The following is a 57,671-nucleotide window of genomic DNA, read 5'->3' on the forward strand; positions in this document are numbered from 1 at the left end:
ACCTGTGACCCTCTGCTTGTAAGGCAGATGCTCTCCCAGCTGAGCTATGCTCCCGTTAGCTGTCGTTTTGAGTTGTATCTCTCAGCGACGATATTTATTATACACTATTCAAGCCCGTTTGTCAAGAGTTTTTTTCAAATTTCTCAAAAAACTTTAAGTCCGCAAACCCTTTATTATCGGGCATTTGAATAGCGTACATAAATTATTCACCAAATGTTATTCTTTTATTAACCCTAATATTTCCTCAGGCGTGAAGTGATATTTCTTCTCGCAGAAGTGACATTCCACATCTGTTCCGCCGTCCTTTGAAAGGTCAACAAGCTGATCTTTGCCCAATGAGATAAGCGCACGCTCTACCCTTTCTCTTGAACAATCGCACTTATAGTTCACCTCAAAATCGTCCAGCACGTTCGGTTCAAGACCTTCAAGAGCCTTCATCGCTATCTCCTCAGTCGTCATACCGCTGCTGATAAGCTTTGTCACAGACTCCATTCCGTTTATATTCTTCTCGATCTGATCTATTGCAGACTCAGGTGCAAATGGCAGCAGTTGGATAAGAAATCCTCCTGCGCAATTGACGCTAAGATCGGGATTGACAAGCACGCCCAGCGCACAAACGCTCGGCACCTGCTCGCTGACCGCAAGATAATTTGTTATATCCTCTGCTATCTCGCCCGAAACTATTGGCACTTGTCCGCAATAAGGCTCTTTAAGGCCAAGGTCTTTAACAACGCTCAGCGTTCCGTTTGAACCCACAGCTCCCCTAACGTCAAGCTTACCCTTATCGTTAAGTGGTATTTCAACGATAGGGTTCTGCACATACGCCTTCACATTGCCCATACTGTCCGATACGCAAATAAGCGCACCGGCAGGGCCGTCTCCTGCAAATCTTACAGTAATACTGTCGTCATTGCCTTTAAGACCAAAGCCCATAAGCGATGTTGCCATAGCAAGTCTGCCAAGACCTGCCGTCACAACAGCCGATGGCTTGTGTATCTCTTCGATCCTCGATACGATATCCTTGCCGTCGATAGCGCTGCACACAACTGAAGCGTCTGCGCTTATAACTCTAACTATTCTTCCCATTATATCAACCTCTGTTTAATCTCTTGCATACATATAAGATCCTCTGAGTGTCCTCAGATACGGCCTTGTCCTCAAAGCCATCAAATTTCCAGATAAGCTCAAAGCCTTGCTTTTTCAGCGTATCGCAAAGCATATCGTCGCCATATATCCTCTCCGTGAAATCCTCGCTGAAGCGTTCGTAAGAGCCGTCCTCCTGCTGTTCAAAGAAATCAAGATAGATATTCACGCTGTCATCGTCGTTAAGCTCGTTCTGCCAAGCGCAGAAAAGTCCGTCAAGATCATAGCAAAACGCATTGTCCGCCAGTATCTTACGGTGCTTATAAGCCGTATTCACGTCAAAAATAAACAGTCCCCCGTCGCAGGTGAACTTTGACACGCTCTCGATAGTCTTTTGAACAGCTTCCACGCTTTCAAGGTGATTGATGCTGTCCAGCACGCATATAACAGCGTCAGCAGCGCCGTAAAGGTCAAGCTCCATCATATCCTGACAAAGATACTGTATGTTCAGACCGCTGTCATAGCGCTTGTCCATAGCCTCTTCAAGCATTTGCTGAGAAAGGTCAACGCCCACAACGTCATAATCAAGCTTAGCCAAAGCCTCGCTGAGCGAACCCGTTCCGCAGGCAAGATCAACAACGACTTCCTTTTCAGAGCTGTACTTTTTTATAAGCTCGTCACATCTTGCGGCGATCTTACCATAGTCCACATTCTCCGTGAGCCTGTCGTAATAATAAGCAAATCTGCCGTAGCCGCTCATTACTTCTCTTCCTTTTCCTTTTTGTCGAGCCTGTCGAACACGATATTATATCCGCCCGAGCCGTCATAGGAAAGGGAGCGGTTCACTCTGCTGATAGTGGCTGTTGAAGCGCCTGTCTCGCTTACGATATCGCTGTAAACGTGATCCTTAGTGAGCATTTTTGCGACCTGAAAACGCTGCGAAAGCGCTTTCAGCTCAGGTATAGTACAAAGATCTTTAAAGAACAGTCTGCATTCCTCAACAGTTTCAAGGCACAGCACAGCCTCATAAAGATCGTCAAGTTTTTTGATCTCAAGTTTTTCTTTCATTATAACAAATCTCCTTTACGTTTTCATATTGTAAAGTGTTAAACCATAAATATATTTTAACACATACCGTCAGAAATGTAAAGGAGAATTATGAATATTCTATATACTATATCTTAATTTTTATTTCTGTTTGGCGTCAAAAAGCCTCTGAACTTAGGCGGTTCATCATTATCCTCGCCGTCCTCAAAGACCTCTTCATCATCACAATCGTCATAGCCGTCCATATCGTCCTCAAAGCTCTCAGCGCCCTCAGACTGCGCCTCAAGCTCCTCTGGTGGGATTATCTCCGCACCCTCGGAAATGTCGTCTATGATGTCTCTCAGCTCCTCTACGCCCTCACCTGTCACAGCAGAGAACTCAACGCAGGTGATATCCTCAAAGCAGGGTATCTCCGTCTTGAAAGCTTCCATACGGGCTTTGCGTGCGGTCGGCTTGAGCTTGTCAGCCTTTGTGAACACGATTATAAATGGTATCTCAGCGTCGATGAGATAATTTATCATCATAAGGTCGTCCTTGCTGGGCGGATGTCTCATATCCACCAACTGAAAGACCAGCGCAAGGTTTCTGTCGCCGTCATCAAGATAGCCGCCGATAAGGCTGCCCCATTGCTTTTTCTCCGATTTTGAAACGCTTGCATAGCCATATCCCGGCAGGTCAACAATGTAGATATTCTCCACCGAGAAAAAGTTTATCGTCACGGTTTTTCCGGGCATAGAGCTGACTCTCGCAAGATTTTTGCGGTTGAGAAGCTTGTTTATCAGCGATGATTTGCCCACGTTCGATCTGCCGGAAAAAGCAAATTCCAGCCTGTCAGACTTCGGTATCTGCGAAAACTTGCCGAAAGAAGTATAAAATTCAGCCTTGTTATAATTCATCTAAATTCCTTTCACGGCAGCAGCCTTTACGCTGTCACCTTTTTTCTTCCGCCGCTTTTCTTATCGTCCTGCGGACTAAGAAGCTCAACAGGCACGCCGCCCTTGTCGTCCATAATCAGCGCAACGTCAAGCACGTCCTGTATCTTCTTTGCAAAAACGAACTCAACGTTCATCTTAACTGCGTCGTCAACTTCGTCAAGATCGCCCTTGTTTGCATACGGCACGATAACAGTCTTTACGCCTGCCTTGTAAGCCGCCATAGTCTTTTCTCTCAGACCGCCGATAGGCAGAACCTTGCCCGTGAGGGTTATCTCGCCAGTCATAGCCACATCAGAGCGCACCTTGATATTGCCCAGCGCCGAGATTATGCCTGTTATCATCGTCACGCCTGCGGACGGACCGTCCTTTGGCACAGCGCCTTCGGGAGCGTGAACGTGGATATCCTTCTTTTCATAGAAGTCCTTCTGTATGCCGTATTTGTCCGCAACGCTTCTGCAATAGCTAACTGCGATCTTTGCGGACTCTTTCATAACGTCGCCCAGCGAGCCCGTCAGCTCTATCCTGCCCTTGCCGTCAAGGACAAGCACTTCCAGCGGAAGCATTACGCCGCCAACGGAAGTCCAAGCAAGGCCGTTTACACAGCCCACAGCGTTCTCGTCCGACACAACATCGGGGAGATATTTCTGATGACCGAGATAATTCTCAAGATCATCCGCCTTGAAAGTTACCTTCTTTACGCCGTCCTCAACGATCTCCTTTGCGGCCTTTCTGCACAGCGAGCCTATCTGTCTTTCAAGATTTCTCACGCCTGCCTCTCTTGTATAGCCGTCGATGAGCTTGTAAACAGCGTCGTTGCAAATGCGTATCTGCGAAGCTTTAAGGCCGTTTTTCTGTTCCTGTTTCTTTATAAGGTGTTCCTTTGCGATATGGAACTTTTCTTCTCTTGTATAACTTGAAAGCTCGATGACTTCCATACGATCGAGTAAAGGCGCCTGTACAGTCGAGAGGGTATTCGCCGTTGTGATAAACAGCACCTCGCTGAGGTCGAAAGGCACTTCGATATAATGATCTCTGAAAGCGTTGTTCTGTTCGCTGTCGAGGACTTCCAGCATAGCTGATGAAGGGTCACCTCTGAAATCGTTGCTCATCTTGTCGATCTCATCAAGGAGCACGACAGGGTTGCGGCTTCCTGCAAGCTTCATCGCATTCATAATCCTGCCTGGCATTGCGCCGACGTAAGTCTTTCTATGACCTCTGATATCGCTTTCGTCCTTTACGCCGCCGAGGGAAACTCTCACGAACTTTCTGTTCAGCGCTCTCGCCACAGACTTAGCGACAGAAGTCTTACCAACGCCCGGAGGGCCGACAAGGCAGATTATCTGACCCTTGATATCAGGGGTCAGCGCTCTTACAGCGAGGTTCTCGAGTATCCTTTCCTTGACCTTTTTCATTCCGTAATGATCTTTGTCAAGTATCTGCTGCGCCTTTTTGATGTCAGTTCTGTCCTTTGTATAGTCGTTCCAAGGCAGAGCAAGCACCGTGTCGAGATAATTTCTCAGCACAACGCCCTCCTGCGACACCATACCCATTTTTGAAAGCCTCTTGACCTCGCCGAGGAGCTTTTCCTTAACCTCATCAGAAGCCGCAAGGGCGTTTATCTTATCTGTATATTGCTGGATATCGCTGCTTTCAGCATTATCCTCATTTTCGCCAAGCTCGTTCTGCAAAGCCTTTATCTGCTCTCTTATGTAATACTCACGCTGGCTGGCTTCGATCTGCGAATGTACTTGGTGGTGTATCTGCTGTTCAAGGTCGAGAACTTCCGTCTCTCTTGTTAGGATAGTCAGCAAAAGCACAAGCTTCTCACCTGCTGACGGTGCTTCGAGCAGTCCTTGCTTGTCAACAAACGGCAGTACGATATTGAAAGCAATGCCCTCAAAAAGCTGTTCAAGTGTCTTTGCGCTGAGTATCTGAGTTATAAGCTCTCTTGGCATTTTCGGCAGAACTTGCGCATACTCTTCAAATGCCGCAAGGACTTCTCTGAAAACTGCGATCTGCTCATTCTCGTCAAGACGCTCCTTAGAATAATTCGGCACAAGCCTTACGTCCGCCTCATAGCAATCGCTATGCTCGTAAAAGTCCGCAAGTCTAGCCTTGTGAACGCCCTCAACGAGACATCTGTAAATGCCGTCAGGTGCTTTGACTATCTGCTTGACTCTCGCAACAGTACCCACCTTGAACAAGTCCTTCTTGACAGGTCTTTCAAGGTTCGGGTCTTTCTGGGCGCAGAGGAAAACATATCCGCCGCCCTCCATTGCGTTTCTTATACTCTTTATAGACATTGGCCTGCCAACGTCAAAATGCATTGTCATACCTGGGAAAACCAGCAGGTCTCTTGTGGGCACGCAAGGCATTATACTGTTTGATTTGATATCTATTTTATCTTTCATAGCCGCTCCGATCCTTACTTTATCATCATCGGACAAAAATAAAGCTTTTGCCTTTTCCGTCCTCTGAAATATAATAACACATTTTAACCCCGTTTGCAACCCCAATGTATACAAAAAGAGGTACCCTATAAAGGATACCTCCTGCAATAGAAATCAGCTATTAGTCAGCTACATATGGAAGAAGCGCTACGTGACGAGCTCTCTTGATAGCAGTTGTGAGCTCTCTCTGGTGGTAAGCGCAGGTTCCTGTTACACGTCTAGGGAGAATCTTTGCTCTCTCTGTCATACATTTTCTGAGCTTTGCGATATCTTTATAGTCGATCTTTTCAGCTCTGTCTGCACAGAACATACAAACCTTCTTACGACCTCTCTTCATAGGTCTAGTATTTCTTTCCTTCTCCACGGTAAAATTCCCTCCTTACGGAAAATAATAAGTTCAAAACGTTATAAGCTTAGAATGGTACTCCGTCGTCGCTCAATACCTCTTCAAAATCAGCAAGGTCGCCAATGGACAAAGCGTCATTTGCAGGAGCATTGTTATAGTTATTCTGATTGGCATTATTATTGTAAGACTGCTGTGGCTGTGAATATCCGCCGCCCTGTGGCTGCTGATAGCCGTTATTCTGATAACCGCCGTTTGAGTAGTTATTTGAATAATTGCCGCCCTGAGCCTTTGGCTCGCCTGTGAAAGAAACGCTGTCAACATTTACATCAGTAGTATAATGCTTTACGCCGTTCTTATCATCATAAGAACCTGTTCTCAACTGACCCTCAAGAGCGATCATTCTGCCCTTTGCGAAGTATCTGTTTATGAACTCTGCTCTCTGTCCCCACGCAACGCAGGAAATAAAATCAGTCTGTCTTTCAGCACCTTGACGTACAGGACGATCTACCGCAACATTGAAACGCAGAACTGCATTTCCGCTAGGCGTCTGTCTGACTTCAAGATCCTGAGTGATCCTACCCATTAAAATAACTCTGTTAAGCATAACTTTACCCTCTCTATTCAGCTTACTTTACTGTTACTAAGAAACGGATAACGCCGTCTGTGATGCCGAGGATTCTCTCGAGCTCAGCAGGGAACTCAGGCTTAGATGTGAATGACCACAGTACATAAGTACCCTCTGTTTCATAGTTGATAGCATAAGCCAGCTTGCGCTTGCCCCAGTTGCTGAGTGTAACGTCGCTAGCGTTTGCCTCGATCAGGTCGTTGAACTTAGCTGTGAGTGTGTTTACAGCCTCCTCGTCGAGCTTGGAACTGAAAATTACCATAGCCTCATAAGACTCATTGATTTTTGCCATTGCTTTTGCACCTCCCTTTGGATTTCGCCTGTGCCTGCAATAAACACAAGCAAGGATAACTTAATTATTATATCATAACACTTAAAATGTGTCAAGACCTTTAGAAGAAATACTTTAAACTTTTTGTAAACTTATCAGCCGAAAATCTTGCTGAAAGCGAAAATGCTGCCCACAACAAGGGTCATATACACAGCGAAGCCGAGGAACACAGCGCCCCAAGAAGTGCCGCCCTTTGCGGATATCCTCTCGCTGATCTCCTCCTCTGTTCCGTCGCTGTTTCTTATCTCACGGATATCTTTCTGCGCTTTCTTATAATAAATATAGTTTGCAAAGAAGCCCGAGAAGAATTGCAGCGCCATTGAAACATACCAGCAGGCCGCCGAAACGCCTTGAAAAACACGTCCGCTGACGTTTATTCCGATATCCAGCACAACGCCCATAGTGCCGCTTGCAAGATACTCGATAGCCGTTGGCACATTAAGAAGCGCCGTTGCCACAAGCATTACAATGCCGATAAGGTTCATCTTCCTGTACAGATAATAAAGATGAGGGAAGAAGAACGCCGCAAAATTCAGCGACACCTTTCCGCCGAATTTGCCGAAACGAATAAAGTTCGACAGATACACCAGCGGATTAGACTTGACATATTTTGCATAGTCGTCAAGTTTTATGCCCTCAAGGTCGGTCTCCTTATCGAAAATGACCTGCTTTGCAAATGGATTGAACTGAGGCTGACCCTCCTGCCCCGGTTTTGCGATGTTAGGGGCGTTCTGCTGACCTGCGCCCATACCGTTCATATCGTTGAAAGGCTGTTCGGGAGCGTCCTCGGTTTTCATAAGGGGCGTGCCGCACTTTTCGCAGAAAAGCTTGTCCGAAGGGTTTTCAAAGCCGCAGCGTATACACCTTATGCCCTCAGAGCCGCCCTGTTCTTCCTCGTGCTCCTGCCCCCAGCTTCCGCCGCTTGCGTGGAGCTCCTCATTTATACATTTTCCCTCTTTCAGATAACATTCACGATGATAAGGCGTGCCGCAATCAGGGCACACAACGATATCGTCGCCCTCTTTGAATACCTGTCCGCAGGAAATACATTTTGCACCTATAAAGTTTGACATAATGTTTATCCTTTCTTTTCGGGCTATACCCGCCCGTCATTTTATCATTATAGCACACTTGAAAATAAAATGCCATAGTTTTTTATATTTTTTCTTTACTTTTCACAAAAAAAGTTATATAATATATATTGGTTTATTATGAGCCTGCCAAGAAACGCAAAATGTAGAGGAAAATTGTTGTTCGACAAGGCTCACGACAATTTGCGTCCCCGACAGCCCATCGAAGCGCTGACATTGCGATTGTGACTTGAGTGGGACATCAATTTATCTGCGAGTAACGGTGAGCAGATAAATTTCGCCATCCCCTACACTCTATGATACTGATAATATATTGTATATTAAGATATAAGGAGAATTTTTATATGGTATTTTTAGAAAACCTCAGATCAGAGCTTGAAGCGCTCCGACCTGTCATAACAGAGCTTCACGATGTTTACGATATCGAGCGTTCACAAGAGCGTATCGCAGAGCTTCACGAAAAGGCTGCCGAGCCTAATTTCTGGGACGATATGGAAAACTCTCAGAAAGTTTTGCAGGAGACGAGAAATCTCGAGGGCAAGCTTGAAAAGTACAACAAGTTCAAGACTTCTTTCGAGGATATCGAGGTGCTGCTCGAAATGGCTGCCGACGAGGGCGACGATGATATGATCGACGAGATACAGGGGGAGCTTCAAAAGCTCAAGGACGGACTTGACGCCGCACAGCTGGACACCCTCCTCACAGGTGAATACGATCACAACAACGCTATCATAAACTTCCACGCAGGCGCAGGCGGAACAGAGGCGCAGGACTGGAGCGAAATGCTTTTCAGAATGTACCATAAATGGTGCGAGAGCCACGGCTTCAAAATGACTACCCTTGACTATCTCGAGGGCGGCGAGGCTGGTTTGAAGAGCGCTTCCGTTATCGTTGAGGGAGAAAACGCTTACGGCTATCTCAAGAGCGAGGCAGGCATACACAGACTTGTGCGCATATCGCCGTTTGACAGTTCGGGAAGCAGACACACATCGTTCTCAGCCGTTGACGTTATGCCTGAGATCGACGACAACATCGAGGTAGATATCCGCCCCGAGGACATCAAAATGGACGTTTACCGTGCCAGCGGTGCAGGCGGACAGCACATCAACAAGACATCTTCCGCTGTCAGACTTACCCACATTCCGACAGGTATCGTGACGGCTTGTCAGACCCAGCGTTCGCAGTTCCAGAACAGAGAATACGCAATGAAAATGCTCAAGGCCGAGCTTATCAAGATAAAAGAGCGTGAGCACCTTGAAAAGATCGAGGACATCAAGGGCGTTCAGAAAGAGATCGCTTGGGGTGCGCAGATACGCTCCTATGTATTTATGCCATACACCCTTGTAAAAGACCACCGCACAGGCTTTGAGAACACCAACGTCAACGCTGTTATGGACGGCGATCTTGACGGCTTTATAAACGCTTACCTCAAGGCGCTTTCACTTGGCGAGATCGAGAAATAATAAAATCGCAGAATATAAAAAACAAAGGACGGCTGATATCGGTCGTCCTTTTTGTGTACAAAAAAAGGGACGGTCAAGCCGCCCCTTTGATAATAATATTACATCTTAGCTCTTTCCTTAGCTCTCTGAGAGTTGCTGAGGATACGCTTTCTTATTCTAATGCTCTTTGGTGTAACTTCGAGAAGCTCATCATCAGCAAGGAATTCAAGTGAATCCTCAAGGCTGAGATTTCTCGGCGGAACAAGTCTCAGAGCGTCGTCCGAACCGCTGGCACGGGTGTTTGTAAGGTGCTTCTTCTTGCAGACATTTACAACAAGATCTTCCTGCTTTGGTGAAGCGCCGACGATCATACCTTCGTATACAGGTGTGCCTGCTGTGATGAACAGCTCGCCTCTCTCCTGTGCGTTGTAAAGGCCGTATGTCACAGCCTCGCCTGTTTCAAATGCGACCAGCGAACCAGTTGCTCTCTTAGGGATCTCGCCCTTGTATGGCTCATAATCGTGGAATACTGAGCTCATAATGCCCTCGCCCTTTGTGTCTGTGAGGAATTCGCTCTTATAGCCGAAAAGTCCTCTTGCAGGGATAAGAAACTCAAGTCTCATTCTGCTTCCGACAGGTGCCATTTCCTGAAGCTCGCCCTTTCTTGCGCCGATCTTCTCCATAACAGAGCCTACGCAGCCCTCAGGAACGTCGATAACAAGTCTCTCGATAGGTTCGCAAAGCTTGCCCTCGATCTCCTTGAACAGAACGTGAGGTGTTGAAACGCCCAGCTCATAGCCTTCACGTCTCATATTTTCGATAAGGATAGAAAGGTGCATTTCGCCACGGCCTGCGACCTTGAATGAATCTGTGCTGTCTGTTTCGGAAACTCTGAGGGAAACGTCCTTGAGAAGCTCCTTGAACAGTCTGTCTCTCAGGTGACGGCTTGTTACAAACTTGCCCTCTCTGCCTGCGAAAGGCGAATTATTTACAGAGAATGTCATTTCAACAGTTGGTTCTGATATCTTCACGAACGGAACGGCCTCGAAGTTGCCGAAATCGCAGATAGTATCGCCGATGGTGATATTCTCGATACCGCTGATACAAACGATATCGCCTGCCTTTGCGCTCTGACAAGGCACTCTGTTAAGGCCTTCGATCTGATACATAGTAACGATCTTGCCACGATATTCCTTCTTAGTCTGATGATAGTCGCCGATAGTAACATCCTGATTTACCTTCATTTCGCCACGCTCGATACGGCCGATAGCGATTCTGCCCACATACTCGTTATAGTCGATAGCTGAAACGAGGTACTGCATAGAGCCTTCTGTATCGACTTCCGGAGCAGGGATATAGCTGAGTATCTCATCAAAGAGAGGTATCATATCCTTGCCCTCTTCATCAGGCGAGAACGTAGCTGTACCTGCTCTGCCTGAGCAATAAAGGATAGGGCTGTCAAGCTGCTCATCAGTAGCGTCGAGGTCCATAAGAAGCTCGAGGACTTCATCGCCGACCTCGTTAAGACGAGCGTCAGGTCTGTCTATCTTATTGATAACGATGATAATCTTATGGCCGAGTTCAAGGGCTTTCTGAAGCACGAATCTTGTCTGAGGCATAGGACCTTCGGCAGCGTCAACAAGCAGGATAACGCCATTAACCATTTTGAGTACACGCTCGACCTCTCCGCCGAAGTCAGCGTGGCCCGGAGTGTCGATAACATTGATCTTGACGTCCTTATACTTGATAGAAGTATTCTTAGCGAGGATAGTGATGCCTCTCTCACGCTCGATATCGTTAGAGTCCATAACTCTTTCTTCAACGGCCTGATTCTCTCTGAAAGTACCGCTCTGCTTGAGCATTTGGTCAACGAGGGTGGTCTTTCCGTGGTCAACGTGGGCGATAATGGCAACGTTTCTCAAATCTTCTCTTATCATACATATTCCTCCGTTTTATATAGGTCTATACTGCCTCTGACACAGCCGACATTCCCCTGCCGACTGGAAACTATTGCTTATTTTAAGGTATTAGCGCTTTGTGTAACAATTTGCTTAATATATTTTGCAAAAACTATAAACAAGCAAAAATCTGAATATATTTTCTCCCATTAACTGAAAGAAATCCGTATAAAATCACAAAAAGCCTCTAAAACACAAAAGAACCCTGCGGAAATTTCCGCAAGGTAACTTTACTAATTCGCTATTATACCACAAAATCCGCACTTTGTCAAGCAGGGGCTTGCCCCTGCACCATTTTTTAATTTTGGGACGGCGTCCTCGACAGCCCATCGAAGCAATGACGTATCGTTCTATCAATTGACAAGACGAATGACATTGTATACATTCTTAAACGAACTGCATAAATATTGCGTTCCCACTCTGACACGGGACGTCGAGGACGCCGTCCCCTACATTTTTGACAGGTTAATCAACAAAGCGATATCAGAACACCAAGCTGTCTATCTCTGCAAGTTCATCCTCTGAAAAGTCCAGCTTGTCAAGGCAAGCGATATTCTCCACGATCTGTTCGGGACGGCTCGCACCCATTATCACAGTCGTCACAGCCTTGTTGTGCAGCACCCAAGAAAGCGCCATTTGCGATAGCTTCTGACCCCTTGCTGCGGCGATATCATTGAGCCTGTTCAGCCTTGCGACCATTGCTTCATCAAGCTCGCTCCTTATCCAAGTATCGCCCCTGCCGACCCTTGAATCCGCCGGTATGCCTTTGAGATACTTGTTCGTCAGAAAGCCCTGATACAGCGGCGAGAACACAGCTATGCCGAAGCCCTCTTCAAGCGCAAGCTTGTCAAGCCCGTCACGCTCTATCCAGCGGTTGAGCATTGCATATGAAGGCTGATTGAGGACGAAAGGCGTTTTCAGCTCACGGAAAATTTTCAGTATCTCCGCCGTGTCCGCCCTGTTGTAATTCGATATGCCAACGTAAAGGGCTTTGCCCTGCTTCACAGCATTGTCAAGGGCTAAAGCGGTCTCTTCAAGGGGCGTTTCTGGGTCTCTGACGTGGTGATAGAACACGTCAACATACTCAAGCCCCATTCTTTTCAGCGATTGGTCAAGGCTTGCTGTAAGGTACTTCCTCGAGCCGTTCCTGTCGCCATATGGCCCCGGCCACATTTCATAGCCTGCCTTTGTGGAAATGCACAGCTCATCACGGAACTCTCTCAGCCCTCTGTCAAGTATCCGTCCGAAATTCTCCTCCGCCGAACCATTATATGGATTGCCGTAATTGTTCGCAAGGTCAAAGTGGGTGATACCATTATTAAAAGCAGTATGCACCATTTTTTCCATATTATCAAAGCTGTTTCGATATCCGAAATTCTGCCAAAAACCCAGCGATACCGCCGAAAGCTTCAAACCGCTTTTTCCGCAGCGGTTGTATATCATTTTATCGTATCTGTTATCATTTGGTATAAACATTGTAAAAAGCCTCCTGTATGTTCCATTAAGAGCCATAAAAGTGCGTATTTTCGCCTTTATGACTAAATAATCCACTTAACTTTTATGATTATAGCATATTGTTTTTGATTTGTCAATGTGCTATAATTGAATGTGCTGTGTAATAAAAATATGTGCGTTATGTACAATTCGAAAAATGCTTAATCGTTAATTGGTTACTTATCAAAGAAAGGCGTATAATATGAATGATATGAAAAGAATAAATAAAAAGAAGTTTGCCGCCGCTGCTTGCGCCCTGCTTATGACGGCTTCAATGCTTGCAGGCTGCGCAAAAGAAACTGGCTCTAGCACAAGTTCAAAGTCTGAAAGCTCCGCCGACAGCCGAGTGACCACTACCACCACTCAGCCTATCGTCACCCTGCCCACGACAACAAAGCAGGATATCAACCCAACCCCTGCCACATACGAGAGCCTTAACGCTGACAAGTCCGAGAAAGAAAAGTTCAAGGAAAGCGTTCAAGCCAAAAGCAAGATACCTGTCATCAGCATAACAACAAAGGACGAAGAGGACATCGTCTCCCGTGAGAAGTACATTTCCTGCGTGGTGGACGTTTTCAACTGCGATGAAGCCAACGAGATAACCGAAGCTTCCGCAGGGGTGAAAGTTCGTGGCAATTCCAGCGCTTATTATGGCGACGTCAGTCAGATACTCAGAAATCAAGTGCCATACCGCATAAAGTTCGATGAAAAGACCAATATGCTGGGGCTCAATAACGGCGCTGAATGTAAAAGCTGGGTGCTTCTGAAATCCGACTGGGACTTGATACGCAATGATATCGCTTTCCGCTTTGGCAGAGCCATTATGGGCGACAGCAATTTCTGCTCCGACGGTCAGCTTGTCCACGTTTATGTCAATGAAAAGTTCGTTGGCGATTATGAGCTTTGCGAGCAATGTCAGATTAATCCAAACAGAGTGAATATCACCGAACCCGAAGAGGGCTATACAGGCACAGATATCGGTTATTATCTCGAGCTTGACAACTATGCCGAAAGCGAAGAAGGCAACCATTATATCTCAATGGACTATGAAAAAGCCACAGTCACCGATATAAACGGCGAAACAAGGCAGTTCGTCCCTGCGGAATATTCTATCAAGAACGATCTCTATTCACAAAATCAGATAGATTTTATCGACAAGTATATGAACAACCTCTTTAAGATAGTGTACGAAGCCTGCGAAAATGGCAAGTATTACAAGTTCGATGAAAATTATGACCTTGTTGATTCAGAAGTCGCCACAGCCGAGGAAGCTGTTTCCGCCGTTATGGATATTGATTCCGTCCGTGATATGTACATTCTTTATGAGATAGTTCACGATTACGACTGCGGCGAAGGCAGCTTCTTTATGTGCGTTGATTTTGACAAAAACAGCAAGTGTGAGAAGCTGAAATTCACTTCCCCGTGGGACTTCAACTGGGCATACAACGACAGCACGGAAAAATATTACGCCGCCGCATTCACCGACCAAAGCTTTGTGAACCAAAACGGCGACCGCTCCAACCCTTGGCTCATTATCCTTGGCAAGCAAGACTGGTTCATCGACAAGGTAAAGGACAAGTGGACGCAGATGAACAGCGAAAAGCTCCTGAAAGGCTGTATCCAAACTGAGCGTGACTACCTCGCCGAATATGACACAGACCTGCGCAAGGGCGAAGAATGGGGTCCCGATTCCGCTGAAGACCTTTTCTACTGGATAGAAAACAGGATATACTGGCTCAACAGCCAATGGGTAAAAAAGTAAACTGACAGCACAAGGCAGCACGTCTTAATGGCGCAGCTGCCTTGATAAATTTGCCAATAATGTAAATAGGCTCTCAAAACAATATTCATAAATTGCACTTGAAATAGGCCGCAAAATGCTTTATCATAGTTTTATAAAATATACAAATTTAATATCAAGAGGTAAGATATGTTAGATAAATTATTCAATCTAAAACAAAATCACACCGACACTAAAACGGAGATAATGGCAGGAATGACCACATTTATGACAATGGCTTATATCCTCGCTATCAACCCCAGCATTTTAGGCAGCACGGGAATGGACCCAACGGCGGTGCTTCTCGCCACCTGTATCGCTTCCGTTATCGGCACGGTATGTATGGGACTTATGGCGAACCTGCCTTTCGTCCTCTCCGCAGGAATGGGGCTGAACGCTTTTATGGCGTACACGGTCTGCGCAGGATACGGCTATGACTGGCGTGTGGCTCTGCTGGCGGTGTTCATCGAGGGTATCGTGTTCATAGTCCTTTCGCTGACAAACGTCCGTGAGGCTATCTTCAACGCTATCCCTGTGGTGCTTAAAAAGGCCGTGTCCGTGGGTATCGGTCTTTATATTGCTTTTATCGGACTGCAAAACGCAGGCCTCTGCGTCAAAAGCGACGCCACTCTTGTGACAATAACAAGCTTCCGCAAAAACTTCTCCACCTCGGGAATATGCGCACTTCTCACAATCATCGGCTTGTTCCTCACAATAATACTCTATATAAAAAATGTCAAAGGTTCTATCCTTATCGGAATAATCGGCACTTGGGCGATCGGAATGATATGCCAGCTCATCGGCATTTATGTGCCCGACCCTGCAAACGGCTACAATTCCCTCTTCCCTTCAATGTCAATGACCAACTTCTCAAAGCTTGGCGAAACTTTCGGCGAGTGCTTCAATGTTGATATGGGCAGCGTTGGCATACTGAACTTTATCGTGGTGATATTCTCATTCCTCTTCGTTGACCTTTTCGACACGCTGGGAACGCTCATCGGAGTATGCTCAAAGGCTGATATGCTTGATAAAGACGGCAGACTTCCGCAAATAAAGCCTGCCCTTCTTGCCGACGCTATCGCAACAACATCTGGCGCAGTTCTGGGAACTTCCACCACAACAACTTTCGTTGAATCCTCCGCAGGCGTTGCAGTCGGCGGACGAACAGGTCTTACAGCTATAACGGCGGCGGTACTTTTCGCCCTTTCAATGTTATTTGCGCCAATATTCATCGCTATCCCTTCGTTCGCAACAGCACCGGCGCTCATCGTTGTGGGCTTCTTGATGTTCAGCTCGATCTCAGAGATAAAGTTTGCGGCAAATGACTTCACAAAGTCATTCCCTGCATACCTCTGTATCCTCGCAATGCCGCTGTTTTACAGCATTTCCGAGGGCATTTCACTTGGCATAATCTCATACGTCGTTATCAATCTCGTATGCGGCAAAAAGAAAGATATCAAGCCCCTTATGTACGTCCTTGCTGTGCTTTTCGTCCTCAAGTATATATTCCTATAATTCACAAAACTTTTCAATGCCGTTCAGAAATGTTCGGCATTGTTTGATTTTAAACGCAGAATTTCAGACAAGGAGAGATAAAAATGAACAATGCAGATAAGATAAACGCCGACAGATTTAAAGGCTTTGCGGAAGTTTACGACAACAGCCGCCCAACCGTTCCAGCGCAGGCAATAGAGCTTATGCTGGGCTATCTCGGCAAGACGGCGGACAGGGTCGTTGACCTCGGCTGCGGCACGGGCTTGTCAACAGCCGCTTGGAAATGCCACGCAAAAGAGATAATCGGCATTGAGCCAAGCGACGATATGCTCGCTCAGGCAAACAAAAAAGCCGACGATGATATCCGCTTTGTGAAAGGCTTTTCAGATAACACAGGCCTTGAAGCGAACAGCGCAGATATCGTGGTTTGCTCCCAGTCATTCCATTGGATGGACCCTGTAAACACGCTGAAAGAGGTGGACAGGATACTAAAAAAAGGCGGCGTTTTCGCAACAGTTGACTGCGACTGGCCTGCGGTCTTTGACCTTGAAGCGGAAAAAGAATACGACAAGCTTTTCACCAAAGTCAAGCGTATCGAACTTGAAAACGATCAGATAAACCGTACATTTTCACGCTGGGATAAAGAGCACCACCTCGAGAACATCAAAAAGTCGGGGGTATTTTCATACGTCCGTGAGATAGTTTTTCTCAGCGATGAGCCTTGCACGCCCCAGCGTTTTATAAACCTCGCCCTCAGTCAAGGTGGCTTGCAGGCAATCCTCAAGGCCGACCCCAGCCTTATCCAAAGCGACCTTGACAGCTTCATCGCCGTCACCAAAAAAGTCGTCGGCAAGGAAAAATGTCCCTTCTGCTATCGTATGCGCATTGGCGTAAAGTGAGAAATAAGCACAAAAAAGACCGCAGAGCATTTCGCCCTGTGGTCTAATTTTGTAAAAATCTTATCCGATATCCTCAGCCATTATGATATCGTTGAGCTTCTCAACAAGCACCTGTGCCGCCTTTGTGTGGGTCTTTGCAGTCGGATGCCAGTTTGCGGCAAAGCCGTCGTTTGCGCCGTCCTGCTCGGTGAATTTCATCGCCGAAATGCGCTTGTCATCGTTCTTTGAAAGATAAAGCTCCAGCGCCTTTTCAACAGAAGCGAATATCCTTTCACCCATAATTCCCACGGTGCAGAGTATGTAAGCCTGTGGATTGCGTGAGCGGACTGTCTCGAGAAACTCAGCGTAAAGCTTTGAAAAGCCCTGCTGTCTGTCGGCATAGTCACGGCAGTAGCTGTCGTCATTCGTGCCGAGATTTATGACAATGATCTGCGGAACGAACCTGTCGAAATCCCACTTGATATCCTGTGGCTTCTCGCCGCCGAAATCGCCCCTTGAATAGCCGTAGCTGTCGTAAAACTGTGGGATAGTCTCCTCGCTGTAAGGCACGTCGCCCTCGGTATAGCCCGAGATTATGCCGTAACCGCTGGCAGAGAACATACTGTAATCAGCGTCGAGCGCCTGTGCCGTTTTGTAAGCGTAAGCCTTTGTGACGTCCTCAGTATCGGTGGAAAACTGGTGCTCAGCGTCCTCATCGTCAACGCCATAGCCGCAGGTTATTGAATCGCCGATAAACTCGATCTTCAACTTCTTGTCCGCCGACTTTGCTATCAAAGCCTTGTCGTCAGCCTCAGCCACAACGCCCACCGCCGACATTGGCGATTCTGTGAGCTTAACGATCTTAACTGTGCAGGACTTTTTCGACCTGACGATATCAAAGCTTTTGCGGTCATAACGAACCATTTCGTCGAGAACTCGCTCGCCGTCAATATAAACAGCCATTCTCGACTGCTCCGTTGTGCCGCTGTCCGTTGCGATACTGTCGCCGATAAAAGTCAGCGTGAGCTTTTCGCCGCAGAAATCAAATTCAGCACCCGTGCCAGAAAGGCCAAGCCACATTACGCCGTCCTTAAAATAAGTTCTGCCCACGGTCTTTGTGTACTTATCAAACTGTATTTTCTTCATATCAATATCCTTTTAATTACATTTACGTTTTATATCTTGTCTTTGAACTGCTCCATAAACGCTTTGCAGACGACTGCTCCGCCCTCGCCGTTAGGGTGTCCGCCATAAAGCGCACCTGCCGGGTTCTCGGGTGTTGAAAGCTGCGCCGAAAAGTCAAAATACTCAGCGCCATAGGTCTCGGCGGTCTGCTTTTCGGTCTCGTTGAGAGCCGTTCTGACAGCCTCGTGCTCCTCGTCATAATCCTGTGGGGGAGCGTTGAAAAGTATTGTCTTGCAACCTGCCGCCTGTGTCTGCTCCAAAATGGTGCTTATATAGCCGTTGACCTCGTCTGCGGTGTTTCCGCCGTCGCCGCCATATTCGCCCGACACGATATCATTTGTGCCGAATGCCACGATAACTGTGTCAGCGTTCAGCGCTCTGCCAAGCCAATTGCCCTCTTGTGCGCAGTCGCTTGCTCTCGCCCAACCAAGACCGCAGTTCCAAAAGCTGTAATCTGAACCCAACTCTTGCGCAATTCTTGCAGCCCAAAATTCATAAGCGCTTGCTTCCGTCGCACAACCCTGCGTGATAGAATCGCCGATAGCCGTTACCCTGCTCTTGACGTCCCTTTTTGCGCCGATAAGAAGGGGCAAAGGCATATCATCGCAATAGCTGAAATCGCCGCCGTATTTTGATGATGAACAAGCCGTCAGACCCGACATTTTGTTGCAAGGGATATCCTTGCCCGTCAGCGTCCATTCCCACACAAGATAGTGACCCTCTGGCACGTTCAGCGTAACAGGGTCGCTCCAATAGGTCTCCCCAGAAGCAACGGTCTTTGAACTTTCTCCGCCGAAAGTGACCTCAGTTCTTGAAGTTATCTCGTCCTCGGTGCTCGTTCCGCCGTCGCAGATATAAGCGGAAGCTATTTCATATTCGCCGCCCTCTTTACCTGCATAAGCCTGCTTGCCGTCGGCATTGTATGTGGAATCTATGGTGTTTGAAAAATAGAAAGCATACTCAAGTTCGCCGTATTCCTCAAGCGGAAAATACGCACGATATGTGACCTCGTCAGCTTTCTTTACAATGTAATTATTGCCCGTCGCAACGTATGTGTTGGATACATAAGTATCAAAATTTTCGTCCGTGATCTTGCAGCTCTGAACTGTCGGCTGGACAGCGCTTTCGGCGGAAGAACTTTCGCTCTTAGCCGCCGAACTGCTGTCGCTGCCGCCGCAGGCTGACATTGAAGCAGTCAGCGCCGCAGCCACGAACAGCGATATTATCTTTTTCATCTGTGATTTTCCTTGTCTGTCTCTGTGCTATATACTATTTTTGTATTAGTCCATTGCAGCCTTGATAGCAGCCATAAGCTCGTCATATGTTTCATATGCAGGAAGCTCAGGATACTCAGCCTTAATGCTGTCAGGGCTTTTGAAGAGGAAGCCTGCCTTGCTTGCCTGTATCATACCAAGGTCGTTGTGGCTGTCGCCGCTTGCGATAGTCTCAAAGCCGATAGACTGCAAAGCCTTTACAGTTGTGAGCTTTGACTTTTCACATCTCATCTTGAAGCCTGTGATCTCGCCGCTCTCAGCAACTTCAAGAGTGTTGCAGAAGATAGTAGGATAACCAAGCTTCTTCATAAGAGGGCCTGCGAACTGTGAGAAAGTATCGCTGATGATTATTACCTGTGTGAAGCTTCTCAGCTCGTCAAGGAACTCCTTTGCGCCCGGCATTGGGTCGATAGTAGCGATAGTTTCCTGAATCTCCTTGAGGCCGAGACCGTGCTCTTTAAGGATATTCAGTCTGTACTTCATAAGCTTATCATAATCAGGCTCATCTCTTGTAGTTCTTTTAAGCTCAGGGATACCTGTTGCCTCAGCAAAAGCTATCCAAATTTCAGGAACGAGAACTCCTTCAAGGTCAAGACAAGTGATATACATACTCATAATAGAAAAACCTCCAAAAATAATATTAATAATTTATATACCGATTATAACACATTTTTCTCACAATTACAATAGTATTATACATATTTTTAGCGGCTTATTATTTGACAGCCACAGGTGATTATGATATAATCATATACATAAAATCGTAACAATCATAAAATAACAGTTTGTTGATAAAGGTGCAAACAAGTGGGACGTCGAGGACGCCGTCCCCTACATATGTGCTTAAATACGCAATTTAATGTAGGGGCGACCTGTGGTCGCCCGTTGGTTTGCAGTTTGTTGACAGTCTGTCATTATAATGTAAATATAATAATATAGAGGTAATCAAAAATGGAACAAAATACAAAAAGTCTTATCAGACGGACTGCCAATGTCAATTCGCTGATGATAATAATTTTCTATGTGCTGGATATCCTGCTTATCCGTGTGGGCGGCTGGATAGTCGGCAAGGTGGCTGCTGATTCGAAATATCTTTACGATATCTCCGAGCTTGTGAGCTACTGCATACAGTATCTGATAGTCGTGCCTATCGTGCTGATAATTTTCAAACTTATCAGCGGCAACAAAGAGGGGCTGAAGATCTTAGCAAGCTTCCGCAAACCTGCTATGCCTACCAAATGGATAGCTCGGTGGATAGTCATTTCTATCGGACTTATCTATGCCGCAAATTACATCAACTCATTCTTCTTTGCTTTTGTACAGTCCGCTTCCGACACCGAACTCAACGGCGTGGACTTCACTTCCAGCGGAACCCTTCTCGGCGCTATAACGAGCTTTCTTGCAATGTCTGTGCTTGCGCCGTTTTTTGAAGAGCTTATGTTCCGTGGAACATTGTACCGCAACACAGAAAAGGTGGGTCAATGGACAGGCGTTGTGATGATCGGCTTGACATTCGGTCTTTGGCACGGCAGCTATCAGCAAATACTTTACGCCGCAGTTATGGGCGCTTGCGCCTGCTTCCTTGTGGCGAAAACGGGCTCTATCATACCTTCGCTGATACTGCACGTTTCGCTTAACACTATCGGTGCGGTGCAGAGCATTGCCCTTGGTCAGATAGACCTTGACGCTTTGCAGGACGCACTAACTAAGCAGGATATGGCGTACATCTCCGCCCATTCAACTCCCCTGCTCATTGTGATAACAATGGCGCTGCTTGTGTTTGCTCTGATGATAACAGGACTTGTGTTCTTTTTCCGTGAGATAAAATTCCACCGTGAAAGCTTCACCCTTATCAATTTCTGCCCAGATGTTCCGCAGGGCAAAAAGTTTCTTATCTACCTTACCTCGCCTGTTACGCTTCTCTGCTTTGCAGGACTTATCATCATCACCATAAGGGTGGCTTTGGGACTTGGTATCGTTTGATAAAACTTGACGATACATCATCAACAAACAATGGGACGTCGAGGACGCCGTCCCCTACATACACTTTCCACAATTTCATACACAAAAATATCCGACCAGCCATAAAAAGCCGATCGGATATTTTTTTATTGGTGATGAAAGAAGAAAGCAGGCCGCACGGATAAAGCGGTGATAGTGCGGCTTTGCTTTTGGTGAATTAGCCCTTGTAGTTTGCGATCTTCTGATTGAGTTCCTTGATCTCGGAGTCAACAGTTGCGGAATACTTCTCACGAACCTGAGTCCAAGTAGACTGTCCGCCTTCCTCGTTTACGCTGGAGGCTTCGCCGTAAAGTGCGTCAACAAGGCATTGATTGCCGTCGAACTGCTTTCTGTCGCCCAAAGCTGAGGATACGCCGTAAGCATAGTCGAAGAGCATCAGATAATCGTCAGAAACAACGTCCATCTTTGTGTTGTACATCTCGTCTGTCCAGTTAGGATTGTTCTCCATAAACTTATCCTTGTTTGTCTGCTCGTACTTAGGATCAGTCTTGGAAGCTCTTACGCACTCGAACCAGCACTTAACAGCTTCTTTTCTTGTTGAGCCCTTTACCCACATAAACGCTGTCATATCAGATGTTGTGATCTTCTGCTGATTGTCGTCATACTGAGGGATAGGAACAACGCCCCAGTTCTCGCCCTCCTTTGGTGACTGGTTGCCAGTATAAGCCCACTCGCCCATTGCATAGAACAGGCAGTTCTGATTGAAGCAGTCTCTTGCAGAACCTACCCAGCCATTGAGCACAAGGCCGTCCTTCATAAGATTGTAAAGGAAGTCCTGTCCCTTTTCGATATCAGGATCGTTCAGATTGCTTGAGAACTCGTTCTTGTCAGCGTCATAATTTACAAGCTTCTTGCCTGTCTGCTGGATAACGTGTGCTCTAAAGAAGCCGTTTACACCGTAACGCTCTGTATCAGCAGGTGCGTTGCCAACATATGATGACATCATATCTTCCCAAGCGCTCCAAGTCCACTCGTTGTTTGCATAAAGCTCATATGGATCTTCAAGGCCTTCTGCGTCGATGATATCCTTATCATAGCAGAGCATTGCGGAAGCTGTATAACCAAGAGGTGCAACATAGTGCTTGCCGCCTAGCATAAACTGATCGGCTGTTTCCTTTGTTGCAGACCAAAGCGGATCGTCAAAGTTTACGATATCGTCAACAGGCTGGTACATATCCTTTACCACCTGTGATGGGAATGCGAGCCACTCGTATTTGAAGATATCAGGGATATCCTTATTAGCTGTTATAGCTGCTGCAAGGTTGTCAAATCTGTCCTCGTTAGAGGTCTGCTGGAATCTGATCTTGCCGCCCTTGCTCTCGAAAAGCTGAAGCTCTGTGCTCTTCTCAGGGTTGCCCTTTGTAGGGTTAAGGTCGCCCTCGCCGAGGTAAAGGATCTCTTTCTCAGCACCGTCCGGGATAGCCTCGATAGACTCAGTATCCGCTACCTTTACGTTTTCTGTTGCAGAGAAATCGTCCTCAGCCTTGCTTGATGAAGACGAAGTGCTTCCGCAGCCTGCGATGCCCAGAGCCATTGAGAGAGCCATTGCGCCTGCAATATACTTTTTGTAGTTCATATGTATTTCCTCCTGATACAAAATTACAAAGCCATTCATTTTGTCGGAATGACTTAAAATTTTAGCATTAACTTTCGTCGATCACATTGAAAACGTTCACATTTTCAAGTTCATTACCATTATACAACATATATGAAGCTGTTGTCAACTAACACTTTAACACAATCTCATCACATTTTATTGTACACTTTGCACAATCATATTCAAAACACACGCAAAAAGGCGGCATTGGGCAGATTTATTATGTGATGTTCAAATATTAAATTATGAGATTTTTGCCGTCAAAAAGAAAAAGCTTCGCAGGGAAAGGCCTCTGCGAAGCTGAAATGATATTAGGACTATGCCGTAAGGGACAGGGTGACGCCCCTATGCGGCATTAAACTGATAAGGGGATAGTATCAATTTAGTATGTCTTTATGCGTTTATTATAGCACATTCTAAGCCTAGTGTCAACATATGTGTTCATAATCTAACTCCAATTTGCTTATAATCATAATTGGAGGATTTATAACTATACTCGACCCTAAGATAGTAGGAAACGTTATACGGCATTTCCGTGAGAGCAAAGGGCTTTCGCAGGAAGTCGTAAGCGGCTTTGCCGATATTGGCAGGACGTACCTCAGCGCCATTGAACGTGGCGAACGCAAGCCCACTCTTGAAACTTTTTACAGGATAGCCGAAGCTATGCGCATTCGCCCCAGCGTTATTCTTGCGGAGATCGAAAAAAGATCAAAGCTGGATTTGTAAGAAAAATCAGCAGATACGCCCTTTGCGGCGTATTATTTGTGCAGTTCGTTAAAATTTTAAAATGTAATCGTTTGATGTTTTTGGCGGTACTTGTAATTCATTTCAGATTATAGTATACTTGTTTGTGTGGTTTTCACTACTAAAGTATAATATATCTTGAAAGGATCATCGGAATGACTGAATTTGAAAGAAACAAAGCCAAGGTGATCGCTGATTATGAAGCGCTCATCAACAGAAAAAACGTTGTATCCGAAAGCTACAACGGCATTTACGACAGATATGTGAACCCTGTTCTGACTGCGGCACACGCACCTGTTATCTGGAAATACGATATGAACCCCGAGACCAACCCACACTTTATGGAAAGGCTCGGCATAAACGCTGTTCTCAATTCGGGCGCTATCTATCTCAACGGCAAGTATTATCTTGTTGCAAGAGTTGAGGGCAACGACAGAAAGTCTTTCTTTGCGGTTGCAGAGAGCGACCGCCCTGTTGACGGCTTCCGTTTCTGGGACTTCCCTGTTCAGCTTCCCGATACAGAGCCCGAAGAGACTAACGTATATGATATGAGACTTACTCAGCACGAGGACGGCTGGATATACGGCGTTTTCTGTTCTGAGAGCAAGGACAAGACTTCAAACGATCTTTCTGCCGCAACTGCGCAGGCAGGTATCGTTAGAACAAAGGACCTCAAGACCTGGGAAAGACTTCCTAACCTCAAGTCAAAGTCGCCACAGCAGAGAAATGTTGTGCTCCACCCAGAGTTCGTTGACGGCAAGTACGCATTCTACACACGTCCACAGGATGACTTTATCGAGACAGGTTCAGGCGGAGGAGTTTGCTTCGGTCTTTGCGAAGATATCACAAACCCTGTTATCTGCACAGACGAAGTGGTTATCTCGCCAAGACAGTATCACACTATCACAGAGGTAAAAAACGGCGCAGGCGCAGTTCCGATCAAGACCCCTAAGGGCTGGATACACATTGCTCACGGCGTAAGAAACACAGCCGCTGGCCTCAGATATGTAATTTATGTATTCGCAACAGCACTTGACGATCCTTCAAAGCTTATCGCTTCACCATCGGGACTGTTCATTGCACCGCACGGCAGCGAAAGAGTTGGCGACGTTTCAAACGTTGCGTTCACAAACGGCGCTATCGTTCGTGAAAACGGCGATGTTTACATTTACTACGCTTCATCTGACACAAGACTTCACGTTGCTTCAACAACGATCGACAAGCTTATGGATTACACATTCAACACACCTTCTGATCCGCTGCGTTCAGTTGACTGCGTAAAGCAGAGATGTGAGCTCATCAAGAAGAACCTTGAATTTCTCGGAAAGTAATTCTTTCTGAATACATACCATACAAAAAAAGAGACGGCATTTAGTCGTCTCTTTTTTATTGAGCAAAAACGGGCGACAAATTGCCGCCCGAACATAATTATTCAAACAAGCGAACGAGAGTTCAAGCGACCAAAGGTTGCAACAAAGATATCATCGCCAGCGGCGATACCTTCATTCTTCATTCCTCACTCCTCATTCCTCACTTAAACGCCTACTTATTAGAAAGCTCGGAAATAATTTTGATGAACGAGTCAACGTCATTGAAGTCCTTGTAAACGGACGCAAAACGAACGTATGCAACATGATCGAGCTTCTTCAAACCCTTGAGCACCATATCGCCGATCTCGCTTGTGGTTGTCTCGGTCTGCATTTTGTTTGCAAAGGTGTTCTCAACATCGTCAACTAAGCCCTTGATATCCTCAACGCTGACAGGGCGCTTCTTGATAGCGTTCTGAATTCCCTTCATAAGCTTTTGCCTGTCGAATGGCTCGAAGGAACCGTCACGCTTGTAGACCATAAGCTGTGGCTTCTCGATCACCTCATAGGTGGTGAAACGCTTTCCGCACTTCGGGCATTCACGGCGTCTGCGCTTCTTGCCCTCGCTGGGACGTGAGTCTATTACTCGTGTATCTTCATAATTGCAAAAAGGACATCTCATCGTTTATCTACACTCCTTATCAGAGACTTTTCAGCATATGTTGTACTTTTATTGTACTTTTATTAATTAATTATACCACAGCTTGTAGACAATTGCAAGAGATTTAACAAAATTTTATACTTACAAACGCAATTCAGCGCAAAAAAACGGGCGATCTAAATTGTTGTGAACAATGTCGACAACAATTTTTCGCCCGTTCAAAAATCTCTTTTGCAGACTGCGACTTGCGCAGCCTATGTATAAAGATATGTCAGATATTACAGCTTAACGATCTCGCCATACTGCTCTCTGCCAGCGCCAACAGCATTTGACTCATCTGTGTCGATGTGCATAGCAAGAGCGAACTTGTCGCTTACTCTGATAACTGTGTCGCAAAGGATAGCAGTTCTTTCAGCGGACTCGATCTTTACAGCAACGATGTCCTTATCCTTTACGCCGAATGTTTCAGCGTCAGCAGGTGTCATATGAATGTGTCTCTTTGCAACGATAACGCCCTCGGAACATTCAACTTCACCGCAAGGGCCAACAAGCTTGCAAGCGCCTGAACCGGCTGTGTCGCCAGACTCTCTGATAGGAGCAGCAACGCCGATAGAACGTGCGTCGGTAGCTGAAAGCTCGATCTGATCTGCCTTTCTTACAGGGCCGAGAATGGAAACATTAGCAAGCTCTCTCTTAGGGCCTACAACTGTAACTCTCTCCTCGCAAGCAAACTGACCAGGCTGAGAAAGATCCTTCTTCTTTGTAAGAGTTGCGCCCTTGCCGAAGAGTATCTCAAGAGTTTCCTGTGTAACGTGAACGTGACGTGCAGATGTTTCAACTATAAATTTTGGCATAATAAAACATTCCTTTCAAATAAACTATCTACCCTTATATTTTACTACTATTTTCGCCTCAGGTCAAGGGCAAATTTAATTAAGGTGAACATTTTTAGTTTATATGCCATTTGTTTTTACTTTCATTTAATATTTTCTTACATACAAAAAGGGCAGCAAAATTGCCGCCCTTGGTAGTATTAAAATTAAAGCTGTGTATCAACAAAGATAGTGTAGATAGCTCTCATAGCTGCTTCAAAGTCTGCCTCGTTCACGCCGATGATGATGTTGAGCTCGCTTGAACCCTGGTCGATCATCTTTACGTTAACGTGTGCGTGTGCAAGTGCTGAGAAAATCCTGCCTGCTGTACCTCTGTTTGACTTCATCGCACGGCCAACAACGGCGATAAGCGCAAGGTCTGTCTCGATATCAATTGTATCAGGGTGACAGTTTCTATGAAGACCTGACATGATCTCCTGCTCCTTTGGAGCAAACTCAGCCTGATGAACGACGATAGACATCGTGTCGATACCCGAAGGCATATGCTCAAAGCAGATACCGTTCTTCTCGAACACCTCGAGAACTCTTCTGCCGAAACCGATCTCTGCGTTCATCATATCCTTTTCGATGTTGACAACTGTAAAGCCCTTCTTGCCAGCGATACCTGTGATTGTGAACGGAGGCTTCTGTGAAGTTGACTCAACGATCATTGTACCAACGTCCTCAGGCTTGTTTGTGTTCTTGATGTTGATAGGGATACCTGCTTTTCTTACAGGGAAAATTGCGTCCTCGTGAAGAACAGTTGCGCCCATATATGAAAGCTCTCTGAGCTCCTTGTATGTGATAGTTGTGATAGGCTGAGGATCGTCGATTATTCTAGGATCGCAGATAAGGAAGCCGGAAACGTCCGTCCAGTTCTCGTAAATGTCAGCATTTACAGCAGCCGCAACGATAGAACCTGTTACGTCAGAACCGCCTCTTGAGAAAGTCTTGATAGTGTCGTTAGGCATTGAGCCATAGAAACCCGGAACGACAGCGTTATCGAGTGAAGCAAGTCTCTGTGGGAGAACTTCGTTCGTCTTTGCGGCGTCAAACTGACCCTGCTCGTTGAAATAGATAACGTCAGCGGCGTCAACGAAATTGTATCCGAGATATGCAGCCAGCACGATGCCGTTAAGATACTCGCCACGGGAAGCCGCATAGTCACGGCCTGCCTTACCGATAAAGCAAGCTCTGATAGTCTCGAACTCCTTCTCAAGTGAAAGATCAAGACCGAGATCGTTGATTATTCCGTAATATCTTTCCTTTATTGCAGCAAATTCTTTCTCAAAATCCTTGCCCTTTGCTGCCAGATCATAGCAGCCGTAAAGCATATCTGTGACCTTTGTGTCAGCTGAAAATCTCTTTCCCGGTGCGGAAGGAACGACAAATCTTCTTGAAGATTCAGCCGTGATGATCTCCTTGACCTTCTTGAACTGCTCTGCACTTGCGAGAGAGCTTCCGCCGAATTTTACAACCTTAGTCATTACACAAACCCCTTATAAACTATAATATTGAGACCCGAAAGCCTCTTGTCAGCGTACTTTTCGCCTGCGCTGACGGTACAATAAATAGTATACAGAATTTATGTAATTAAGTCAATGTATAAAAGAACTAAATTTCAGTCATTTTTTTATGTTTGTTTGTGGAATACGCTTGTATTTGTATGGCGTACAACTACAAGCAGCCGTGTTTATGGACGGGGAACTGTTTTTCCAACCATTTATCGTGTCTGCGGCTGAGAAAGCCCAGCTTTTCCTCGGCAAAATAAGCCGTTATAATGGCAAGCAGATTACGTACAAAGCCGCTAGGCGGTCCTTGTGCTGTGTTGCCTAATATGACCATATCGTTTCCGTTCATTCTGAACGCCTCCTGTCAGGTTTCTTTCGATATGGTCATTATACATTTTTATCTTAAATTTTAGCTAAGACAAGTTTGACAGCTTTGTGAAACTTGTCTCTTAGCAATTCAGCACTTATACGCCGACTGTCTCCAGCACTTTGGCGTTATATTTTTCAAGCACCTGCATAAACTCGCTTTCGGGAACGGGCTTTGAATAGTAATAGCCCTGTATGAAATCGCAGCCCATTGCAAGCAGTCTTTCAAGCTGATGCTTTTCCTCAACGCCCTCTGCAACTATCTGCATATTGAGCTTCTTTATCATCGCAACGGTGCTTTCAATGGCGATCTGCGCCTTTTCGCTCTTGAAGCCTGCCCACACGATCTCTTTTTCAAGCTTGATAAATCTAAATGGCAGATTGAGCAGGTATGTCATATTTGAATAGCCCGAGCCGTAATCATCAAGGGCAAATCGCACGCCGCAATCAGAAAGTGTTCTGATATTCTTTTCCATAATGTGCGGAGTATAAACGGCGGCGGTCTCAGTGACTTCAAGGCATATCTTTGAAGGGTCGACCTTGTATCTGTCCATTATGCCAAGAAGCTGCTCAACAAGATCAGACTGCATACATTGCACCACGGAAAGATTGACTTGAACATACTCGATACCAAGCTTTGTCGCCTCGCCCTTTTTGATAAAGCGGCAGGCCTCTTCAAAGACAAATTTGCCAATACGAAGTATCTTGCCGTTCTCCTCTGCGATAGGAATGAACTCATCGGGTGAAATGCAGCCCAGCTTGTCGTCAAAGAGCCTTACCAGCGCCTCGCAGGAGACTATCCTGCCCTTTTCGCCCGAATATATCGGCTGATAGAAAACCGCAAAGCCACGGTTTTCAAGGGCATTGTCGATAGCAAGTTCGACCTCGCTGCGCCTTTTCTGATCGTAGAAATTGATATTCGTCGTGTGAAGAAGCTTCTCAGATGGCTGTTTGATGTGCTTGAACTGCTCAACGTAGTCCATTATTATCTCAGCATTGTCTGCATCACCCGGGCAGTCGATACGCATAAAGCTTGCGGTAATGAAGGTATCCACCGTGCCTATCTGCCAGTTGGACTGGAGCTTTTCCCTTATCTCTCGGTACACTCTGCCGACGCTTTCGGAATCCTTTCTGAACACAAGGGCAAAGCACTCGTCCTCGAGATAATATCCATCGCCAAGGTTCACGAAAGTGTAAAGATAGTCAGAAAAGCTTCTCAGCAGCGAATTTGTGTAACGTCCGCCAAAGGTCTTCATAAGCATTCTAAAATCTGGTATTCTGATAAGCAGGATAGAATAGACCATTCCCGAGGCGGAATTGACAGCACAGTTGTTCATAAATGTGCTACGGTTGAGCATTTTTGTGCCCGAATCTATCATATCGTCCTGATTTTGCAGGGTGAACATTATGAGCATTATGCAAACGGAAGCCGAGAAGCACTCGATAAGCAGGCTGCGGTTTATGATCTGGATACACACCGCAAGGGTCGTCATCGAGCAGAATGCGATTATGGCCGTTACCACCTGTTTTGATATCATATTGCGGTTTGAAAGTGCAAAAAGTATACCGAACACAAGGTAATAGATCGCGATCACATAGCATACAGGCTGCAGAATGCCACGCTCATAAACGCCGTCGCTAGTCACATTGACGATGAATTTTGTCAGTGGCGATGTGATTATCAAAAGCAGATTGACGGTCTCGGGGATAAAAAGCACCGCTCTAAATCCCTTTGACATCGACTTTATCTTGTCTGTAAGATAAAGTATGTACATCACAAATACAAATGGTATCAGCGTATGTGTGACATAGTATGCGACGTGAAAAAATAGTTTCAGCCCAATGCCCCAGCTTGCGTTTGAATAGACCGTCAGCAGGTCGAACACAGCCGAACCGGCCGCCACGCCCAGCAACATTCCGAACACCTTATTACGGACGCAGGGTATGCGCTTTGTCATATAAAATATGACGCCCGTGATAAAATAAAGCACCAGCGAACATATATCATAATGTGTAATGTAATCCATACTAAACACCTATCTGTTTTCTTCATAACTTCTCTTCATATAACATCTAACTTTTTTGACAGATTCGTGAATATATCGAAAACGTTTTCTAAATGACGTTAAAATACTCCTATACCTGCCAACAATACCATAATATCACGCAAACAGGGGATTTACAACAGATTTAACAAATTGTTATCACTTTTTTGTTTGCTTGCATAACAACGTTATTGTTTTTTTGTCTATAATTAGCTATTTTAATTTTTTAGCCAAAGTTAATATATAAATAGGCTCTGAATATTGCAGATCATATAACACACACCACGAAATTTGCTGATATTTTTTACGCTATAACGCAAAAAAGCGACCCCGAAAACGAGGTCGCTCTTGACGTAATTTGATTACTTATTCTTTTTGTCCTTCTTTTCAAGCTTTGTCATACTCTTTGCGCAAATAGCCATAGTGGAAGCGTTGTGGAGCAGAGCTGACATTGACGGCGAAAGCACGCCGAATGCCCCTGACAAAAGCAGAGCTGAATTGAACAGAACGATAAAGCGGTAATTTCTGTTTATCCTCTCCATAAGCATTTCGCTGAGATATCTCATCTGAACAAGCTCGGTGAGGTCTGCGCCGTGGATAGTTATATCGGCGGTCTCCTTAGCGATGTCGGAAGCGTCGCTCATTGCAACGGAAACGTTGGCGGCTGCAAGAGCAGGAGCGTCGTTTATTCCGTCGCCCACCATTATCACCTTATGACCCTCTTCCTTGAGCTGTTCAACATAATGGTGCTTATCCTCTGGGAGCACCTGCGCTCTGAAATCGGGTATGCCAAGCTTTGCGGCTGTTATCTCGGCTGCTCTTGCGCTGTCGCCCGTGAGCATTACGATGTTTGTGATACCAGCCTTTTTGAGCATATCGACGGCTTCCTTGGCTTCGGCCCTCGGTGGGTCGCTTATGCAAAGCGCACCTGTGAGCTTATCTCCAACAGCAAGATAAACAACAGAGCAAGCCCCCGACTTCTCATCGATCTCTGCCTGCTGCGCCTCGGTTATCTCAATGCCCTCATCCTCGCAGACAAAATGCCTGCTGCCGATAACGGCTCTCTTTCCGTGAAGAGTTGTGGAAATTCCGTGGGCAACGATGTACTGTACCTCGGCGTGTTCCTCGGCGTGATTGATACCTCTGTCCGCCGCACCCTTTACGATAGCTCTTGCAACGCTGTGAGGGAAATGTTCCTCCAAGCAAGCGGCTATTTTCAGAGTGTCCTCCTCGGAATAATCGCCAAGTGCGATAACTCTTTCAAGGACAGGCTCGGCATTTGTGAGCGTGCCCGTTTTATCGAACACGATAGCGTCAGCCTGTGCGAACTCTTCGAGATACTTTCCGCCCTTGACTGTAATATCTCTGTCAGCGGCTTCCTTTATAGCGGAAATAACTGCGATCGGCGTTGAAAGCTTGATAGCGCAGGAATAATCCACCATAAGCACGGAGACAGCCTTTGTTACATTTCTTGTAAGAAGCAGCGTAAGCGCAAAACCTAAGAAGCTATAAGGCACGATAGAGTCTGCAAGACGCTCTGCCTTGCTCTGTATGCCTGCTTTAAGATTTTCCGAATTGTCGATAAGCTCGATTATCTTGCTTATCTTTGTGTCTGACGAAAGCTTGCGCACCTTGATGACGACAGAGCCTTCCTCTACGACTGTTCCTGCAAAAACTGACGAGCCTTCGGACTTCATCACCGCAAGTGGTTCGCCTGTCATTGAAGCTTCGTTGACATAAGCTTCGCCCTCTGTGATCTGTCCGTCAACAGGGATAACGCTGCCTGTGCGTACTCTTATGCAGTCGCCGACCTGGAGCTGTGACATAGGGATAAGAGTATCACACTCCTCCCCTGCCAGCCATACCTTATCGGCCTTGATAGAGAGGCTGTCAGTAAGAGCGGCTCTTGTTCTCGCTCTTGTATAATCTTCAAGAAGCGATGAAACTGAAAGCAGGAACATAACTGTACCTGCGGTATTGTAATTTTTCTGAGCAAGACAAGCACCGATAGACGCTCCGTCCAGCACTTCGACAGTAAGCTTGCCGTCAAACAGCGCACTTACGCCCTTTGCGATATACTTCAAGCCGTTATAGAAGATTATAGCCGAGCTTATTGGTGCAGGCAGGATAGCCTTTCTGATATATCTGTCAGCGATGAGCTTGACAAGGCTTGACTTGAAGTTTCTGTCTATCTCGCCCACGTTATACTGATTATCAGCGACAGGCTTTAGGGTCGTGACGTCGATACCATTGACGAGCTTCACGACGTCGCCCCTATGGCCGTCCTTATAGCACACAAGTATACCGCCGTTTTCAAAGTGAGCCTCGCAGGACTTTACATACTCCTGCTCCGATATTAGCTTATGCAGCGCACACTCCAGCTCCTTTGTGAAAACGTCAGCGCCGCAGCGAAAACGTATTCTGCCGGGCTTATCATAAACGATACTTGATCTCATTATTCCTCAGCTTCTTCTTCGCTGATACCGGCCTCTACCTTTGCGTCATAGCAGATGTCAGAAGCTTCGTCCTTCATATTTCTGAGGGCAGTCTGGGCGTCGCTCTTGAGCTTCATTCCCTTTGCAAGGCCTGTTACAGCAAGCTCTCTTGTTTTCTTAGCCTTTACGATCTTCTTGCCTACAACGAGGGCAGCAGCACCGCCGACAGCACACCAGAATTTTTCGTCCTTAAAACACTTTAACATAATGATTACCTCCTGTTTTGTCTTTGTTTTTTAGTTGATAAATTAGTAAAAACTAATTATTTCGGCATATATAGAAACTCTGCCAAAAGACGAGCCTTTTCGACAAGTCCTCTGACAGAATTCTTACCTTGGCTTTATTATAGCGCTAAATTATCAATTAGTCAAGTTTAACCTCGCAATTTAAAAATATTTTAAATTTTAAGAAAAACTTTCGCCCCAAGTTAACCAATCTAACTTTTTTAATTCGGGATTCGCTGTACTGCGGGTGTCGCACTTTGTAGCCCGAGGACGGGACAGACTGTAAACCGTACACAGCAGTAAACCGTACATAGTCGGTTTGTGCGGCTTAAATACAACATATTTGAATTGTCAAATGTAGGGGCGAACAGCGTTCGCCCGTTTGTGGTTCATCTTAATTGCTGAAAAATTATCATTTATATAAGATGTAGAAAACCAACTACTTGGTTCAGTCCCCCACTCTTTCCTATATACTATGACAAAGCCACGTCCAATGTCATCATAAGTGCAAAACCCAAGGCGAAAAGTATCGTGCCAACATTTGAGTGCGGCTCTTCGGACATTTCGGGGATAAGCTCCTCCACCACGACGTATATCATCGCACCTGCGGCAAAGCTCAGCAGATATGGCAGCACGGGGATTATCACCCCTGCGAGAAGTATGGTCAGCACGGCACCGATAGGCTCTACAATGCCCGAAAGCACGCCATAGACGAATGCCCTGCCCTTGCTCATTCCCTCCGACCTCAGCGGCAGAGAGATTATCGCTCCCTCGGGAAAGTTCTGTATCGCTATGCCGAGAGAAAGCGCCAGCGCTCCTGCGGCGCTTATTGCGGTGTTATCCGCCGCCCAGCCTGCGTACACAACGCCCACCGCCATTCCCTCTGGGATATTGTGGAGCGTCACCGCAAGGACGAGCATTGTTGTGCGCTTTAAGTCGCTCTTTGCGCCCTCGGGTTCTGTGGCGTTCATATGCAGATGAGGGATAATCCTATCCAGCACGAGCAGGAAAAACACGCCCAGCAAAAAGCCCACCACCGCAGGGATAAACCGCAGTCTGCCCATACTTTCCGACTGCTCCATTGACGGTATAAGCAAGCTCCACACACCAGCCGCCACCATTACGCCTGCGGCAAAGCCTGTCAGCGCACGCTGGACGAGGTAGTGGAGATTTTTCTTCATAAACAGCACACAAGCCGCTCCCAGCGATGTTCCCAGAAACGGTATCAGTATGCCTTTTATAATCGTTGCGTTCATATCAGCCCTGCGCCTTTATATGCGCCTTGAGGGCGGAAAAGCTCTCGTCGGAAATAACGTGCTCTATCTTGCAGGCGTCCTGCTCGGAGACCTTTTCGTCAACGCCCAAGCTTTTGAGCCATTCGGTGAGCACAAGGTGCTTTTCGTATATTTTTTCCGCAACGTATCTGCCGTCCTCGGTGAGGGTGATGAAGCCGTTTTCGTCCATTTTGATAAAGCTTCCCTTTATGAGCACCTTCATTGCGTTTGATACGCTGGGCTTTGTTACCCCCAGCTCTCTTGCGATATCAACGCTTCTTACCTCGCCGTGACGATTGAAAAGCACGAGTATGGCCTCAAGATAATCCTCGCCCGATGTGTGAATGTTCCCCATTGTTTTCTCCTTTCAAAGTTCAAAGTGTTTTGTCAGTTTGTTATGCTGTTAAGCTATCCTATGAAGCCTTTTCTTGGCAGTCACTTTTATCAGCCTCAACCTGAGTGACCCAGATAGTTTTTACTCCGAACACAAAGTATATGACGTGGCAGACCCAAACAATCGCCAGTATCGCCCTTGCAAGAGCAAGCCTCTGCTTCTGTCCGCCTGAAAGGTTTGAAGCGTTTTCCGCAAGCCTTGTGTCAAGCCCCTTTTCGCTTTTAAGAAAGCTTGAAAGCTTCGCCTTGTCGAGAGCTGCCCAAAGCTCCTCGTCCTCTGCGTCGGGCTTTGCCATAAGAAGATTCTCTCTAACAGTTCCCTTGAACAGCGTGCTGTTGTGGGAAACATATGTGATATTTCTCATTATGCTCTCTTCCGAAATCTCCGAAAGCTCGGTATCGCCTATCTTTACAGAGCCTTTATAGCCCTTGTTCCTGCCCATTATAACAGCCGCAACGGTTGACTTTCCGCAGCCAGATTCACCGCATATTGCTGTCAGCGTACCCATTGGAAATTCAAGTCCAACGCCGTGAAGTATCTCTCTGTCCTCAGTATATGAAAAGCTGAGATCAGTACACTTTATTGTACAGTTGCCCTCATCAATGGTCTGAGACTTTCTCTCGGGTTCGGGAAGATCGAGGATAGCGAACATCTTGTCGCTTGCCGCCATTCCGTTCATCGCAACGTGGAAAAAGCTTCCCAGCCTTCTCATAGGGATAAAGAAATCCGCCGAAAGCATTATTATGGCAAAACATCCTGCAAAGTCCACAAGGCCTTTTTGATACTGCCCTGCCGCAAGGATAACGCCCAGCGCTGCGCCGCCGTATGCGATAAGATCCATAATGGTGACGGAATTGAGCTGCATTGTCAGCACTTTCATCGTTATCTTTCTGAACTTTTCCGCCTCGCTGTTCATCTGCTGATTTTTGTATTCGTCAGCCTGATAGATCTTCAGCGTCGTGAGCCCCTGCAAATTCTCGAGAAACGTGTCCCCAAGCTTTGTGTACTGTCCCCAATATTTGTTAAGAAGCTTTTTCGCAAGCTTTTGCACCGCAACGATAGCCGCAGGGATAAGGGGCACGCAGATAAGCAGCACTATCGCCGACTTAAAGCTTATAAATGAAAGTATCACAAACAGCGTGATAGGTGCGATCATCGCATAGAAAAACTGCGGCAGATATTGACCGAAATATGTTTCAAGCTGGTCAACGCCCTCAACGGAGACCTGCACGACTTCCGATGTTGACACCTGCTCACGGTATGCGCTTCCAAGGCGCAAAAGCTTTGTGAATATCATCTCACGGAGCTTCTTTTTCACCGATTTTGAGGCGAGAAAGCTGAATTTTTCCTGCAAAAAGGAACAGACAAAGCGTATTATGAGGGCTGCCGCAGCCGCCGTCACCGCAAGTGCGATATCGCTGCTTTGCACCTGCTTGTCGATAAGCTTTTGCAGCAGACTGCCCATTACAAATATCATCACAACGTTTGAGATCATTCCTATCCATTGGACGACCACGTTGCCTGCAATATATTTTTTGCTGTCGCCAAGCTCGGCGATAAGTCTCTTTTTAATCATTAATGATCTCCTATAATTTTATGATCTAAATTATCTGAATTATATCGGCAGCATGAAAGGCTTGCCGCACCCGAATAATTCGAGCCTGTGCCGCTGTTGAAAGCCGACATTAAGCCTGTGAACATTGCGTTCACCACCACGCCAAGAAAGTGAATACACCAGCAGGCAGGCTGCCACGCCGCCGATAAAAGCAAACAGCGGAGTAAAGAAATACAGCGTCGGGAAAAATGCCGTTATGATCACCGCCGTGAAACTTGCGCCCGAGCTTATGCCGATTATTCCGGGGTCGGCAAGGGGATTTTTCATTACCGCCTGCAAAAGCACGCCCGAAACCGCCATTGCTGCACCGCCGATCATTGCGATGAAAATTCTCGGAAATCGCAGATCGTATATCGTTGCGACGGTCTTGTTATACTTCACAAAAGTCCGTCAAAAAGCTCCTTCGGCGTAACTTTAAGGCAGCCCGTGTTCACCGATATGAGAAACAGCGCAAAGAGCAGCACCGCCATCAGAACATATGATATAATTACCTTTTTCTTACTTATCATCATTCATCACCATACAAAATAGGCTGCAATTCATCGAGCGCCTGTGGATAATCAAAGCCTGCGCTCATTCCGAAATATTCATAGGAAAGGTCGTAAACTTTGCCCTCCTGCACGGCTCTGAAATGCTTCCAGATATCGTTGGTTGCGAACTCTTCGTTGAACATATCCACAACTTCGTCAGGCAAAGCGTGTGCGCAGCGAACGATTATATCGGGGTCTTTGGTCTCCATATCCTCGGTGTTGGCGTTCAAAAATTCCTGTCCGCCGCCGTCGCCATATACATTTGTGCCGCCTGCAAGCTTCACAAGAGAGCCAACATAGCTGTTATCCGTCGCCACGATATAAGACCCAGGCAGACCCATAAGCACAAGCACCTTCGGGCTTTCCTTGCCCTCGTTCTTGATCTTGTAATCTTCCATAAAGCTGTTATATTTGTCAATGAGCTTCTGCGCCTGTTCCTGCCTGTCGAACATTTCACCAAGCTCTTCGATAGACTTGTACATACCCTCAACGCTTTTCAGATTGAGAAAAGCCGACTTTGTTTTGATAGCCGCATACTTCGGCTGCAAGTCGCTTTCAAGGCTCGAAGGGCTGAGTATCCAGTCAAGGTCAAGGGAAGCAAGTATCTCTGTGTCGGGGTTCATTGCCGTGCCGAGCTGAGTTGCGTCCTTGTATCTTTCGGGGGATAGTGCTGATAGATGATGTGCAAACGCCCACAAGGTCGATATCAAGCTTGTCGCAAATATCTGCCACCGCCGGTGAAGTCGCCGCAATTCTAAGCTCGTCGGCAGACTGAACGCTGCTTTCCGCCTTTGAATTCTCCTCGGGGTGCTGGTCAACGCAGCCGCAAAGCGCCGCTGTCATCATCACGGCGATAGTCACCGCTGCGATCTTTAAAGTTCTTACCTTCATCACGACTTACACCCTCCTCTTCTTCCAGACGATAAGTCCTGCGCCGCCTGCGCATACAACTACCACGCCTGAGATAACTATTGGCACAACAGGACTTTTGTCCTCGTTTTTGCCGTCATTGCCAGACTTTAAACTGCTGTCCGCCGCTGAGCTTTCGTTGTCTATCCTCGAGCCGTTTTCGTCATAAAGCTCAAGACCCTTTACGCTCTCGTCAGAAGCCTTAGCCGTTGTGGTGGTTGTGGTCTCCGCCAGCGATGATTCAAGCTCAGATGAGTCCTCGTCAGCTTTTTTAGTCGTAGTGGTTGTCGTAGTCTTTTTCGTGGTGGTGGTAGTCTGTGCGGTGGTCTGAGCAGGTGCCGTTGTCTGAACAGGCTGATCGCCGTTGTCGTCATAATTCTCTTTCATAAGGTCGGCGGAAACATCGTAAAAATCGCTGTAACCGTCCTTCTGCACCTTGAACTGCGGGTTCTCGATATTGTCCATAAGGCCAAGTCTTATGGTCGCAAACATATTTCCATCGGGATCGACCTCGATAAGAGACTCCGTCCTCAGCGCACCTCGGTCATTGACTGACCAAGCACCTCAGAGCCGTCTCCGCCGCTGTCCTCGATAACGCCCGTAACAGGGTGCCTGTAATGTGGGTGAGCATCCGCAAGATAAATGTTGTTGTCAAGCGCATTGGCTGTCAGCGCCGAAAAGCTTGCGGTGAGCATAAGCGCTGCGCTGCACACAAGTCCTGCGGCTTTTTTCAGCAAAGTTTTCAAAGCTATCCGTCCTTTCAAATATCCGCCGCCATAAGCTGCGAAATTGTTTCCTCATTTGATGCGTTAAAGTTAGATTAATCTAACTTTAACCTTTAAAATAACTGCACATTTTGCCATTTTTAAGGCTGTGCAGCGATAATTTTAGTTAGCATTTTCTAACCATATATTATTTTATCATACAAGAATAGGACTGTCAACAGCAAATTTAGTTGCACTATTGCTACAACTCTCTGAAATGTGCCGTAAACGCTGTTGTGTAGCCGTTTAGAAAAGTTACAATTTCGCAACTTCGTATCATAATTTCTACTTTTTGTACAAATCAACAACGAACAAAGCCGCCTTGATAGTGCAAAATCACGTCACTAAAAGGGTAAATATGGCTGTGCTCTCGGGCATATGTACCTCGCCCACAGAGCATTTCATCTTTAAGCATAGGCTTCCGTGGAGCACAACGCCCTGTCCATCGCCGATAGTCTTGAAGTTCAAACACTCAACAGGCAGGAAAAAGTCCTGACCGCCACGATATGCCTCAACAAAATCCGTGCCGTCAAAATATTTCAGCGAATTGATCTTGCCCTTCATCTCAAGGCCGTTGAGCCTTGAGCGCTCTTTCATCTCGCAGGCCTTCAAGCCGATCATACCCTTGCCGTCATAGACCGCCAGCTCGCAGGGGTGAACAAAGCCGCTGTTTGCCATTGAAACGTTGTTCTGCTTTTTCACCTTTTCACGATAGATTATAAATGGCAACAGATATCTGCCGTCATTGACCGCCTCGCAGAACTCTTCCCCTGTGAAATTTTTTATGCGGCTGAAATGCTCTTTGAGGAGAAAACGCTCCTCCATTGCCTTTATAACGTTGAAGGTCTCATCGCTGCAATGAAGCGCCAGCACGATAGCGTCACGCTCCGCAATTGCAGGGTCAACGCCCTCATAGATGAAATGGCGCTTTGCAAGGTCGAACTTTCTCGAATAGCGTGTTGCAAGCTTTTCGCCGTCGGGGGTCAGCACGGGATTTCGTATATTTGTCCTGTCCACAAGCCCGTCCTTTTCAAGCGCTGACATCGCCCTGCTTATCTCGTATTTTGGCAGACCGAATTTCTCGCACATTACCGTGCCGAAACGCTTTTCGGCTGGCAGCCTTAACAGGCACAACAGCATTTTGATCTTGAGGTCGCTGAGCTGTGGGTTCATTTTTATTCCTCCAATTGGTGTTTATGTTGAAGCTAACTTGGTTACGTTTAGCTAACCTCTGAAAATTATATCACAGCACGGTAATTTTGTCAAGGCGGATAGTTGCAAATATGCTGCAAACACTATCAGCGGAGGTGATTTAAGGCAACACCGCACAAGGATTGTGCGTAAGATGCGCAGTCAGATTTTTCGTCAGATTGTATAGAAATTTTGCAGGCATACTGTCGTATGTCAAGAAATTTCTGTGCAATATGGCGGAAAATCTGCAAGCAGATTGCGTGCAAAGCCGCTAGGCGTGCCTTGTGCGGTGCTGCCTTAATACTATGGCATATAAAAATCTGAACTTTCTGCTGCTGTCAAGCTCATCGGGCAAAGCTTTTTACAACGCCCTGCCCGATGATATCAAGGTGGAGCTTCAAGAGCAACCTGACCATATCCACACCCTTTTTCAGCTTCACCAGCAGGCTGACGTGCTTTCACATTACGGGAAGCTTTTGTAGGTTTCACACATTGTTTCATATCGCTAATTGTGCATATTTGTGCTGTCATACGAAATTTATCGGCAAAGCTTTTTGACACTTGAAAAAATTTTTGACTGTGTTATAATAGTATCAGTTAGCATATGCTAACTATTTGACCACGGACGGAGGAATTATTATGACAAAAATTACAGTAAAAATAGACGGAATGATGTGCGGAATGTGCGAATCCCATATGAACGACACTTTCAGACAGAGCTTTAATCCTAAGAAGGTGACATCTTCCCACACAAAGGGTGAGACCGTTGTCATCACCGAGAACGATATCCCCGATGAAAAACTCAAGGAAGCCGTTGAAAAGACTGGCTATACCTTCATTTCAGCTTCAAGAGAGCCATACGAAAAGAAGGGCTTTTTCGCACGCTTCAAAGGATAAAATACCCTAAATACAATGTTCACAAATTTTGCTTAATATTCCCTTGAACGCCGACCGAATGTGTGATATAATGACATTAATATCATTTTTTCGGGAGGAAAAGTTATGAATTTTCTTGAAGAGCGTATTCAGAAAGACGGCGTCGTTAAGCCCGGCAACGTTTTAAAGGTGGACAGCTTCCTTAATCATCAGATGGACATTCATCTTCTTGATGAAATGGGCAAAGAGTTCAAGAGACGTTTTGCCGATAAGCAGGTGGACAAGGTGCTGACCGTTGAGGCTTCGGGTATCGCTATCGCCTGCTTTGCCGCAAGATATTTTGACGTGCCTGTTGTTTTCGCAAAGAAGTCAAAGAGCGTAAATCTTGACGGCGAAATGTACATTGCCGAGGTGGAGTCATTCACACACAAGTGTACAAATCAGGTCATCGTTTCAAAGAAGTTTCTTAATAAGGGCGAGCACGTTCTCATCGTGGACGATTTTCTTGCAAACGGCTGCGCTTTGCAGGGTCTTATCTCTATCGTGACCGAGGCCGAGGCTGAGGTATCGGGTATCGGTATCGCCATTGAAAAGGGCTTCCAGCCGGGCGGCAAGATCATAAGAAATCTTGGCTACGATCTCCAGTCCCTCGCTATCGTTGACGCAATGGACGCCGAGACAGGCAAGATAACTTTCAGGGAGCAGAACGTATAATTTTCCCATTTTGATACAATGCGGCAACGCAAAAGACCCCCGAGGATATCCCCGAGGGTCTTATTTTTATGCTCAAATTTGGCTTTAATTATCCCTGCTGTTTTCCGCAAGCAGATAGTTTTTCACGTTCCAAAGCTTCTGCGAAAGGTCAACATAATATGTGTGCGGATTTTCAAAACGGGTTATCTCATCCCAAAGTGTGCCGATCTCCTCTGCGGCATATGCCACGATATCGTCAAAGGTCGGCTTATTGTAAACGCACTCGCCGTTTTTGAATATGGGCACTTGAAGCTCTCTCGCCTCAAAGCTGTTGATAGCCTTCTTTTTCCAAGTAAATTGTGGGTCAAACAGCGTCAGCGGCTTGCTTTCGTCAAGCTTTTCATCGTGAACGCAAAGCAGGTCGGCAACAGCCTTGTGATTTTCCTTATCGTAAATGCGGTAAAGCTTCTTGAAATGCGGCGTTGTTATCTTGGCAACATTTTCCGATATCTTTATCTTCGGCTCGATATTTCCGTCCTCGTCCTCAACGGCAACAAGCTTGTAAACGCCGCCGAAAACAGGCTCGCTCTTGGCTGTGATAAGTCTTTCGCCAACGCCGAACATATCCACCTTTGCGCCTTGGTAGATCATATCTCTGATAAGATACTCGTCAAGGGCGTTTGAAGCACATATCTTGCAGTCGGGATAGCCCGCTTCATCAAGCATTTTTCTTGCTTTTTTGGAAAGATAAGTTATATCGCCCGAGTCAATTCTAATGCCAACAGGACGGCAGCCCATAGGCTTTAGCACCTCGTCAAATGCTTTGATAGCGTTAGGCACACCGCTTTTGAGCACGTTATAAGTGTCGACCAGCAGCACGGCGCCCTTTGGATAGCACTTGCAGTAGGTCTTGAAAGCCTCAAGCTCGCTGTCGAACATCTGCACCCAAGAATGTGCCATTGTGCCTGTGGCATTGAAGCCGAATATCTGATCTGTGACTGTGCAGGCCGTACCCGTGCAGCCGCCGATACCGGCCGCTCTTGCGCCAAGGATAGCAGCGTCAGCACCGTGAGCACGTCTTGAACCGAACTCCGATACCGCTCTGCCCTGCGCCGCTCTGACGATACGATTGGCCTTTGTGGCGATAAGGGTCTGATGATTTATGCAAAGCAGCAGATAAGTTTCAACAAGCTGCGCCTGCACCGCCGGTGCTCTGACTGTGATGATAGGCTCGTTGGGGAACACGACAGTTCCCTCGGGCACGGCGTAGATATCCCCCGTGAAGCGGAAATCCTTCAAAAACTCCAGGAAGCCCTCGTCAAAAATGCCCTTTGAGCGCAAAAATTCGATATCTTCTTCATCAAAGTGGAGATTCTCTATATAGTCTATGACCTGCTCGAGACCGCAAGCGATAGCAAAGCCGCCGCCGTCGGGTATCTGTCTGAAAAAGAGATCAAAATATGATATCTTGTCCTGCATTCCGCTGACAAAATAGCCGTTGCCCATTGTGAGCTCGTAAAAATCGCAAAGCATTGTGTAATTTATCTGTTTCATTTTTCAAATATCGCTCCTTTGCTCGATGTGAAATTAAGTGCGGTTACAATATCGGGCGACCACAGATCGTTTCTGACAGTAAGATAACGATAAGCGTTCGCCCGTTGTGTTTTTAATAAAATTAGTTTAAAGCGCAAACTTCTTTGAATACTCCGAGATCATCTGCTCGTAATCGTCCGGGCCGTTTTTGTGGAGCTTGTCAAGATATTCGTGCTTTTTAAGGCTGCTGTACTTCTCCTGATTTGCGATAAGATATACCGCAATGTTGGAGCAATGGTCGGATATCCTTTCAACATTAGTGAGGATATCAAGGAAGTTGACGCCTGTTTCGATGTTGCAAAGGCCGTTTTTCGCTCTGTCGATATGAACAGCTTTGAGCTCTTCGACCAGCCTATCAACAACTTCTTCAAGGGGCTCGACCTCTCTGAGGGTCTCCATATCCCCTGTTTTCGTCGCCTTTATCGCAAGGCCTATTATCTCCTGTATTGCGTCGCAGACCACGTTGAGTTCGTGGGTCGCCTGCTCCGAGAAGCCTATTTCCTTTTCATAAAGTGTGTCGGCGGTCTCGTTGATGTTGATAGTGTAATCGCCGATACGCTCGTACTCTGAGATAAGGTGGAAGAGGGCTGTAACAGTTCTCGACTCGTCCTCGTTAAGTCCACAGTCGTTGAGCTTGATAAGATAAGAACCAACTCTGTCCTCAAGCCTGTCGATAAGATCTTCACGCTCTTTTATCTTGTCAATGGCCTTGAGATCGTACTTTGTGAAGAGACCTCTTACAGCGATGAAATTCTTCTGCGCCAGCACGCCCATCTGCACAACGGCCTCAGTTGCCTGTGCGATAGCAACGTTTGGTGTAACGAGAAATCTGTCGTCGAGAAGGTCTTCCTTTGTGAAAGTATCGTCCTCTTCTGCGTTCTTCTTGTCTCTGATAGTCCATACTGCAAGCTTTTCAAGAATGGTATAGAATGGCAGGAACAAGATAGTTACAACAACGTTGAAGATAGTGTGGAAGTTCGCAATGCTTCCCGTGTCAAAATTGCTGTTCCAGAACGGCAGGCCGATAGTATACTGAATGATATACACGCCGATAAGGAAAATTATAGTACCGATAAGATTGAAATAGAAGTGTATCATAGCCGCTCTCTTTGCGTTCTTTGAAGCGCCGATACTGGAGATAAGCGGTGTTGCGCAGGTGCCGATATTCGTTCCCATTATGATAGGAAAAGCTGAAGCGAAGGTTATTGCGCCCGAAACGGAAAGCGCCTGCAAGATACCGACAGAAGCCGCCGAGGACTGGATTATCGCCGTAAATACTGCGCCAACAAGCACGCCCAAGATCGGGTTCTTGAGCACAGCGAAAAGCTGCTCGAACTGCGGCAGTTCAGCCAGCGGAGCGATCTTTTCCTGCATAAGTATCATTCCCGTGAAGAGGATACCTATACCCATCATGATCTCGCCAATATTTTTGGTCTTGTTCTTCTTGCCCACCATAATGATAAGCAGGCCGATAACTATAAGAATAGATGAGAAGTTTGAAGGCTTGCACAACTGCAAAAGCGCAGGGCCGCTGCTGTCGCCCTCAAGGTGGGTCAGTCGCAATATCTGCGTGGTCATCGTTGTGCCGATGTTGGCGCCCATAATGATGCCCACAGCGCCCTTGAGTTTCAGAAGACCTGCGTTTACAAGTCCCACCACGATAACTGTTGTCGCCGATGAGGACTGAACAGCTGCCGTAACCAGCGCACCGAACAGTATTCCCGAAAACACGTTGCCTGTCATTTTCGCAAGGACTTTCTCCATAAGTCCGCCCGAAGCCTTTTCAAGACCCGAGCTGAGTATCGTCATTCCATAGAGAAACAGACCAAGTCCGCCTGCCATTCCGATGATATTAAATACGCTCAAAATTTTTTCATTCCTTTGCTTGATTTCCTTACTGTCATTGCTAAAACTATATCCAAATATTGACTCTACGCTATTTTTACATACGCATATTTATATTTTACAATATTTATTTGAATTTTACATTAAATAAAATAAAACAAAGTCAAAGCCTTCATAAAAATTTATGAGACTTTGACTTTGTATTTTTACTTTTTGCCAGCTACCACAAGTCTGTTCATTGCTCTTCTGAGTTTTTGCTCTGCTCGCTCGAACTCCTTCTGGCTTGCATTTTCCTTGATCTTGCGCTCCGCCTCAGCCTTAGCACGCTCGGCTCTTGCCACGTCGATCTCGTCAGCCCATTCAACGGCCGATGTCACCACAGTCACGCCCTCGGCAGACACCTTGATAAGCCCTCCCGAGATAGCTGCGGTCTTGAACTGGCCGTCAAGCTTTATCTGAAAAGGAGATGATACGATATTTGCCACATAGGGAGCGTGTCCTGCAAGTATGCCAATATTGCCCGAGGCAGTTCTTGCGATGATCTGCTCGGTCTCTCCCTCAAAAAAAGTCTTTTCAGGTGTGATTATCTTTAATTTGAAAGGCGTCATAATATCTCTCCATAAACTAGCTTATTCTTCGCTTTCGGAAATAGCCTTAGCCTTCTCCACAGCCTCGTCGATAGTTCCCACGAAGAGGAATGCAGACTCAGGCAGGTCGTCGTGCTTGCCCTCGATTATTTCCTTAAAGCCTCTGATAGTTTCCTTGATAGGCACATACTTGCCCTTCATACCTGTAAACTGTTCTGCAACAGAGAAAGGCTGAGAAAGGAAACGCTGTATCTTTCTTGCTCTCGATACCGTGAGCTTATCCTCGTCAGAAAGCTCGTCCATACCCATAATTGCGATGATATCCTGAAGCTCAACATATCTTTGCAGGATAGACTGCACCTGTCTTGCCACCTGATAATGCTCATTGCCCACGATCTCCGGTGTGAGTATCCTAGAGTTTGACTCCAGCGGGTCAACGGCAGGATAGATACCAAGAGATGAAATGCTTCTTGAAAGCACAGTTGTGGCGTCAAGGTGAGCGAATGTCGTTGCAGGGGCAGGGTCGGTCAAGTCGTCCGCAGGGACATAAACTGCCTGCACGGAAGTGATAGAGCCCTTTGTGGTGGAAGTGATACGCTCCTGCAACTGACCCATTTCAGTTGCAAGGGTCGGCTGATAACCAACAGCGGAAGGCATTCTGCCCAGCAGCGCCGAAACCTCCGAACCTGCCTGCGTGAATCTGAAAATGTTGTCGATAAAGAGCAGCACGTCCTGATGCTCAACGTCTCTGAAATACTCAGCCATTGTCAGACCGGAAAGAGCAACTCTCATTCTTGCTCCCGGCGGTTCGTTCATCTGACCATACACAAGGACGGTCTTGTCGATAACGCCCGACTCTTTCATTTCATAGTAAAGGTCGTTGCCCTCACGGGTACGCTCTCCAACGCCTGTGAATACAGAGATACCGCCGTGCTGATTGGCAACGTTATTGATAAGCTCCTGTATAAGCACTGTTTTGCCAACGCCTGCACCACCGAAAAGTCCGATCTTACCGCCCTTGAGGTATGGTGCGATAAGGTCGATTACCTTGATACCTGTTTCAAGTATCTCGTTTGAAGCGGACTGCTCCTCATATGTCGGAGGCTCTCTGTGTATCTCCCAGCGCTCTTTTGTTTCAGGCGCAGGCAGATTGTCAACAGGTTCGCCGAGAAGATTGAACATTCTCGAAAGGGTCTCCTTACCAACAGGCACAGAGATCGCTTTGCCTGTGTCAACGGCGTCGATACCTCTCACAAGTCCATCTGTGGAGCTCATAGCGATACATCTTACAACGTCGTCGCCGATATGCTGAGCCACCTCGACCACAAGCTTTTCGCCGTTATTATCTATTTCTACTGCATTGAGCAGGTCGGGCAGGTGATCCTTTTGAAAGCGGATATCAACGACCGCTCCCACGATCTGGACTACCTTGCCTATATTATTGCCTTCCATTTATTTACCACCTTTCAGAAAGGGATACTATCTTCCGATAGAAGCCGAGCTGATCTCAGTCAGCTCTTGAGTTATCTGAGCCTGTCTTGCTCTGTTATAAAGCAGCGACAAGCTGTCTATCATTTCTCCTGCGTTGTCCGTTGCCGATTCCATAGCTGTACGTCTTGCGGCCTGTTCGGAAGCATAGCTGTCAACTATCGCAGAATAGAGCATACCACCGATATACTGGGGTATCATCTGGTCAAAGACCTCCTCTGGCGAGGGGTCGTATATAGTCGAATGGTGCTTTCTGCCACCAAGCTTGTCAAGATCTTCAACAGGAAGTATCTGCAAGCTGCAAGGCTCTTGCGTCAGCGCCGAAACGAAAGTGGTATACACAAGTTCCACCTTATCGTAATCCCCGTGACGGAAGCCTGCGATTATCTCCTCAGCCATATCCATAACGATATCGGCGTCAATGCCCTCGGCGATCTGCGGATATTTTCCCGAAAGGACGTAATCACGCTTTTCAAAGAACTCCACAGCCTTTTTGCCCACAGCCATTATCCTAAGCTCGCCCCCAGAAGCCAGCACCTCGTCAGCCTTTGCCTTTGCCATTTTCAGCACATTGGAATTAAATCCGCCTGCAAGGCCTCTGTCGCCAGCCACAACGATAAGCAAAGTGGAATTGAGAAACTTTTTCTTTGTATAGACCGAACTGAACGTTCCGTCGCAGGAAATATCGCACATAGTCTTGAAAAGCGTTTCAAAGAAAGGCTGCACCGCCACCGCTTTTTCCTTTGCACGTCTCAGCTTCGATGAAGCCACGAGCTGCATAGCCTTTGTTATCTGCATAGTGCTCTCAACGCTCTTGATACGCCTTTTGACGTCCTTCATATTAGCTGTTGCCATAGCTTTATGCGCTCCTTATCTGCTTTATCTGCTCTGAACGAATTTCTTGGAATATTCCGTAAGAACTTCCTTTATCGCCTGCTCGTTCTCCTTTGTAAGCTCCCCTGTTTCCCTTATCGACGAGAAAATATCGGGGTGAGTTTCCTCGATGTAGGTGAACAGGTCTTTTTCATACTCGGCGATATCTTCAACGGCTATCGCTTTGAGGTAATTGTTTACAACTGCATAGATGATAACGACCTGCTTTTCAACGTCCAGCGGTGAAGTCTTGCCCTGCTTGAGGACTTCAACGATACGCTCGCCCTGCGCAAGTCTTTCCTTTGTATCCTTATCGAGGTCTGAACCGAACTGTGAGAATGACTGCAGCTCTCTATACTGAGAATACAGCAATTTCAGCGAGCCTGAAACCTTTTTCATAGCCTTGATCTGCGCCGAGCCGCCTACACGGGATACGGAGATACCGGGGTTTACCGCCGGTCTAACGCCCGAGAAGAACAGTTCCGATTCAAGGAATATCTGACCGTCGGTGATAGAGATAACGTTTGTCGGGATATAAGCCGAAACGTCGCCTGCCTGCGTCTCGATGATAGGCAGAGCCGTTATGGAACCACCGCCGTAATCTTTGTTAAGGCAGCAGGCTCTCTCCAAAAGTCTTGAATGGAGATAAAATACATCGCCCGGATAAGCCTCTCGTCCTGTCGGTCTTTGAAGCAGCAACGACATCGTTCTGTAAGCGACAGCGTGCTTTGAAAGGTCGTCATAAACGCATAGCACGTCCTTGCCCTTGAGCATAAAATACTCCGCCATAGCAACGCCTGCATATGGTGCGATATACTGCAAAGGCGCCATTTCAGAAGCCGTTGCGGACACAACGATAGAATAATCCATTGCGCCGTGCTTTGAAAGTGTATCGACCACATTCGCAACAGTTGACTGCTTCTGTCCTATTGCCACATATATACAAATTACATCTTTGCCCTTCTGATTGATGATAGTATCGAGGGCGATAGAAGTTTTACCCGTTTGTCTGTCGCCGATAATAAGCTCACGCTGACCTCTTCCTATCGGTATCATCGAGTCGATAGCTTTGATACCTGTCTGGAGCGGTCTGTTTACCGACTGTCTTGTAATAATACCGAAAGCCGGGCTTTCAACAGGGCGTGTTTCGGTGGTGAGCACAGCTCCCCTGCCGTCGATAGGCGCACCGAGGGCGTTTACAACTCTTCCGAGAAGCGCCTCGCCAACAGGCACAGAAACTATCCTGCCCGTTCTTTTAACGCCCGAACCTTCCTTTATACCGTCCTCAGAGCCGAGAAGCACGCAGCCGACAAAGTCCTGCTCGAGGTTCATTGCCATACCGTATGTTCCGTTGGAAAATTCAAGAAGTTCGCCCGACATACACTTATCGAGGCCGTGAACTCTTGAAATTCCGTCGCCGACGGTGCAGACCGTTCCCACGTCGTCAAGCTCCAGCTTGCTGCGGTAATCCTTGATCTGCTGTTTTATCAAGCCTGTTATTTCATCAGGACGTAATTTCATCTTAAAATACCGTTCCTTTCCTATGCAATGACGCCGTCGATCTGAGCCTTGATACGGTCAAGCTTGGTCTTGACGCTCTGATCTATCTCAGTATCGGAATATCTCAGCACGATACCGCCGAGGAGGGACTTATCTATCTTTTCGATAAGCACGACCTTTGCCCCCGACACCGCCTCGAGCTTTGCGATAAGCTTGTCTCTCAGCCTGTCGCTAAGCGGCGCAACAGTCACCGCCGTGACCTCAAGGATATTCATATGCTTATTATAAAGCGCCTTGAAGTTCTCCGTGATCTGCGGCAGATATTTTATCCTGCCCTTTGAACTGAGCAGGCAGAGAAAATTCAGCGTAAGAGTGTTCACCCTGCCCTGAAATATCTTTTCAAGTGCGCTGTTCTTTTCATCTTCCGAAACAAGGGGCGAAGCCAGCAGCTCCACAAAATCCTCCTGCTCGGGTGAGAAAATGATATCCTTTATCTGACCCAGCTCGGGATACACCGCTTCAAGGCAGTTTTCCTCAAGGCAGGCTTGAAAAAGAGCTGTGCCGTAAATATTTTCAACGCTGTCAGCCATTATATCTCTCCCACATTATCAATGAACTTTTCGATAAGGCGTTCGTTATCCTCGCCTGTCATATCCTTTTCAACAACAGCCGCTGCCGCAGAGAAAGCGATATCTGTGATCTCGTCCTTGATCTGATTGACGGCGATCTTCTTTTCTCTTTCGATCTCTCTCTGAGCATTGTCCACAAGGCCTTTGGCTTCCGTTCTTGCGTCGTTTATGATCTCGTCAGAACGCTGCTGAGCCTTCTTTGTGGCTGCCTGTATTATCTGGGCGGATTCTTCCTTTGCTCCGCTCAGTCTGCTGTCATATTCCGCTTCAAGCTTGAGGGCGTTTTCCTTTGCCTCGTCAGCCTGCTTATAAGTCTGTGCCACCTCGTCTTTTCTGCTCTGTATCACTTTATTGACCTTATCGAACAGAAAATGTTTGAGTATCAGAAACAGTATAAGGGAATTGAGCAGAGTTGCGATTATCGTTGTGGGGCTTACGGAAAGAAACTCCGTTACATCTCCCGCTGCCAATACCATTTATGCGTACCTCCTCTCCGCAGTTATGCGAAGTAAATCTTAAAGTTTGCCTATAAATGGGTTAGCGAACAGAAGGATAAGTGCAACGACGAATGCGTAGATACCTGTTGACTCAGCCATAGCAACGCCGATGAACATTGTTCTTGTGCAGTCGCCCTTAGCTTCCGGCTGTCTTGCGATAGCTTCGATAGTCTTGCCTACTGCGTAGCCTTCACCGATACCAGGTCCGATACCTGCGATCATTGCAAGTCCTGCACCGATTGCTGAACAGCCCAAAAGAATAGCCTTTTCCATAATAATTGACCTCCAAAAATTACTTTATCATTTTCATTATTGACAGACCGCTTTAGCAGTCATTCTTACAAAATTAATCAGTCTCAGCCGCTGCGCCAACGTTTACCATTGTGAGCATTGCGAAGATATACGCCTGTATACAGCCTGAGAACAGGTCGAAATAGATACTGAGCACCGCAGGGATACCCACTTGGAACACGCTGAAAGCGATTGAACCTGCTTCAAAAGTGAGACCCAAAGCGCTTGAAAGCGAGCCGAGAGCGCCGTAAAGCAGACCTGTTATTACCATACCGCCTGCAACGTTACCGAAAAGACGGAACGCCATTGAGGCAGGCGTTGCCACCTCGCCGATGATATTCAGCGGCAGGATAAATGCAACAGGCTGAGCAAAGCTTTTGAAATATCCGCCGACGCCGTTTGCTTTTATCTTGTTGTATGTTATGAGCACGAAAGTCATAAGCGCCCAAGTGGCTGTAACGTTGATATCGGCGGTCATTGATCTGAGACCCAGCAAGCTGATAAGAGCGCCCAGCACGGCATATACTAACAGCATACCGATATATGGTGCATACTTCATCATTTTTTCGCCCATATTGTCACGAACCATATTGTTGACGAAATTGACGAACATTTCCGCCACCACCTGCCGCTTTTTCTCTGGCACTTTTTTCATATCGTGGGTGAGCCACAAACAAAGAATAAGCACCGCCACGATTATGAGCCAGCCCATAACGACAGTTTCGGTGAACTGAAGTCCGAAAACTTCAAAGACGACCTTCGGGCCGTTTCCTATATCAGTCATTTGATCTATCCCTTCTTTCCGACGCCTGCAAAGCGCACAGTATCAGCCGTGGAAAAAACTGCGGCAGGAGCACTCCCACAGCACCCAGCAGCCCTGTGAGCATAGCAGCCGCACAAAGCACAAACAATCCCGCATATCTAACGACATAGCAGCTGAGCATAGACTTTTTCGCCTTATCAGCGCTAAGCTCCACAGCCCTTTCGCACGTTCTGCCGAGATACCACATACAAAGGCACATATAGCCATACCCCACCGCAAAGCCCAGCAAATCTTTGAGCTGAAAGCCCCAAATAAGGGTCACGCACCAGCAGACGGTGGTCATCACGGCGGCGCAGCGGTATATTTTTTTCAGCAGCGGCTTGACTGTATCAAATTCAGCGCCGTGGTTATCCATTGCACGCAACCTTTCTTTTTTTTAAGTCAATATGTTGCATAATCTGCCCCAGCCTTAAAAAAATCGTCAAAAAATAATAAAAAAATCATTAAACACATTATAACACACAAATTCCCGATTTTAAAGTACCGCAGGCGACTTATAACAATATTTTTACATCATATTAATATTTGCATAACATAATAATTATAATTTCGCTAATTTTTTGACCGCATTAATATTTTATCAATAATCAATTATTGATTTAAAGCATAGTTTATCAATAGTCATAACTTTTCTGCCATAAAAAAGCAAAAAGCGGACTGAGAGGCAGCGAATAAAATCTGCCCCAGCAGTCCGCAGAGGGGGTTGCAATTATCTCAGCAGGTCGTCCACAACGCTTTCGGCTGTGCTGACAGTATCGCCGATGATCTCCGCACCGCCGCTGACAGTATCCTTGACGCCGTCCTCCACTCTGCTCATAAGGGTATTGCTGTCGTCCTTGTTCATTGATGAGGTTGACGCCTTTGAAGTTGTGGTGGCAGACGACTCGCCCATTGATGAGCTTTCGTCTGTATTTCTCGAACAGCCTGCCAGCAGAACGCCGCAAAGCCCAAGGCTCACGACCATTGTTATCAACTTTTTCATAGCCAATTTTCCTTTCGATATAATTTCTGCCAACTTTGTTGACTAAAGATATTATGGCTACATCTTTTATATTTATTCATTTCTTTTTTATTCGCACAGGGCGTTTTAGTGAGGAATTAAGAATTAGGAATTAGGAATGTCGGTATCGCCTGCGGCGATTATTCTTTTGCTACTACCTTCGGTCGCTTTTTTGCACAAAAAAACAGAAGACCTTTCGATCTCCTGTCATTGAACTCTTATTAATAGAATCTGTTCTTTGCTTTTCTAATTACAAAGAATACAACGCCTGCGACTACGATAACTACTACTACGATGACGATTATCATAACCGGGCTTACACCGCCGGACTCTGCCTTATCGGCTGTGCTTGAGCTGTCAAGGCCGTTGGACTTAGGCTGAACTTTCAGACCCTGCACGATCTCCTGTGCCTTTGCGTTCTCGTTATAACCGTCCATATTCTTTACCTGAAGGTCTCCGCCCGACTCTTCGAGAGGTGTGCTGATAACGATATTGTCAACGTAAAGCACGTCAGTTTTTGCCATTTGCTTTATAACAGGCACTTCAAAAACAAACTTTGTTGCGCCGCACTTTTCCGGAACGGACACGATAGCGTTTGCGTACTGTGTAACGTTATCGCTCTCATTTGTGTTTATCTTGAGCTGAACACCTGTGCTTGTAACTCTCTTGTATTCCTCTGTACAAGGGAAAGCGAAAACCGAATCACCCACAAGCTTGCCCTCGGCGTCTTGGTTGATACGATACTTGAAGCTGAACATACAGCCGTCAAAACAAGTCAAACCAAAGTCGGCTGCGTCAAGCTCAACGCCCATTGTGAGGTAAGGTGCGTCCTCGACGTCAGAACCAGGGTAAACAAGATTACCGTTCGAATCTCTGATAAGCGTTGAATATGTGCAGAAATCTGAGATATCCTGCGGCTGCTCGGCTGAGATCTTCAGCGTTGCGCCTTGATAAGCGTAAGTTTTTTCCTGCGATACTGAAATGTTTATCTTCTCGCCGTCCGGAGTAGCTTTCACGAAGCTCTTGACATCCTTATCGAAAGACAAAGTCGGAGCTTCGGTATCAAGTGTCAGATACTTATAATCTGCGCTGAACTCGGGGATCTCCGTTTCCTCGTCAGCATATACGGGCATTACCACCGCAGCGCCAAGCACCATTGCGGCTGAGAACAAGCCCAAAATTCTCTGAAATCTCATTGATATTTCCTCCCAATCACAAAGCTGTCCGAATATCTCCCGACAGCCACATCATAATCTTTTAATATTTTACACCATATTAACAAAAATGTCAAGCCATTTGTATACTCTTTCATAATTTGTAACCAACTTGTAAACGTTTTCAGCTATCGTGAGGCGGCTTTATAGTGTATGCTGATGGTCATATTGATGTTACAAATGACCACAAAGGCGACAATATTGCCATTCTATCGCACAAGCGGAAAAGAAAAAAGGGCGACCCAAGGTCGCCCCTACATTATCGTGTCAACATCAAAGTGAAATTCAGAATAACCAAGTACGTTTTACCGCCAGTCATTCCTCACTCCTAACTCCTCACTATTCAATGCCCAAGAACTCAAGGTACTGCTTGTCAGGCATTGTCGTAACGGAGGTCGAGCGCAAGTCGTCGGCGTCGGAAAGTCTGTATTGCACCTTCAAAATGCCGTCTTCTTCTACCCAGCCAACGTCCGGAACTGTGCCTCTGATACCCTTGTTGGAGATAGTTTTCTTGATACCCTTCTGCTTGAGAGTGAAGAATTTCAGCTCGATATCTTCGTTGTATGGCAAAACGCAGATCTTAACTGCGCCCTTGTCGCTGTCCTTTACGTCGTAAAGAACTATCTGATATCTGCCGTCCGGCGAGATAGTGTTCTCGTCTGAGGTCACTTCTGTAAGCTTCTTGAAATTATCTCTGTAAAGTGCGTAAACGCTGGTGCTGGTGTCAAGATCAGCATTGAGAACAGTCTCGGTGGAAGTTCCGCCGAAAAGAATGTTCAGCACAAAGTATGCAACTATTCCCAACACATACATAAGCAGGTAAATAGTACCCATTACTACCTTTACATTCTCGCCCGTTCCTGCTGCAAAGAAGATTATCACGGCGACCACGAACGGCGGCACGATAAGCACCCAGTCGCCCATATTGAACAATATCAAACAGAACACCACGGGCAGCATAAAAATGCTTATTATCCTCGTCATGATCTCACGCCTTGAGAAAAGCATAAGTCCGAGAAATACCACGCTGAGTATTACATATACTGTAAAAAACGATTTTTCTCTGCCTGCCGCAAATTCCAGATCATAAAGGAAAGTTGCCGCTGTCAGCAGGAATATTACTGCAAAATATGCGAGGTTGAAAACGGAGACCGCTCTCTTCACCCACACATTGGAAAGAATATCCTTCATTTTTAGTCCTCCTACGACACATCTATTCTTTTATTTTACACGAAATCCAACAAAAAATCAAGAGCTTTTCTATTTTTTTATTTTTTAACCGCTCTTTGTCATTTAACAAATCGTAAACGATAAGCGAACTATCAGTTAAGTATTATCTCTTCGCCGCCTGTCAGCCCCGAAAGTATCTCAACATTGTCGTTGTCCTCGATACCAAGCTCAACGTCCTGCTCTATCTTCACGCCGTCGACAAGCAGATTGACGTATGTGCGGTTATCAAGATTTTTCACGGCCTTTTGCGGCACAATGACTGTGTCAAGACGTGAATAAACGTTGAAAACTATCTCGATATTGCCAAGCTCAAGAGCGGTTTCATCGGTGCCCTCATCAGGGGTGATAACGTATGTATACGCCGAAAAATCGCCGCTTTCGGTGTAGATTATATCCGTGACAGTTCCGCCGAAAGTACTCGCACCCTGCACAATGTTTACGGACGTGCCGAAATTCACGTTGTTGAGGGCGTTGTCATATACGGAAGCGCAAAGATATTTCTGGGACTTATCGGAAGTATAGCCAAGCACTTCGCCCTTGTTCACGGGGGTGTATAAATTCAGCTCTCGACCGTGTCTGTCAGCAAATGTAAATTCACCGTCACAGGGAGCATAAACGTTATAATCGTCCAGCGAACCCACCAGCTTGTCATATTTTAACTGCTCTATCTGCAAGTCATATTGCGCAAGCTGTATCTCGCTGTAATCTGCGTCATTGGACTGCAAGGTGGCAACTGTTGACTTCGCCTGCTCAAGCCTTATCTCCTCTTCGTCTATCTGCTCTTGCAGGTCGTCAGAATAGAGGGTACAAAGCAGGTCGCCCTTTTTCACGTCCGCCGGAGACTCCACCTCGATAGACTTTATCTGACCGCTTGCCTTAAATGTGACGGTCTCGCTATAAGGATAGCCATAAACGCCCTCCTGATGATACTCTTGTGAGATATCGCCGACTTCCGCCTTGACTGTCTTGTATGTCATTGATTTTGTTTCAAGTATAGGCACGGCTATCTCGTCCTTTTTCTCCGTTTTTCCGCAGGAGCTGACAGCCATGCACATTGCCGCACTTGTGATCACGGCAAGAATTTTCGCTGATCTTCTTTTAATTTCCATTATAAAATACCTCTCGGTCGCAACATATCTAACCATTTCGGCGGCATAACCCACCACCTTGTATTATACCACCAAAACACGCCGTTTTCAAGCGCAGGCACTTTATATTGTATATCTGCACAACTGAAAACACCGATATTTAGGCACAATGACATCAAAGCTTGTCCATATCTACCACAGCATTTCGCCGATGATAGCGTTTGAAGCAAGAAAGCCTGCCGGGGTAAGGCGGACGATATCGCCGTCAAACTGACAAAGCCCCAGCTTGGCAAAGAGCGCCGCTTTCTTTGAGATGTTCTTCCCAAGCATTTCGCCCCCAAGCTCTGCCGCACGCTTCACGCTTATGCCCTTTGCGAGCCGCAGACCAAGCATAACGTACTCTTCCGCCTTATCGGGGTGATCTTCAAGCAAGACTTTCTCCTGCAACGGTGCTACGATATAGCCCTTTATATCCGCAGGACAGAAATAGCGCTCCCCTTTATAATAGGAATGAGCCGAAGCGCCCAAACCGATATACTCTTCGCCCTGCCAATATTTGAGATTATGCCGTGACTGTCCGCCTTCTTTGGCAAAATTTGATATTTCATACTGGGCAAAGCCCTTATCATCAAGCTGTTTGACTGTCTGCAAATACATATCGCAAAGGGTGTCCTCATCGGCGATGGAATTTCGCACCTCATCGCAGTCAAAGAGCGTTCCCTCTTCTATTTTCAGCATATAGGCTGAGATATGGTCGATAGGCAGGGCTGTAAGCTTGTCAATGCTGTCGGAAAGGCTTTTTGCTGTTTGACCTTTAAGACCCAGCATAATATCGCAGGAGAGCCGTTTGAAGCCGACATCGTGGGCGTTTTGGACGGCTTCGAGAGCCTGTTCAAAGTCGTGGAGTCTGCCTAAAAATTCAAGCTCCCCGTCCTGCGCCGACTGAACGCCGAAAGAGAGCCTTGTAATGCCTGCGGACTTATAATCAGCAAGCTTCTTCCTATCCACAGTACAGGGATTTGCTTCCAGCGTGACCTCCGTATCGCAGAGCTGAACGCTTTCATCAAGGGCGGACATAATGCGCTCCACCTGCTCAGCAGTCATCACAGAGGGCGTACCGCCGCCGAAATAGACGGTGTCAGCCTCTATCCCCTGCCCCTTAAAAGCGTGTATATTGCGGCATAGAGCCTTCACATAGCTCTCCACAGTCTCCGCCGACACTGCCACGGAATAGAAATCACAATAGGGGCATTTTCTTTTACAGAAGGGTATATGGATATAAATTCCTGTCATAATCTATCCTCATTATCATCATCGAAAGCGTTGTCGATATACTTGCCTGTTTGGTCACGATTGCTGCGAAACTTCTCCAAGGCTTTACTAAGCCCGAACCGAGCCGCCCAGACCACATATATACAAAGCAATATAAGCGCCGCATAGAGCAAGAAATACGCCTGTTCTTTAAGGGAGAGCTGGAAATACACAGACCGAGTGGAAAGGCTTTTCGACA

General features: G+C 46.5%; 57 protein-coding genes and 1 pseudogene (1 of these 58 running past the window's edge). 10 read left to right on the forward strand and 48 right to left on the reverse strand.

Going from position 1 to position 57,671, the window contains the following annotated elements:
* Positions 1-216 precede the first annotated feature (216 nt).
* The 9 genes from hslO to QZ371_RS09690 all read right to left on the reverse strand — a co-directional run bounded on the left by hslO (position 217) and on the right by QZ371_RS09690 (position 7,890).
* Complete coding sequence (gene hslO / locus QZ371_RS09650; RefSeq protein WP_295211985.1) at positions 217-1,086, reverse strand: Hsp33 family molecular chaperone HslO; 870 nt, start codon at positions 1,084-1,086, stop codon at positions 217-219.
* A gap of 4 nt (positions 1,087-1,090) precedes the next feature.
* Positions 1,091-1,843, reverse strand: a complete 753-nt coding sequence (locus QZ371_RS09655) for a class I SAM-dependent methyltransferase (RefSeq protein WP_295211987.1) — start codon at positions 1,841-1,843, stop codon at positions 1,091-1,093.
* A complete protein-coding gene (locus QZ371_RS09660) occupies positions 1,843-2,151 on the reverse strand; it encodes a YerC/YecD family TrpR-related protein (protein ID WP_295211989.1) in 309 nt (102 codons plus the stop codon). Before QZ371_RS09660 ends, QZ371_RS09655 begins: the two co-directional genes overlap by 1 nt.
* 113 nt (positions 2,152-2,264) lie before the next feature.
* A complete protein-coding gene (gene yihA / locus QZ371_RS09665) occupies positions 2,265-3,026 on the reverse strand; it encodes a ribosome biogenesis GTP-binding protein YihA/YsxC (protein ID WP_295211993.1) in 762 nt (253 codons plus the stop codon).
* A gap of 26 nt (positions 3,027-3,052) precedes the next feature.
* On the reverse strand, positions 3,053-5,476 hold the full coding sequence (gene lon / locus QZ371_RS09670; protein ID WP_295211994.1) for an endopeptidase La: 2,424 nt from the start codon (positions 5,474-5,476) through the stop codon (positions 3,053-3,055).
* Between the two features lie 160 nt (positions 5,477-5,636).
* Positions 5,637-5,852: a 30S ribosomal protein S18 gene (rpsR, locus tag QZ371_RS09675; RefSeq protein WP_295212108.1), complete on the reverse strand. Its 216-nt coding sequence runs from the start codon at positions 5,850-5,852 to the stop codon at positions 5,637-5,639.
* Between the two features lie 76 nt (positions 5,853-5,928).
* The gene (locus QZ371_RS09680; protein ID WP_295211995.1) at positions 5,929-6,465 is read right to left on the reverse strand and encodes a single-stranded DNA-binding protein; all 537 of its coding nucleotides are present in this window, start codon (positions 6,463-6,465) and stop codon (positions 5,929-5,931) included.
* A 22-nt stretch (positions 6,466-6,487) separates the two neighbouring features.
* Positions 6,488-6,778 carry a 30S ribosomal protein S6 gene (gene rpsF / locus QZ371_RS09685; protein ID WP_295211996.1) on the reverse strand — a complete coding sequence of 97 codons (291 nt, stop codon included), beginning with the start codon at positions 6,776-6,778 and terminating at the stop codon, positions 6,488-6,490.
* A 134-nt stretch (positions 6,779-6,912) separates the two neighbouring features.
* The gene (locus tag QZ371_RS09690; protein ID WP_295211998.1) at positions 6,913-7,890 is read right to left on the reverse strand and encodes an RING finger protein; all 978 of its coding nucleotides are present in this window, start codon (positions 7,888-7,890) and stop codon (positions 6,913-6,915) included.
* A 362-nt stretch (positions 7,891-8,252) separates the two neighbouring features.
* Here QZ371_RS09690 and prfB point away from each other — a divergent pair, with 362 nt between their 5' ends.
* Positions 8,253-9,371 carry a peptide chain release factor 2 gene (gene prfB / locus QZ371_RS09695; protein WP_295211999.1) on the forward strand — a complete coding sequence of 373 codons (1,119 nt, stop codon included), beginning with the start codon at positions 8,253-8,255 and terminating at the stop codon, positions 9,369-9,371.
* Between the two features lie 98 nt (positions 9,372-9,469).
* Here the strand turns inward: prfB and typA are convergent, their stop codons facing one another.
* On the reverse strand, positions 9,470-11,287 hold the full coding sequence (gene typA / locus QZ371_RS09700) for a translational GTPase TypA (RefSeq protein ID WP_295212000.1): 1,818 nt from the start codon (positions 11,285-11,287) through the stop codon (positions 9,470-9,472).
* Between the two features lie 504 nt (positions 11,288-11,791).
* Complete coding sequence (locus QZ371_RS09705) at positions 11,792-12,784, reverse strand: aldo/keto reductase (protein WP_295212002.1); 993 nt, start codon at positions 12,782-12,784, stop codon at positions 11,792-11,794.
* Between the two features lie 220 nt (positions 12,785-13,004).
* On the opposite strand from QZ371_RS09705, the gene QZ371_RS09710 reads away from it, so the two are divergent.
* From QZ371_RS09710 to QZ371_RS09720, 3 genes are all read left to right on the forward strand, one after another.
* Positions 13,005-14,564: a hypothetical protein gene (locus QZ371_RS09710; protein WP_295212003.1), complete on the forward strand. Its 1,560-nt coding sequence runs from the start codon at positions 13,005-13,007 to the stop codon at positions 14,562-14,564.
* 168 nt (positions 14,565-14,732) lie between these two features.
* Positions 14,733-16,097: an NCS2 family permease gene (locus QZ371_RS09715; protein WP_295212004.1), complete on the forward strand. Its 1,365-nt coding sequence runs from the start codon at positions 14,733-14,735 to the stop codon at positions 16,095-16,097.
* 83 nt (positions 16,098-16,180) lie between these two features.
* A complete protein-coding gene (locus QZ371_RS09720) occupies positions 16,181-16,975 on the forward strand; it encodes a class I SAM-dependent methyltransferase (RefSeq protein ID WP_295212005.1) in 795 nt (264 codons plus the stop codon).
* 60 nt (positions 16,976-17,035) lie between these two features.
* Here QZ371_RS09720 and QZ371_RS09725 read toward each other — a convergent pair whose 3' ends face one another.
* The 3 genes from QZ371_RS09725 to thrH are packed head-to-tail and all read right to left on the reverse strand — an operon-like array spanning position 17,036 to position 20,022.
* Positions 17,036-18,100 (reverse strand): SGNH/GDSL hydrolase family protein, encoded by a 1,065-nt coding sequence (locus tag QZ371_RS09725; RefSeq protein ID WP_295212007.1) that lies wholly within the window; start codon positions 18,098-18,100, stop codon positions 17,036-17,038.
* Positions 18,101-18,129: 29 nt separating this feature from the next.
* A complete protein-coding gene (locus QZ371_RS09730; RefSeq protein WP_295212008.1) occupies positions 18,130-19,374 on the reverse strand; it encodes an SGNH/GDSL hydrolase family protein in 1,245 nt (414 codons plus the stop codon).
* A 45-nt stretch (positions 19,375-19,419) separates the two neighbouring features.
* Positions 19,420-20,022: a bifunctional phosphoserine phosphatase/homoserine phosphotransferase ThrH gene (gene thrH, locus QZ371_RS09735; protein WP_295212110.1), complete on the reverse strand. Its 603-nt coding sequence runs from the start codon at positions 20,020-20,022 to the stop codon at positions 19,420-19,422.
* Positions 20,023-20,364: 342 nt separating this feature from the next.
* Between thrH and QZ371_RS09740 the strand changes: the two genes are divergently transcribed.
* Positions 20,365-21,396, forward strand: a complete 1,032-nt coding sequence (locus tag QZ371_RS09740; RefSeq protein ID WP_295212009.1) for a type II CAAX endopeptidase family protein — start codon at positions 20,365-20,367, stop codon at positions 21,394-21,396.
* 196 nt (positions 21,397-21,592) lie between these two features.
* Here QZ371_RS09740 and QZ371_RS09745 read toward each other — a convergent pair whose 3' ends face one another.
* Positions 21,593-23,011 carry an extracellular solute-binding protein gene (locus tag QZ371_RS09745; RefSeq protein WP_295212010.1) on the reverse strand — a complete coding sequence of 473 codons (1,419 nt, stop codon included), beginning with the start codon at positions 23,009-23,011 and terminating at the stop codon, positions 21,593-21,595.
* Between the two features lie 480 nt (positions 23,012-23,491).
* On the opposite strand from QZ371_RS09745, the gene QZ371_RS09750 reads away from it, so the two are divergent.
* Entirely contained in the window at positions 23,492-23,758 is a 267-nt protein-coding gene (locus QZ371_RS09750; RefSeq protein WP_295212011.1) for a helix-turn-helix transcriptional regulator, read from the forward strand.
* A gap of 173 nt (positions 23,759-23,931) precedes the next feature.
* The gene (locus tag QZ371_RS09755) at positions 23,932-25,107 is read left to right on the forward strand and encodes a glycosidase (RefSeq protein ID WP_295212012.1); all 1,176 of its coding nucleotides are present in this window, start codon (positions 23,932-23,934) and stop codon (positions 25,105-25,107) included.
* Positions 25,108-25,318: 211 nt separating this feature from the next.
* Here the strand turns inward: QZ371_RS09755 and nrdR are convergent, their stop codons facing one another.
* The 16 genes and pseudogenes from nrdR to QZ371_RS09830 all read right to left on the reverse strand — a co-directional run bounded on the left by nrdR (position 25,319) and on the right by QZ371_RS09830 (position 39,916).
* Positions 25,319-25,765: a transcriptional regulator NrdR gene (gene nrdR / locus QZ371_RS09760; protein ID WP_295212014.1), complete on the reverse strand. Its 447-nt coding sequence runs from the start codon at positions 25,763-25,765 to the stop codon at positions 25,319-25,321.
* 257 nt (positions 25,766-26,022) lie between these two features.
* Positions 26,023-26,598, reverse strand: a complete 576-nt coding sequence (locus QZ371_RS09765) for a phosphate propanoyltransferase (RefSeq protein ID WP_243246394.1) — start codon at positions 26,596-26,598, stop codon at positions 26,023-26,025.
* A gap of 185 nt (positions 26,599-26,783) precedes the next feature.
* Positions 26,784-28,103: an aspartate kinase gene (locus QZ371_RS09770; protein WP_295212015.1), complete on the reverse strand. Its 1,320-nt coding sequence runs from the start codon at positions 28,101-28,103 to the stop codon at positions 26,784-26,786.
* A gap of 190 nt (positions 28,104-28,293) precedes the next feature.
* Positions 28,294-28,476, reverse strand: coding sequence for a hypothetical protein (locus QZ371_RS09775; RefSeq protein WP_295212017.1), 183 nt, complete (start codon positions 28,474-28,476; stop codon positions 28,294-28,296).
* A 115-nt stretch (positions 28,477-28,591) separates the two neighbouring features.
* Positions 28,592-30,520: an EAL domain-containing protein gene (locus QZ371_RS09780; protein ID WP_295212018.1), complete on the reverse strand. Its 1,929-nt coding sequence runs from the start codon at positions 30,518-30,520 to the stop codon at positions 28,592-28,594.
* A 380-nt stretch (positions 30,521-30,900) separates the two neighbouring features.
* Entirely contained in the window at positions 30,901-32,994 is a 2,094-nt protein-coding gene (locus tag QZ371_RS09785; RefSeq protein ID WP_295212019.1) for a heavy metal translocating P-type ATPase, read from the reverse strand.
* On the reverse strand, positions 32,994-33,239 hold the full coding sequence (locus QZ371_RS09790) for a DUF1490 domain-containing protein (RefSeq protein ID WP_295212021.1): 246 nt from the start codon (positions 33,237-33,239) through the stop codon (positions 32,994-32,996). The genes QZ371_RS09785 and QZ371_RS09790 overlap by 1 nt, the downstream gene beginning before the upstream one ends.
* Before the next feature lie 491 nt (positions 33,240-33,730).
* Positions 33,731-34,513 (reverse strand): ZIP family metal transporter, encoded by a 783-nt coding sequence (locus tag QZ371_RS09795; protein ID WP_295212023.1) that lies wholly within the window; start codon positions 34,511-34,513, stop codon positions 33,731-33,733.
* Position 34,514: 1 nt separating this feature from the next.
* Positions 34,515-34,886, reverse strand: coding sequence for a metal-dependent transcriptional regulator (locus tag QZ371_RS09800; protein WP_295212024.1), 372 nt, complete (start codon positions 34,884-34,886; stop codon positions 34,515-34,517).
* A gap of 58 nt (positions 34,887-34,944) precedes the next feature.
* On the reverse strand, positions 34,945-36,501 hold the full coding sequence (locus tag QZ371_RS09805; RefSeq protein WP_295212025.1) for an ABC transporter transmembrane domain-containing protein: 1,557 nt from the start codon (positions 36,499-36,501) through the stop codon (positions 34,945-34,947).
* A 39-nt stretch (positions 36,502-36,540) separates the two neighbouring features.
* Complete coding sequence (locus QZ371_RS09810; RefSeq protein ID WP_366558730.1) at positions 36,541-36,921, reverse strand: iron chelate uptake ABC transporter family permease subunit; 381 nt, start codon at positions 36,919-36,921, stop codon at positions 36,541-36,543.
* Positions 36,918-37,052 (reverse strand): hypothetical protein, encoded by a 135-nt coding sequence (locus QZ371_RS11600; protein ID WP_366558731.1) that lies wholly within the window; start codon positions 37,050-37,052, stop codon positions 36,918-36,920. Before QZ371_RS11600 ends, QZ371_RS09810 begins: the two co-directional genes overlap by 4 nt.
* Entirely contained in the window at positions 37,049-37,768 is a 720-nt protein-coding gene (gene isdE / locus QZ371_RS09815; RefSeq protein ID WP_366558732.1) for a heme ABC transporter substrate-binding protein IsdE, read from the reverse strand. Before isdE ends, QZ371_RS11600 begins: the two co-directional genes overlap by 4 nt.
* Positions 37,659-37,964, reverse strand: a complete 306-nt coding sequence (locus QZ371_RS11605) for a hypothetical protein (RefSeq protein WP_366558733.1) — start codon at positions 37,962-37,964, stop codon at positions 37,659-37,661. The genes isdE and QZ371_RS11605 overlap by 110 nt, the downstream gene beginning before the upstream one ends.
* A 3-nt stretch (positions 37,965-37,967) precedes the next feature.
* A pseudogene (locus tag QZ371_RS09820) lies at positions 37,968-38,674 on the reverse strand (heme-binding Shp domain-containing protein).
* A gap of 405 nt (positions 38,675-39,079) precedes the next feature.
* The gene (locus QZ371_RS09830) at positions 39,080-39,916 is read right to left on the reverse strand and encodes a hypothetical protein (protein WP_295212028.1); all 837 of its coding nucleotides are present in this window, start codon (positions 39,914-39,916) and stop codon (positions 39,080-39,082) included.
* Positions 39,917-40,239: 323 nt separating this feature from the next.
* Between QZ371_RS09830 and QZ371_RS09835 the strand changes: the two genes are divergently transcribed.
* The 3 genes from QZ371_RS09835 to QZ371_RS09845 all read left to right on the forward strand — a co-directional run bounded on the left by QZ371_RS09835 (position 40,240) and on the right by QZ371_RS09845 (position 41,524).
* Entirely contained in the window at positions 40,240-40,416 is a 177-nt protein-coding gene (locus QZ371_RS09835) for a hypothetical protein (RefSeq protein WP_295212029.1), read from the forward strand.
* A 157-nt stretch (positions 40,417-40,573) separates the two neighbouring features.
* Positions 40,574-40,831, forward strand: coding sequence for a heavy-metal-associated domain-containing protein (locus QZ371_RS09840; RefSeq protein WP_295212030.1), 258 nt, complete (start codon positions 40,574-40,576; stop codon positions 40,829-40,831).
* A 105-nt stretch (positions 40,832-40,936) separates the two neighbouring features.
* Positions 40,937-41,524 (forward strand): xanthine phosphoribosyltransferase, encoded by a 588-nt coding sequence (locus tag QZ371_RS09845; protein WP_295212031.1) that lies wholly within the window; start codon positions 40,937-40,939, stop codon positions 41,522-41,524.
* Between the two features lie 84 nt (positions 41,525-41,608).
* On the opposite strand, the gene QZ371_RS09850 is transcribed toward QZ371_RS09845, so the two are convergent.
* The 17 genes from QZ371_RS09850 to QZ371_RS09930 form a co-directional block, all read right to left on the reverse strand.
* Positions 41,609-43,057, reverse strand: a complete 1,449-nt coding sequence (locus tag QZ371_RS09850) for a nicotinate phosphoribosyltransferase (RefSeq protein ID WP_295212032.1) — start codon at positions 43,055-43,057, stop codon at positions 41,609-41,611.
* A 126-nt stretch (positions 43,058-43,183) separates the two neighbouring features.
* Positions 43,184-44,962, reverse strand: coding sequence for a Na/Pi cotransporter family protein (locus QZ371_RS09855; protein WP_295212033.1), 1,779 nt, complete (start codon positions 44,960-44,962; stop codon positions 43,184-43,186).
* A gap of 185 nt (positions 44,963-45,147) precedes the next feature.
* On the reverse strand, positions 45,148-45,549 hold the full coding sequence (atpC, locus tag QZ371_RS09860) for an ATP synthase F1 subunit epsilon (RefSeq protein WP_295212034.1): 402 nt from the start codon (positions 45,547-45,549) through the stop codon (positions 45,148-45,150).
* A gap of 21 nt (positions 45,550-45,570) precedes the next feature.
* Positions 45,571-46,980: a F0F1 ATP synthase subunit beta gene (atpD, locus tag QZ371_RS09865; protein ID WP_295212035.1), complete on the reverse strand. Its 1,410-nt coding sequence runs from the start codon at positions 46,978-46,980 to the stop codon at positions 45,571-45,573.
* A gap of 27 nt (positions 46,981-47,007) precedes the next feature.
* Complete coding sequence (gene atpG, locus QZ371_RS09870) at positions 47,008-47,871, reverse strand: ATP synthase F1 subunit gamma (RefSeq protein WP_295212037.1); 864 nt, start codon at positions 47,869-47,871, stop codon at positions 47,008-47,010.
* A gap of 24 nt (positions 47,872-47,895) precedes the next feature.
* Entirely contained in the window at positions 47,896-49,410 is a 1,515-nt protein-coding gene (gene atpA / locus QZ371_RS09875) for a F0F1 ATP synthase subunit alpha (protein ID WP_295212039.1), read from the reverse strand.
* Between the two features lie 20 nt (positions 49,411-49,430).
* Entirely contained in the window at positions 49,431-49,979 is a 549-nt protein-coding gene (atpH, locus tag QZ371_RS09880; RefSeq protein WP_295212040.1) for an ATP synthase F1 subunit delta, read from the reverse strand.
* Positions 49,979-50,494: a F0F1 ATP synthase subunit B gene (locus tag QZ371_RS09885; protein ID WP_295212041.1), complete on the reverse strand. Its 516-nt coding sequence runs from the start codon at positions 50,492-50,494 to the stop codon at positions 49,979-49,981. The genes atpH and QZ371_RS09885 overlap by 1 nt, the downstream gene beginning before the upstream one ends.
* 39 nt (positions 50,495-50,533) lie before the next feature.
* A complete protein-coding gene (gene atpE, locus QZ371_RS09890; RefSeq protein WP_022288618.1) occupies positions 50,534-50,788 on the reverse strand; it encodes an ATP synthase F0 subunit C in 255 nt (84 codons plus the stop codon).
* A gap of 73 nt (positions 50,789-50,861) precedes the next feature.
* Positions 50,862-51,590: a FoF1 ATP synthase subunit a gene (locus tag QZ371_RS09895; protein WP_295212042.1), complete on the reverse strand. Its 729-nt coding sequence runs from the start codon at positions 51,588-51,590 to the stop codon at positions 50,862-50,864.
* Positions 51,583-51,984, reverse strand: coding sequence for a hypothetical protein (locus tag QZ371_RS09900; RefSeq protein WP_295212043.1), 402 nt, complete (start codon positions 51,982-51,984; stop codon positions 51,583-51,585). The genes QZ371_RS09895 and QZ371_RS09900 overlap by 8 nt, the downstream gene beginning before the upstream one ends.
* 354 nt (positions 51,985-52,338) lie before the next feature.
* Complete coding sequence (locus QZ371_RS09905; protein WP_295212044.1) at positions 52,339-52,611, reverse strand: hypothetical protein; 273 nt, start codon at positions 52,609-52,611, stop codon at positions 52,339-52,341.
* A 239-nt stretch (positions 52,612-52,850) separates the two neighbouring features.
* Entirely contained in the window at positions 52,851-53,825 is a 975-nt protein-coding gene (locus tag QZ371_RS09910) for a hypothetical protein (RefSeq protein ID WP_295212045.1), read from the reverse strand.
* A 357-nt stretch (positions 53,826-54,182) separates the two neighbouring features.
* Positions 54,183-55,034: a hypothetical protein gene (locus QZ371_RS09915; protein ID WP_295212046.1), complete on the reverse strand. Its 852-nt coding sequence runs from the start codon at positions 55,032-55,034 to the stop codon at positions 54,183-54,185.
* Positions 55,035-55,165: 131 nt separating this feature from the next.
* Entirely contained in the window at positions 55,166-56,182 is a 1,017-nt protein-coding gene (locus QZ371_RS09920; RefSeq protein ID WP_295212047.1) for an HlyD family efflux transporter periplasmic adaptor subunit, read from the reverse strand.
* 171 nt (positions 56,183-56,353) lie between these two features.
* Positions 56,354-57,454 carry a radical SAM family heme chaperone HemW gene (hemW, locus tag QZ371_RS09925; RefSeq protein ID WP_295212049.1) on the reverse strand — a complete coding sequence of 367 codons (1,101 nt, stop codon included), beginning with the start codon at positions 57,452-57,454 and terminating at the stop codon, positions 56,354-56,356.
* Positions 57,451-57,671, reverse strand: partial view of a hypothetical protein gene (locus QZ371_RS09930; protein ID WP_295212050.1) — the final stretch only. The gene runs 259 nt beyond the window's last position; the window shows 221 of its 480 coding nt (coding positions 260-480); its start codon lies off the right edge, out of view; the stop codon is at positions 57,451-57,453. Before QZ371_RS09930 ends, hemW begins: the two co-directional genes overlap by 4 nt.

This window comes from Ruminococcus sp., assembly GCF_019423705.1.
Lineage (GTDB): Bacteria > Bacillota > Clostridia > Oscillospirales > Ruminococcaceae > Hominimerdicola.

Bases quoted from the DNA above. Each gene is read 5' to 3' on its own strand.
- QZ371_RS09715 (WP_295212004.1), top strand. From the start codon at position 14,733: ATGTTAGATAAATTATTCAATCTAAAACAAAATCACACCGACACTAAA.
- QZ371_RS09780 (WP_295212018.1), bottom strand. From the start codon at position 30,520: ATGGATTACATTACACATTATGATATATGTTCGCTGGTGCTTTATTTT.
- atpD (WP_295212035.1), bottom strand. From the start codon at position 46,980: ATGGAAGGCAATAATATAGGCAAGGTAGTCCAGATCGTGGGAGCGGTC.
- nrdR (WP_295212014.1), bottom strand. From the start codon at position 25,765: ATGAGATGTCCTTTTTGCAATTATGAAGATACACGAGTAATAGACTCA.
- QZ371_RS09745 (WP_295212010.1), bottom strand. From the start codon at position 23,011: ATGAACTACAAAAAGTATATTGCAGGCGCAATGGCTCTCTCAATGGCT.
- rpsF (WP_295211996.1), bottom strand. From the start codon at position 6,778: ATGGCAAAAATCAATGAGTCTTATGAGGCTATGGTAATTTTCAGTTCC.
- QZ371_RS09660 (WP_295211989.1), bottom strand. From the start codon at position 2,151: ATGAAAGAAAAACTTGAGATCAAAAAACTTGACGATCTTTATGAGGCT.
- hemW (WP_295212049.1), bottom strand. From the start codon at position 57,454: ATGACAGGAATTTATATCCATATACCCTTCTGTAAAAGAAAATGCCCC.
- atpA (WP_295212039.1), bottom strand. From the start codon at position 49,410: ATGAAATTACGTCCTGATGAAATAACAGGCTTGATAAAACAGCAGATC.
- QZ371_RS09905 (WP_295212044.1), bottom strand. From the start codon at position 52,611: ATGAAAAAGTTGATAACAATGGTCGTGAGCCTTGGGCTTTGCGGCGTT.
- QZ371_RS09710 (WP_295212003.1), top strand. From the start codon at position 13,005: ATGAATGATATGAAAAGAATAAATAAAAAGAAGTTTGCCGCCGCTGCT.
- prfB (WP_295211999.1), top strand. From the start codon at position 8,253: ATGGTATTTTTAGAAAACCTCAGATCAGAGCTTGAAGCGCTCCGACCT.
- QZ371_RS09840 (WP_295212030.1), top strand. From the start codon at position 40,574: ATGACAAAAATTACAGTAAAAATAGACGGAATGATGTGCGGAATGTGC.
- atpC (WP_295212034.1), bottom strand. From the start codon at position 45,549: ATGACGCCTTTCAAATTAAAGATAATCACACCTGAAAAGACTTTTTTT.
- QZ371_RS09850 (WP_295212032.1), bottom strand. From the start codon at position 43,057: ATGAAACAGATAAATTACACAATGCTTTGCGATTTTTACGAGCTCACA.
- QZ371_RS09725 (WP_295212007.1), bottom strand. From the start codon at position 18,100: ATGAAGAAAATACAGTTTGATAAGTACACAAAGACCGTGGGCAGAACT.
- QZ371_RS09730 (WP_295212008.1), bottom strand. From the start codon at position 19,374: ATGAAAAAGATAATATCGCTGTTCGTGGCTGCGGCGCTGACTGCTTCA.
- QZ371_RS09770 (WP_295212015.1), bottom strand. From the start codon at position 28,103: ATGACTAAGGTTGTAAAATTCGGCGGAAGCTCTCTCGCAAGTGCAGAG.
- QZ371_RS09830 (WP_295212028.1), bottom strand. From the start codon at position 39,916: ATGAACCCACAGCTCAGCGACCTCAAGATCAAAATGCTGTTGTGCCTG.
- QZ371_RS09920 (WP_295212047.1), bottom strand. From the start codon at position 56,182: ATGGAAATTAAAAGAAGATCAGCGAAAATTCTTGCCGTGATCACAAGT.
- atpG (WP_295212037.1), bottom strand. From the start codon at position 47,871: ATGGCAACAGCTAATATGAAGGACGTCAAAAGGCGTATCAAGAGCGTT.
- QZ371_RS09795 (WP_295212023.1), bottom strand. From the start codon at position 34,513: ATGAACGCAACGATTATAAAAGGCATACTGATACCGTTTCTGGGAACA.
- QZ371_RS09885 (WP_295212041.1), bottom strand. From the start codon at position 50,494: ATGGTATTGGCAGCGGGAGATGTAACGGAGTTTCTTTCCGTAAGCCCC.
- QZ371_RS09755 (WP_295212012.1), top strand. From the start codon at position 23,932: ATGACTGAATTTGAAAGAAACAAAGCCAAGGTGATCGCTGATTATGAA.
- QZ371_RS09895 (WP_295212042.1), bottom strand. From the start codon at position 51,590: ATGACTGATATAGGAAACGGCCCGAAGGTCGTCTTTGAAGTTTTCGGA.
- atpH (WP_295212040.1), bottom strand. From the start codon at position 49,979: ATGGCTGACAGCGTTGAAAATATTTACGGCACAGCTCTTTTTCAAGCC.
- QZ371_RS09775 (WP_295212017.1), bottom strand. From the start codon at position 28,476: ATGAACGGAAACGATATGGTCATATTAGGCAACACAGCACAAGGACCG.
- QZ371_RS09915 (WP_295212046.1), bottom strand. From the start codon at position 55,034: ATGAAGGATATTCTTTCCAATGTGTGGGTGAAGAGAGCGGTCTCCGTT.
- QZ371_RS09900 (WP_295212043.1), bottom strand. From the start codon at position 51,984: ATGGATAACCACGGCGCTGAATTTGATACAGTCAAGCCGCTGCTGAAA.
- QZ371_RS09765 (WP_243246394.1), bottom strand. From the start codon at position 26,598: ATGCCAAAATTTATAGTTGAAACATCTGCACGTCACGTTCACGTTACA.
- QZ371_RS11600 (WP_366558731.1), bottom strand. From the start codon at position 37,052: ATGATGATAAGTAAGAAAAAGGTAATTATATCATATGTTCTGATGGCG.
- QZ371_RS09785 (WP_295212019.1), bottom strand. From the start codon at position 32,994: ATGAGATCAAGTATCGTTTATGATAAGCCCGGCAGAATACGTTTTCGC.
- yihA (WP_295211993.1), bottom strand. From the start codon at position 3,026: ATGAATTATAACAAGGCTGAATTTTATACTTCTTTCGGCAAGTTTTCG.
- hslO (WP_295211985.1), bottom strand. From the start codon at position 1,086: ATGGGAAGAATAGTTAGAGTTATAAGCGCAGACGCTTCAGTTGTGTGC.
- QZ371_RS09835 (WP_295212029.1), top strand. From the start codon at position 40,240: ATGGCATATAAAAATCTGAACTTTCTGCTGCTGTCAAGCTCATCGGGC.
- QZ371_RS09800 (WP_295212024.1), bottom strand. From the start codon at position 34,886: ATGGGGAACATTCACACATCGGGCGAGGATTATCTTGAGGCCATACTC.
- typA (WP_295212000.1), bottom strand. From the start codon at position 11,287: ATGATAAGAGAAGATTTGAGAAACGTTGCCATTATCGCCCACGTTGAC.
- atpE (WP_022288618.1), bottom strand. From the start codon at position 50,788: ATGGAAAAGGCTATTCTTTTGGGCTGTTCAGCAATCGGTGCAGGACTT.
- QZ371_RS09690 (WP_295211998.1), bottom strand. From the start codon at position 7,890: ATGTCAAACTTTATAGGTGCAAAATGTATTTCCTGCGGACAGGTATTC.
- QZ371_RS09845 (WP_295212031.1), top strand. From the start codon at position 40,937: ATGAATTTTCTTGAAGAGCGTATTCAGAAAGACGGCGTCGTTAAGCCC.
- thrH (WP_295212110.1), bottom strand. From the start codon at position 20,022: ATGTATATCACTTGTCTTGACCTTGAAGGAGTTCTCGTTCCTGAAATT.
- QZ371_RS09910 (WP_295212045.1), bottom strand. From the start codon at position 53,825: ATGAGATTTCAGAGAATTTTGGGCTTGTTCTCAGCCGCAATGGTGCTT.
- lon (WP_295211994.1), bottom strand. From the start codon at position 5,476: ATGAAAGATAAAATAGATATCAAATCAAACAGTATAATGCCTTGCGTG.
- QZ371_RS09790 (WP_295212021.1), bottom strand. From the start codon at position 33,239: ATGTTAAAGTGTTTTAAGGACGAAAAATTCTGGTGTGCTGTCGGCGGT.
- QZ371_RS09720 (WP_295212005.1), top strand. From the start codon at position 16,181: ATGAACAATGCAGATAAGATAAACGCCGACAGATTTAAAGGCTTTGCG.
- QZ371_RS09805 (WP_295212025.1), bottom strand. From the start codon at position 36,501: ATGATTAAAAAGAGACTTATCGCCGAGCTTGGCGACAGCAAAAAATAT.
- rpsR (WP_295212108.1), bottom strand. From the start codon at position 5,852: ATGAAGAGAGGTCGTAAGAAGGTTTGTATGTTCTGTGCAGACAGAGCT.
- QZ371_RS09705 (WP_295212002.1), bottom strand. From the start codon at position 12,784: ATGTTTATACCAAATGATAACAGATACGATAAAATGATATACAACCGC.
- QZ371_RS09680 (WP_295211995.1), bottom strand. From the start codon at position 6,465: ATGCTTAACAGAGTTATTTTAATGGGTAGGATCACTCAGGATCTTGAA.
- QZ371_RS09740 (WP_295212009.1), top strand. From the start codon at position 20,365: ATGGAACAAAATACAAAAAGTCTTATCAGACGGACTGCCAATGTCAAT.
- QZ371_RS09655 (WP_295211987.1), bottom strand. From the start codon at position 1,843: ATGAGCGGCTACGGCAGATTTGCTTATTATTACGACAGGCTCACGGAG.